Raw genomic sequence first — 53528 nt, 5'->3', positions numbered from 1 at the left:
AGCCGGAGCAGGCGGCCTTGGCCTGGGCGAGGGCCTTCTCCCGCTCGGTGTGGTCGGTGACGTCCTCGATGGCGAACAGCTTCGGGTCGGCCTGGCAGCGGGTCGGGCCGTCGGTGTGGGGGAAGGGGATCCGGTCGTCGGCGACCACGGCAGGGGTGTTCGGGGTGCCGGTGCGCGAGCCGCTCATGACGGGACCTCCGTGAGCTGCTGGGCGAGGTCGGGGAGGTGGACGAGGACCTGCTCGAACACGGCGAGCGGGACGCGCCACGGGCCGAGCTGGCCGTCGCACGGGACGGGCAGGGCCAGGGGGTGGACGTCGTCCAGGTCGACGTGGACGCACTCGGTCTGCGCCCAGGGGCTGCACGGCTCGCCGGGGTCGGTGTGGGAGCCGGTGATGCGGACGATGCCGAGGACGGCGCGGGTGGGCAGCTCGTGCCCGCGGATCGTGCGGGCGACGATCGGGGCGCGCAGGGCGGCCCGGTCGGTTGCGGCTCCGGCGTGCAGCAGGCGCCAGGCCGGCGCCCAGGTGCGGGGCCGGTTCTCGACGCGCTTGTCGCCGTGCAGGATGCAGATGTTCTCTGGGGGTCCCGACGCGTGATACAGGCCCACGAAGTTCTTGCAGCTCAGCGGCTTGGATATGGAATGTAGCGTCTGCGACAGGTGTGGTGCAGGCGGACTCACCGGTTTCCTCCCAAAGGGCTGTCCCGCTATGCGCATGAGGTGACTGGGGCAGGCATGGGAGCAACAGCCATACTCGATGCGTGACGATCACGGATGTTGACGGTCTGCTGCCTGACCCGCGGGATCTGCTGGCAGGAACCGACTGGGCTTCGCTCGAACATGCCTGTGGGCCGGCCGCAGTAACGCCTGTTCTACTGACCGGGCTGCTGGCGGACGACGCCGGCACGCAGGCCAGGGCTCTGCGACACCTCAACGATCCGGTGCGTCACCAGAACACGATCTACTCAGCGACCGTGCCTGCGGCGGCATATGTGGCCTAGATCCTCAGGGACCCGCGCACGGACACCGTTGTGACCGACCGTGACGGCCTGGCCCTCCCGTTGCGGGCTGCCTCGATGGACTGGGTGACCTCGGTAGCTATTGAGGTCGACAGCGAGGCAGAGGCACACATGGCTCGCGTGGGTCTCGGCCTGGTGGACTATCCGGAGTCCGTCGAGGTCCGGGCACTGCGTCCCAGCCTGTTCCAGGCTGTCTCTGCTTTCCTCCACTCCCCGGACCTTGAGGTTCAGGAAGCAGCCATTGCTGCGGCTGTTCCACTCCTGGACGCCCCAGAGCTCGTTGAGCAGCGTGCCCTTCTCGCGCCGCTGGTCCGTGACGTGCTGATCTCCAGCGACAACCGTTCGTACCGCTCCATCGCCAGCCGTGGCCTCAAGTCCTGGGGCGAAGAGACAGGTCTGCTGCCGGACGAGCAAGACGAAGACCTCTGGGCGGGCGGCTGCAGCAGCGAACCGCCCTTTTGACCTCGATCTCCGCGGGGAAGAGGATGATCTCCTGTTTCCGCTGATGTGATGCCGTGATCGCGTTGTGGCTGGTGTGATCACGGCGTCACAGCCTTCTTGAAAGGCCCGTTCACCCGGTTGAGCCCACGCTGCTTCGGCAACTGGTGACGGCCTTCAGGGGGCCTCTCGCGGACGGGGAGCCGTGTTCAGGCGGGTAATCAGTTCACGGTTGGTGGCTCGAGCGGCGTCGAGCTCTTGCTGGCGTTCGTCGAGCTGGCGTGTGAGGGCCACGGCTTGTTGCTCAAGTGCGGTGATGCGCCGTTTGAGCTGCTCGATGTCGTCTGGCGCGCCCAGTCCGGATTGCCTCCAGGCTTGTTCGCCGAGAAGTTCGCTGAGCTTGTTCTCCAGCTGGTGAATCCGGGCGGCCTGGCGAACGGAGCGGCTCTGAGCGTTCGCGAGGTCAGCCTGCAGCGAGGCCCTGCTGACCTGTGGTGCGGCGTCTGGGCTGCCCGGTGGTTCGGATGCGGCGGCGTGAACTTGAGCGAGCAGGTCCCGGTGCCGGTAGAGAAAGGTCCGGTCGACGCCCGCGCTGCGGGCGATGGCCGAGACGCGGATCTCCGTGCCGTTCTTCGCAGCGTCGTTCAGTGCTTTCTGGACGCGCTGGCGCCTGCGAGCGGAGTCGGCGCGTCGTCCCTGAGAAGTCGTTTTCATCTGTACTGCCTGGATAAAGGGCGGTCCTTGGAGTGCGGGAGCGCGGTGCGGAAGGCGTGGCGAGGTGTGGTCGGGGCCTGTGTGCTGGGCGGGGTGACAGGTGGGGCGGGATGTGGCTTGGTCCTGTCTCATCCCAGGACGTCCGGTCTTCGTGGCTGCGTGCTTCGGTCGCCGCTACTGTGCGCCTGGGCGCACTCGGGTTCGCGGCGGTACGCCGGAAGCATGCCGACGCGACGCCCGTATCCGAGTGATCTGTCCGATGCTCGCTGGGAGTTGATCGAGCCAGTGCTCTCGTCCTGTCGCTTCGAGCGCCGCGGCAGGGCCCTGGACTTCGGCCGACCGCCCGAGCATGATCTGCGCGACATCATGGACGCGATCTTGTATGTGGACCGCACCGGGGTGCAGTGGCGCTACCTCCCGCACGACTTCCCGCACTGGAACACGGTCTACGGATACTTCGCCAAGTGGCAGCAGGAAGGCGTGTTCGCTCAGCTAAACGGCCTGCTCAGGCGGCTGCTGCGGGAGAAGGAAGGGCGGGATGCCGAGCCGTCGGCCTGTGTGATCGACGCCCAGAGCGTCAAGACCTCCACCAGCGTCCCCGCTGCCGGCCAGGGCGTCGACGCCGGGAAGAAGATCGTCGGCAGGAAGCGGAGCATCGTCACCGACACCCTCGGTCTCTTGCTGGCGGTGCTGGTCACCGCGGCGAGCGTGCAGGACTGCGTCGCCGGCACCCGCCTCCTGGACCAGGTCGCCAGCGAACACCCCGGCATCCGCAAGGTGTGGGTCGACGGCGGCTACCGCCAGCACCTCGTCGAGCACGCGGCCACCCTCGGCATCGACATGCACATCACCGCCCGCACCCCTGGAACCAGGGGATTCACCCCCATCCCCAAGCGGTGGACGGTCGAGCGGACCTACGGCTCGCTGATGCTCCACGGCCGTCTCGCCCGGGACTACGAGACCCTTTCCGCCCGGTCCGAAGCCATGATCCACCTGGCCATGACCGACCTCATGGCCCGCCGTCTCACCGGCGAGAACACCATCTCTTGGCGCGACCCGACACCACAGACCAAACATCAGATTCCGGGATGAAACACCGGGATGAAACGACCTCTAAGGGAGCCATGAACTCGATCTACCCCACGACCGAAAGTCCCCCGGACGCGGTTGGACCACCACCGGGAACATGACCACGCGGGTGAGCAGGAGGAGCCCCCGATTGGCCTTGGTCTTCATTTCGTCGTCGACCCCTTCCAAAGCGGCTGTGGCACGCGCTCTTCGCTGGCCAGGGCCTCGGGGTCCGAGGTGGTCGAGGTTGCCGGTGACGGCTCGCTCTGTGCCACAGGCAGTGTGGGCCGACCCTCTCGCTCTCGCCACGGAGCAGGTCATCGAGCGTGCTGGGCCTGAAGGCGCGGTTGGTGCGAGTCCGCTCGTAGGCGTCGTCGCCCAGGGGCCACAGGTTTGCGAGACCTCGTGAAGGAGGTCGGCGACGGCCACCTCCGCGCCGACGGCAGGTGACCGATGCTGTACGAAGTCCGTAGCCTCAGCGCGCCGAGGCCGTAGGATTCAAGCCCTTTTCCTTCTCATCGATCCGCTGGATCACCATGCGCGTCACCGCCAACAAACGGCCGGTCTGCACGTGCGTTCCCGGCGTCCACGAGTACTCGATCCTGCCGATGACCGTGCCCTGTTGGAAGGTCGTGCCCCTCCCCGTCCAGAGCAAATGATCCTCTGGCGCAACGAGGTCGAGCGTATACACGAGCTCTCCGGTCGGACCTGGATAGCGGTCCACATCGTCCGTTTTATCCCTCGTTTTGAAAGCTTGAGCCGCCGACCGTTCGTCGGGGAAAGAAACCAGGTGGATCCCGATCTCTTGATCTACAAGGTTGGTAAACACAGAAAGGCCCACCGCCCCAGCCCTGGCGCACCAGGCATCCGGCCACTCCTCGTCCTGACACTGGGAAGGGTCCTTCGTCGAGTCCCAGGCATCGACCGTGCGTCCCCCCAAGTCCGCGGGCATGTTGCGACCTGTGGGCAAAACGGACTGCAGTTGCGTGGAGTCCACGACCGGTATGCGGTCGCTGGACGGGCTGGCAGCGCCCTTGCCGGTCGGACCCGCGGAAGTCCCACCGCACCCGGCCGCTGCGATGCAGCAAACCACCGACACGAGCACAACACGCACCAGGCTGGGAAGGCGGCCTGCCAACGTGCCGCCCACCAAAGTTGACTCCCCCTTGATCATAGATGTCGATTTTGCCGCAGAGGCACCCACCGCTCAAGATCCGGATTCAGTCTCGGCTGGATCCATCCATCAAGGAATGGACTCGATCTACCCCACGACCGAAGATCCCCCCGACCCGGTTACACCACCACAGGGGACATGACCACACGATGGTGACAACAACCGTTCCCGAGTCCACGCAGGCCTCCCTCCCTGTCGGGACGGACCCACAGCAGGCCCCTCATGAGCTAAGAGCCCACGAGCACCTTCAGCGTGAACTTCTCCAGAAACAATAGAGGTTGAGGCGCGTCACATCGCCCAGTCGGGGGAGTCCCGCGCGCCCGACCATGACCGGTCCGCCCGCCGTCGTCACCTGGACGGCCGATGGCCTGGGTGGAGGGCGTGGTGCGTGACGTGGACACTGCCGGAGCCGATGCTGGCGACCCCCGTGCCTGATCCTGCTCTGCAGCCCGGTTGGGCCGGCGAGCCGAAGTCATGGACAGGGTTTGTTGTTGTCCGTTGTCCAGTGCCAACGCAACGGTCCGCTGCGAGGTCTCTGTCGTGGGTCCCCAACCGGATGCGGCCGATCGGACAGTGAGTTCACGCTTCGTCAGTGCCGGATCAGGCCCGTGCGTTTGACGGTCGCCAGCAGCGCGGTGGTGTCGATGGCGGTGACAGCTTCCAAGGGGCCGACGGCGTCGGTGAGGAAGGTGTACAGGGCGTCGAGGTTCTCGGCGGCGACGGCGACGACCAGGTTGGCGGGCCCGGTGGTGGCGGCGCAGAACCGGACGTGGGGGTGGGCGCTCAGGGTCTGCGCGGTCTCCTGCAGCGCTCCTGGCCGTACCGAGATCCACAGCAGTGCTTCGGTCTTGGCGCCGAGCAGTGCGAGATCGAGCTCGGTGGCCAGGCGCAGCACCTGACCTTTTATGAGGGCTTCGAACCGTCGGCGGGCGGTGAGGGCGGTGGTGCCGGCGCGGCGGGCCAGGTCCGTGTAGGTGGCCCGGCCGTCCTCGGTCAGCCCGGCGATTAGCGCGGTGTCGACGTCGACAGGCGTGTACGACGGTGCCGAGACCGTCGGGGGCGCGGGGTCGGGGGCGAGTTCGGCCAGTTCTGCGGGTGAGAGGAGGCCGGCGGTCCAGCGGAAGGCGGTGGGAAAGACGCGCAGCAGGGTGTGGGAGGTCCAAGTGCCGACGGCGTCGGTGGCGGGCAGGTCGCGCAGCAGCAGGTTGTTGCGGGCTTCGGTGCCTTCCAGGAAGAAGATCGTGGAGATCTCGTCGCCGCCGCCGAGGATGTCGACCCAGATGGTGTCGGTGCGGCGGGCCAGCGCCTGGGCGACCTGCCGGATCTTGTTGGGTCGGCAGCGGATACGCAGGGCGATGGGGATCAGATGTGGGAAGCGTGCCGGGTTACGTACGGCGGTGGCGCGCAGGGTGCCGTCGGCGTAGAGCAGGGCGACACGGCGTACGACGGTGCGCTCGGACAGCCCCAGGCAGCGGGCCACCTCACGCCAGGAGGCACGCGGCGAGGCGACCAGAGCGGCCGCGATCCGCCGGTCGGTGTCGTCTAGCACCTGTCGCATGATCCGCATGATAGGCCCCAGTGCTGGCGGACTTTCTGCGCAGGAGCCGTCAGCTTGGCGGTGAAGTCCCGCATCCCTCCTACAAAGGTCTCGTCGCCGAACGACTGGTTCGGGATCCGGCACCTGCGAGATGAGGGAGAAGATGATGACTGATCACGGAGCCGACCTGCTGATCCGCGCCAGGGCGGTGCACACCCTGGTGCCCGGTCAGGCGGTGCAGCGGGCAGTGGCCGTGCGCGGCGACCGCATCGCCGCCGTGTCCGCCGACCCCCACGGCCTCGATCACCTGGTGAGCGCGGACACGCAGGCCCATGACCTGCCCGGTGCCACCGTGCTGCCCGCCTTCGACGACACCCACACCCACCTGATTTTCGCGGCACTCGGCGCTCACGACGTCCCCGTGCACCGGGCCCGCAACATCCCCGAGTTCCTCGACCTGATCCGGCAGCGGGCCGCCGTCACCCCCAAGGGCGAGTGGATCCGCACCACTGCCAACTGGCAGGAACTCAACCTGGCCGAGCGCCGCATGCCCACCGCGGCCGAACTCGACACGGCCACCGACCGGCACCCGGTCCTCGTCAAGCGCGGCGGCCACAACGACGTCGTCAACACTTACGCGCTGCGGCTGGCGAGCATCACCGAGGACACCCCCGTACCGCCGGGCGGCACCATCGGCCGCGACGCCGACGGCAAGCTCGACGGCCGGCTGATCGACAACGCCCTGCACCTGGTGGAGCACCTCGTCCCGGCCCCAGACCGGGACGAGCGCATCGACGGACTGCGCCTGGCCACCCGCGACTACGCCGCCACAGGCATCGGGACCATACGCGACTGCGCGGTCACCCCCGAGGACTACGCGGTGCTGACGGCCGCCCGCGAGGCGGGGGTACTCAGCACCCGGGTGCGGGCGCTGATCTCAGCCCTCGGACTGACCAGCGACGCACAGGTGGAGGACCTGCTCGACGTCATGGAGGAGTGGCGGGACAACTCCGACCCGTGGCTGTCGGTGTGGGGGGTGAAGTTCGGCCTCGACGGCGGCCTGGAGGCCGGGGCCACCGAGGAGCCGTACGCATGCGACCACTCCTTCTCCGGCATGCTGACCTGGGAGCCGGACGCGCTGGTCGAGGCCGTCGAGGCCGTGGTCCGGCGCGGCTGGCGGGTCGGCACCCACGCCTACGGCGACCGCGCGGTGCGCACCCTGCTGGACGTCTATGAGTGCGTCCTCGAGCGCAATCCGGGGCTGCCCGCCGGCACGCTGGTGATGGAGCACGGCGGCCTGGCCGGTCCCCAACAGCAGGCCCGGGCCGTCGCGTTGGGCATCCCGGTCACCATCCAGCAGCCGCTGCTGCACGACACCGCCGAGGTCGAGGAGGGCTTCTGGGGCCCGGAACGTGTCGCCCGGCTGTTCCCCGCCCGCGGCTGGATCGACCTGGGCGCCGAGGTCAGCGCCGGATCCGACTTCCCCGTCGGCCAGTTCGGCGCGATGCGCTCCATCTGGGGTATGACCACCCGGCAGACCGTCATCGGGGTCAAGGGCCCCGAGCACGCCATCACCTACGACGAGGCCCTCACGCTGCACACCGCGGGCGCTGCCCGCCTGACCAGTGAAGCGCACCTGCGCGGCGCCCTCACTCCCGGCCGCCTCGCCGACCTCACCGTCTGGGACCAGGACCCGGCCTGCTGCCCGGGCGACGCCCTGCGCGACCTCAGGCCCACACACACCTTCGTCGGCGGCCTCCTGGTCACCTCGACTGGGACGCGGTAATCAGTCACTCAGCCGTGGCCGGCTCTGTCCCTTTTGCGTGAGCGGCCGTTGGTACCGATGAGAACGATCACGGTCCGGTCGGCGTGAGGGTGCTGACGCGGTTCTCGTACTCGCGGCGAGCCTTGAGCTGGGTCGGGACCGCCTGAGCGCCCGGCCCGCCGTCGAGCGGCTGGCGGCGGGCCAGGAGTCGGTGGTGCACGACCGGGATGGCGGTGACGCGCAGGGTGTAGCCCTGGCCGCGCCGTACGGTCACCCGCTGGTCGAGCGCATCCCGTTCGACGGATCCAGTTCGGAGGCGCGCAGGAAGTGGGCGACCCTGCCCGGCATGTCGAGGGTGACCAGCAGCTCCGGCGCCGGGGAGTCCTCCTCGGTGGCGAGATGGGCAGGAGGTCGGCGACGGCTGTACGAACCGCGCCGCGGCTGACGCCGTCGTCGTGGGCGAGGGCGGCGATGGATCGGCCTTCCAGGTATGCGGAGCGCACGTCGGCGGTCTTCGAGGCCGCCACGGCTGGGCGGCGCCCGGCCTTGCTGCCTTTGGCTCCAGCGGCGCGCAGTCTTCACCGGTCCGAGGCGCGGAGAACGCGCCGTCGAGGATGTGCCCCAGTGCCGCGTACGGGGCGGAGCATCTCGGAGATGCGCACGATGTCGCCCGGCCGCGCGTAAGTGAGTAGTTCGTGGAACTTCGGCCGCTGGAGCGGGTGGAGGTGCCCGGGCTCTCCTCGAAGACGACCGAGTTCTCGATCCCGGCCTCGTCCAGGACGAGGTTCTGTCGAGCGGTCGACTTATCGTTTGACGACAGGCGGGCGACGCGGCAGCACGGATCACGGCCTGTCAAAACTCCTGACAGCTACGCCAGTTTCTAAAAGGTGGCCAGCCCGCCAAACTCGATCAAGTCAGTTGGGTCCGAGAAGGTTGAGGCGGACATCAATGAGATGGGCGCGCATGTGGTCGCGGGCGGTGTCGGGGTCGCGGTCGGCGAGGGCCTCGATGATGAGCCGGTGGGCCTGCTCGTAGCCCGCGCGGCGGGCGGGACTGGCAGAGCGGCGCTTGATGTTGCCCCAGACGGGAAGGCTGCGGGCGGCATTCATGACGTCGAACATCTGCAGCAGCAGGGTGTTGTGGGCCCCCTGGGCGATGGAGCGGTGAAGTACGCCGTCCCAGGACTCGAACTCCTCGTGGGTGCCGGCCCCGGCACTGCGAGTGGCGCAGTGTCGCATCCGATCGAGGTCGGCAGGAGTGGCGTGGCGGGCGGCGAGGGCGGTGAGCTCCGGTTCGAGCAGGAGCCGCGCAGCCATGATCTCCGCGGGGCTGGTTTGCAGACCGCCGCCCGCCTCGTCGCGGTCGGCGGCGCTGGCGACGAAGGTACCGCGTCCGACGCGGCGCACGATGGCGCCCTCGCGCTCCAGCGCGCCGAGCGCCTGGCGGACGGCGGTGCGGGGGGCGGAGAGCTATTCCACGAGGGCGCGCTCGGTCGGCAGCCGGTCGCCCGGCGCAAGGCGGCCCGAGCGCAGACCTTCCTCCAGTAGCGCCCGCACCTGTGCTTCCACGCCCGGAGCCCGCCCGTTCTGCGCCGATTCCATCCCGCAACCCTTCTTCGAACCAATTGCGACCAATCTTAGAACACACTCAGCGTTGGATAGCAAGGATCAGCCGACCTAGGCTCAATTTCAGTGACCATGTTCAACCAATAGGTAAATTGATTCGTATTGGTTCAGGTCGAAAAAAAGGTGCGGACGGTGAAACTGGTGACGTTCGAAGACGCGGGGCGCGGTGCGCTCGGCAGGATCGAGGCGGACAGGACGGTGCGCGATCTGCGTGGCGTGGTGGGCGATCTGTCGCTGGTCGATGTGATCGCCGACTGGGACCGGTTCGGGCCGGCGATTACCGACGTCCGGGGCCTGCCGGTCGTGGGGGCGGCGCGGCTGCACGCCCCGATCCCCCACCCGCCGCGCGATCTGTTCGCGGTCGGCAAGAACTACCGCGACCACGTGCGCGAGTTCGGCCGCTCCGGGTACGACACCCCCGAACGCTCCGAGGACCTGCCCGAGGCGCCGGTGATCTTCTCCAAGGCAGCCACCTCTGTCACCGGCCCCGGCGTCGACATCGATCCCCATCTGGGCGCCACCTCAGAGTTGGACTACGAGGCCGAGCTAGGCGTCATCATCGGCCGCGGCGGCAGCGGCATCAGCCGCGAGAACGCGTTCGCCCATGTGTGGGGCTACACGATCCTCAATGACGTCACCGCCCGGGATCTGCAGCGCCGCCACCGGCAGTGGTTCCTCGCCAAGTCGCTGGACACCTTCACGCCCATGGGCCCGTGGGCGGTGACCGCCGACGAGGTCGGCGACCCCCGCGGCCTCGTCGTATCGGCGTCAGTGAACGGTGAGGTCCGCCAGCAGGCCCCCGTATCGGAGCTGATATTCGACATCCACGAGCTCATCAGCACCATCTCCGCCGGCATGACCCTGCGCCCTGGCGACATCCTCGCCACCGGCACACCCGCGGGCGTCGGCATCAGCTTCGACCCGCCGCGCTTCCTGAAGCCCGGAGACGTCGTCGCATGCGCCATCACCGGCCTGGGCACGCTGCGCAACACCGTGCGCGCAGCCGCCGTCTGACACCACCGAGGAGGCCACGGCGATGCTGATCGGCGACATCGACATCCATCCACTCACCGACGGGACGTTTCGCGCCTCGCCCGGCTACTTCGGCGACCACGCCCGCCCCGAGGGCCACGACGACCTGTTCGCGCACGACGGCATGGCGTGGCTGCCGATCGGCTGCTTCCTCGTGCGCACCGGGGAGCGCACGATCCTCGTCGACGCCGGCATGGGCCCCCGGATGCGCGACGACGGCCCCCGCCGCCTCCTCGTCGGCGGCCAGCTCCTGCTTGGCCTGCGCGCCGTGGGGGTGAGAACCGGCGACGTCACCGACATCGTCTGCACCCACCTGCACGCCGACCACTGCGGCTGGCTCTTCGACGCCCAGGCCCGGCCCGTCTTCCCCCACGCAGAGATCTGGTTCGGTGCACCCGACTGGGCCCACTTCGTCATGGGCCCCGAGGCGTGGATGTTCGACCACATCCGCCACGGCCTGCGCACCGCAGAGGCCGCCGGGACGCGGCTGCGCCTGGTCGCCGAGGACACCACCGTCGCCCCCGGCGTGGACGTGACGATGACCCCCGGCCACCTCAGCGTCATCGTCTCCTCCCGGGACCGGCGCATTCTGCTCCTCGGCGACGCGATCGTGTGCCCGGTCCAGCTGGACGAGCCGACCTGGCACTCCATCGGCGACGTCGACCCCGTCCTCGCCCGCCGCGTCCGTGAACGCCTCTTCCGCGAACTCGAAGACCCCGACACCCTTGGCGCCGGCGCGCACTTCCCCGAACTTCGCTTCGGCCGCGTCCTCGCGGCCCAGGGCCGCCGCTGGCTCACCTGACCTGCGCCGCAGCGCCGACTTCCCGGTGCCGCCGGGCCCACGCCGCACCACCGCCACCCGCACAGCCGTTTGATCTGGAGAGAGCCATGCGTAAGACCGCCGGAAGCGACCACCACGCGGTGTTCGACTTCGGAAGCCTGACCGTCACCGCGCTCCTGGACGGCTACGTTGACCTTCCGCCCACCCGGCTGCGCGACACCGGCGAGCGCGTCCTTGAGCCCGTGCCCGAGCAGGTGCCGCTCGTCGAGGACCTCCTGCGGCTGTCCGTCAACGCATTCCTCGTCGACGACGGTAAGCGGCGGGTGCTGGTGGACACCGGCGCGTCCAACAGCTGGGACCCCACCATGGGACGGCTGCCGCAGAGCCTGGGCGCCGCCGGCGTCGACCGCGCGTCCATCACCGGCTCGCGATCACCCACACCCACGAGGACCACGTCAACGGCCTCCTCGACCCCAACGGCTCCGACGCCTTCCCCCGCCTGGAGCGCGTCTTCGTCGGCGCCGGCGACGAGCACGTCTTCACCGGCACCCTCGCCCGCTTCGCCGACCGCGTCGTCACCGTCAGGGAACCCCGCCCGGTCACCGCGTGGATGACCGCTCTGCCCACCCGCGGACACACCCCGGGCCACACCGTCTACGACACCCGCAACGAAGCCGGGCACCACCTGCTGATCTGGGGCGACACCATCCACGTCCCCTCCCTGCAGTTCGCCTCCCCCGAAGTGTCCTGGGAACTGGACAGCAACCAGGCACAGGCCCGCACCAGCCGCTCAGCCCTCCTGAAGCGCCTCGCCGGACCCGGCCACTTCGTCGCCGGAGCCCACCTCGACTGGCCCGGCATCGGCCGCGTCATGTCCACCGACCGCGGCTACACCCTGCAGGCCCTCCCCGACACCCCCTGAACACCCCACCCCGTCCCGGCGCCACCCCTACCGCCTGCCGTCGCGAAAGGCTCCCGCTGTGATCAGCGTCCCGCGTATCCGTCCGTTCATGCAGGTCGACGTGTTCTCCTCCCGCCCCTTTTCGGGCAACCCAGTGGCGGTCGTACTCGACGGCACCGGAGTCAGCGACGAGCAGATGCAGGCCCTGGCGCGCTGGACAAACCTGTCGGAGACCACGTTCGTGCTGCCACCCACCACCAAGAAGGCGGACTACCGGTTGCGGATCTTCACCCCCGGGGCCGAGCTGCCGTTCGCCGGCCACCCCACCCTCGGCTCGGCCCGGGCCTGGCTGGAAGCCGGCAACACACCGCGCCACGCCGGAAGGATCGTGCAGGAATGCGCGGCCGACCTCGTCGCCCTCCGCCACCGGGGCGACGACCTGGCGTTCGCCGCCCCGCCCCGCATCCGCGACGGTGCCCTCGACGACGCCGACCTGGAGCGGATCACGGCAGCGTTCGGCATCGCCCGCGAGCAGGTTCTGGCCCACCAGTGGGTCGACAACGGCCCCGGCTGGGCCGTGATCCAGCTGGCCACCGCCCGCGAGGTCCTGGAACTGGAACCCGACCTGTCCCTCATCCCCGACGCGATGGTCGGAGCCATCGGTGCCCACCCCCATGGCAGCGAATACCGCTACGAGATGCGAACCTTCGCCCCCGCCGTCGGCGTCCCCGAGGACCCGGCCTGCGGCAGCATGAACGCCGGTGTCGCCCAGTGGCTCACCGCCAGCGGCGCCGCCCCGGCCTCCTACCGCGTCTCCCAGGGCTCCCGCACAGGCCGGGACGCCGGCATCACCGTCACAGCGGAGAACGACGGCACCGTCTGGATCGGCGGGGACACCGCCGTCATGATTCGCGGCACGGTCATCCTCTGACACCCCGCCGGGCCGACCGTGCGCTCCCTGCCCCGGCCGACGGTACAGCTCGCACCGCGACGCGGCGGGGGGCTACCAGGGAGTTCAGACGTTGTCGAGGGTCTTCATGATGACGAAGGTGTTGACGGTGGCCACCCCCGGCAGGGACGCGAGCCGGGTGGCGTGGAAGTCCTCGTAGGCATCCAGATCGGCGACCTCCACGTGCAGCAAGTAGTCGAAGCTACCCGTGATGTGGTGACACGCCCGCACTTCGGCCAGCTGCATCACCGCGTTCTCGAAGGAGGCGACGTCCGCACGCACGTGCCGCGCCAGCCGCACCCCGGCGAACAGGCGCAGGCCCCGTCCCACCGCCTTTGGGTCCACCACCGCCCGGTAGCCGCGGATCACCCCTCGCTCCTCCAGCTGTCGTACTCGGCGCAGGCACGGCGAGGGCGACAGGCCCACCCGCGCGGCGAGCTCGCTGTTGCTGATCCTCCCATCGCGCTCCAGCACGGCCAGGATCGCCCGGTCCATCTCATCCATGAAGGCAGATTATTGCTAAGAAACTCCCTCTTGCACCAGGTACTGCCTGTGAGGTGCGCAATTTTATGTCGAATGTGCTGGCAGACGGACCATGGCAGCGTCACGGCCCGCATGCTGGCTAGCGACAAACCACTTGTTTACGGAGGGGCCAGCTATGCCGGGCCGCAGCACCGTCACCGTCCACGCCGACCGCCATGTCCACCCCGATCCCGCGGTGGCACCCCCGATCTACCAGACCGCCGCGTTCTCCGCGGGCGACGGCGAGGCGTTCGCCCTGGGCGCGACCGAGCCGCGCGGCAAGGGCTTCTACACCCGGTTCGGCAACCCGAACCATGCCCAGGTCGCCGCGGTGCTGGCGGAGCTGGAGGGCACCGAAGCGGCGATGGTCACCGCCTCCGGCATGGCCGCGATCACCACCGCTGTCCTCGCCCTGGTCTCCGCCGACGACCACGTCATCGGGCAGAAGTCGACCTACGGCGGCACCGCCTCGGTCCTGCTGAACCTCCTGCCGCGCCTGGGGGTCTCCACCACTCTGGTCGACCAGCGCGACACGGAGGCGTTCCAGCAGGCCATCACCCCCAAGACGCGCCTCATCCTGGTGGAGACGCCCAGCAACCCGCTACTGCACATCACCGACCTGCGCGCCGTCGCCGAACTCGCCCGCGCCCACAACATCACCACGCTGGCGGACAACACCTTCGCCACCCCGCTCAACCAGCGGCCCGCCGAGTTCGGCATCGACGTGGTGTGGCACAGCGCCACCAAGTACCTCAACGGGCACACCGACGTCTCCGCCGGAGCCCTCGCCGGACCCGCCGAGATCCTGGACCGGATCTGGGACACCAGCCTGCTCACCGGCGCCGCTCTCGGCCCGATCGACGCGTGGCTGCTGCTGCGCGGCATCCGCACCCTGCCGCTGCGCGTACCCCGCCACAACGACAACGGCCTGGCCCTCGCGCAGGCTCTGTCCGGGCACCCGGCCGTCGCCCAGGTCAACTACCCGGGCCTGGAATCCCACCCCCAGCACAAGCTCGCCGCCGACCAGATGAGCGGCTTCGGCGGCGTCCTGAGCGTCGAGTTCACCGGCGGCTTCGAGGCGGCCGACGCTTTCCTCGGCCACCTGCGCTACTCCCAGCGCTCCGCCAGCCTCGGCGGAGTCGAGTCCCTGGCCGTCCACCCCGCCTCGATGTGGCGCGGCATGCTCAGCGACGAGCAGATCACCGACGCCGTACCGCCCGGCCTGGTGCGCCTGGCTGCCGGCACCGAGGACACCGCCGACCTCGTCGCCGACGCCCTCGCTGGGGCCGACACCGTCTTCGCCCAGGCCTGACCGACTGACTGCAACGGCCCCTCCGGCCGCCCATCATCCCTGCGACCGTGCACGTGCAAGGAGCGACACCATGAACACCCTCATCACCGGCGGCACCGTCGTCACCATGGACCCGGCCCTCGGCGACCTGGCCCGCGGCGACGTCCTCATCGAGGATGGACAGATCATCGAGGTCGCCTCGCGCATCGACGCGCCCGACGCCGAGGTCATCGACGCGAGCGAGCGGATCCTGATGCCCGGCTTCGTCGACAACCACCGCCACACCTGGCAGACCGCCTTCCGTGGCGCCGGATCCGACTGGACCTTCCCGCAGTGGGCCCAAGCCATGCACCACACCGTCAAGCCCCACTACACCCCCGACGACGTCTACATCGGCACCCTCATGGGCCGCCTGGAGGCCCTGCACTCCGGCGTCACCACCATGCTCGACTGGTACCACGTCGCCCAGACCCACCAGCATGAGGACGCCGCCATCGCCGCCCTCACCGACGCCCCCGGCCGCTCCGTCTTCTGCCTCGGCGCAGGCTGGGGCAGCGACACCGCAGTCGAGGACGACATCCGCCGCGTGCGCGCCATCCTGTCCGGCGGCGGCCGCATCGACCTGGCGCTCGGCATGCGCGGCCCCGGCGCCACCGGCATCGACACCACCGCCGGCGAGGTCAAGCTCGCCGACGAGCTCGGCCTGCGCATCAGCCTCCACGTCGAAGCCCCCGGCGTCATCGCGGAACTGCGCGAACACGGCCTGCTGCGCGACACCCTCACCGGCGTCCACGCCAACGGCATCGGCGTGAACGAACTACGCATGCTCGCCGACGCCGGCGGATCCATCTCGATCAGCCCCGACGTCGAACTCAAGATGGGCTTCGGCGCCCCTATGACCGGCCTCGCCCTCGACGCGGGCCTGCGCCCCACTCTGTCCATCGACGACGTCCCCTCCGTCGCCGGCGACATGTTCTCCACCCTGCGCACCGCCTTCGCCGCCCAGCGCGGCATCGACGGACGCCTGCGCTCACGCGACCTGCTCGACTTCGCCACCATCGACGCCGCCGCCTCCATGGGCCTCGCACACCGCACCGGCAGCCTCACCCCCGGCAAGGACGCCGACATCATCCTGCTGCGCACCGACGACCTGACGATCTTCCCCGTCACCGACCCCGCCTCAAGCATCGTCAGCCAGGGCCACCCCGGCCTGGTGGACACCGTCCTGGCCGCCGGCCGCGTCGTCAAGCGCAACGGCGTGCTGGTGAACGTGGAGCTGGCGGCCCTGCGGACCCGACTGCTCGAATCCCGCAACCGGATCGCAGCCACCGCCGGCATCCCGCTCGACGGCACCTGGTGCCCTCAGCTGGCATCCCAGTGAGCGCCCTCGGCGTCGAGGACTCGGCGCTGCCTCTGCCTCAGCACCCGTGGGGCCAGGGGCGTGGGCGCAGCGCGCACCGCATTGAGCTCCTCTACTGCCGGGGCGCCCTGGTGCCGACAATTCAGTTGCCGAACGGCGGCACGTCGCCCGGTGTGAGGTCTTCTCGAAGCCGCAAGAAGCGCACCGGTGACGGTAACGGCCCTCGCCGACGGCGGTATCGGCCTGGAACTCGGCCACCAGGTCGAGGTGCACGGGGTGGTACTCCAGCTCACGAGGATGGCCCGGAAGCCGTCCGGCTTGACCTCCATGATCAGTTGTCCTGACATTGCCCCGGCCGGGGCAGCTCATGTCGGGCCTCGGCGAGCATCGGCTGGATCGGGGGTGTCAGGGCCACACCGCCGCATCTACGCCGTGCCGCACTCTCGCGCACGCTGAGCCGTGCCGTCGCGCGGGGCCCCAGTTCAGGAGGATGGCGGCGAGGTGCGCCGGGGCCGGGCTTGGAGGGGGATGACGGTGGCACCGGTGCGCAGGGCCTCGTTCTCGACGGCAAGTTGGCGGATGGCTTCCGCGTAGAGGGTGAGTGTGCGTCGCAGCTCGGTGTCTCCTTCCGCAGTCGGGCCAGATTCGCCTCCCGTCGCTGGTCGGGCTCGGAGGATTGTGCCTGGGCCGTGTGGGGGTGGTCGTAGGGATGCGGGGCCGGAAGTGGGTGTCGATCAGATCGGCGTAGTGGCGGTGGAAGGTGGCGTGGGGGATGCCGAGGTGCCGCTCGATGGCGGTGACGGTCGGGCGGTGTCCTCTGGTGGCTGCCTCTTGGAGGACCATGTCGATGGCGGCCTTGACGGTGTCGACGTCGGGCAGGGCACGCTTCACTCGGCAGTCTCCGGGGCGTGGCGAGCGAGGAACGCGGCAGTCTCACGGTGCTGTTCCTCCAGGCGCTGGCGGACATAGGGGGCGAGGCGGTCGCGGTTGGCCAGGGCGTCCTCCAGCTTGGCCAGGTGGCCGTTTAGCGCCTGGCGGTTGGCAGGGGTGAGGGCGGTGTTTCGGCAGGCGAGGGGCTGGCAGTCGGCCAGGACGGGCTGGCTGTCGCCGTGGTCGTTGGACGTGCCGCACAGGGCGCGGTCGGGGTTGTAGACGCAGGTGACGAAGCTCCCCAGGTACATGTGCGGGTCGTGGCGGGCCACGATGCGGCGCAGGCGGGCTTCGTCAGTGACGACCTGTCCGTCGAAGACGGTGTGTCGGGCGAACTCCGCGAGCCGGGCTTCGGCCTCGGCGCCGGCCGGCCCAGCCAGCGTCGGGCGGGGTGTTCATCGGCGCCCAGCTCGGCGAGGAGCTGGCCACGGGCGAGGGCTTGCTCGGCTTCGACCTCATCGCGGAAGCCGGAGTCGCTGGTGCCGGCGTAGCCCTCGAACATCTGAATACACTGGTGACGGTATTGCAGGGCTCCCGCAATGGCGCCTCCGGGTTGGCGGGCGATGAACCAGGCCAGTGTCCGCCGGAACTGCCGCGTGGTCAGCCGAGGCAGCCGGCCCCGTTTCCGGGGGATCCCGTCCGGACGGCAGCGGTCGTCGCAGTCGGCGGTGATCCAGGAAATCAGGAAGGCGATGTCCTTGTTGGTGGTGTTGCTGTTGGGCACCGGGAATGTGCTGCGGCGGCGGGTGCTGGCTGCGGGGGCGAGCAAGTAGGGCTGCTCCAGGGGCTGGAAGCGTTCGAGAACGGCGATGGCCCGGGCGACGGGAGCGGTGACGATCCACGTGGCCTCTGCGCCGTGGACGTCTTCGCCCTTGAAGGCGAGGCTAAAGGGTGTTGCAGAAGATCCGGCTTCGGCAGGCTGAAGTGACGCCTGACCTGGTGTTTTACTGCGCCATGGCGAGGTTGTGCATGGTGGCGACGGCTTGGACCGCGTGGTGAAGGCCGTCTCCTTTCTGGCGGCAGTCGCGCAGGATCTTCCAGTTCTCCGGCGTCCACCACGCCATGCTTGGCATCGCTCGCCTGCACAACCTCACTCTCGCTGGGTGACCGGCAGGAAACAGCCAGAACAGCCAGTACGACGGAGACCCACGAAGCAGCTTGGCTACGACTCCTCTCTCAGTCGCGCCCAGGTATGAGTGTCCAGGCTGTCATGGGGGCCCATGCGGGAGAGTTCGGCGCCGTCGCGTCCCAGGGCCACGATGACGGGACGAACTCCACGGCTGCTCTGAGGCGACGTCCATACAGCAAGGAGACTGCGCTGCTCGGGAACCTCGATGCGGCGGGCACCGATAAGGACCTGCCCCACGTCCTGCCCGAGGCGTACTTTGACGCAACTGATCCATGGGGCCGCGGCGAGGGAGCGCGGAAGGTCAAGGCTGCGGGTGAGGCTGAGCACGCCCCCGCCATTGCACACGTCGAGCACATCAACGTCGACAGGATCGTCTCCGGAGCCGCTGCCGCCCCCGACGTACCGCCACTGCTTGCCGAACCACTCAAGGAGCGCAATGTGCTCACGCATTCGCGATGAATTCGGACGCCACAGGATCCAGATCGCCCCGACCCCGGCAGTGTCGTCGACATCGGCCGACACCACGGTCAGCACGCGCCGCGGCACCCACCACGGTTGCGGCTCCTCTCCCGCCAGCGCCCGCTTCACCACGCCCCGCAGAAAACTCTCCCACCGGGCTCCCACCCCCACGACCTCTCCCCATGCCTGCATGCGCCTGCGATACCCGGCGCGCGAAGGCATCAAGCGCCATGCTGCTGAGGCAACACCTCTCTACCTCCAACCAAAAGATCATTCCGGGACAGCCCTTAGATGGCCTCTGAGCGCGCAGAGCGACTCAGCAAGGCGGATCGCCGTTCTGCCCGGCGGTTTGAGCGAAAAGTCACCCGCCTCTTCCTCCTTTTGGGTGCGCGTGTCCAGCCTGTCTTGCTCGTGGGGAGGAACTTGTCGGGAAGCGGTCGGTAGCGGCGCGGCGCGGAGCTGGCAGTGCGTACGGTGCTGTGGCTGGTGATCGCCAAACGAGTGGAGAGTCATGCCCAAGATCAATCAGGTTTCCACGGCTGGGGTCCGGTTCGTCAGTGGGGCATCAACGGCCATTGCGGTGTTCCTCGCGGATATCGCCAATGCCGAAGCGAGGCCTGTCGCCCTCAGCTCCTGGAGGCAGTTCGAGGAACGGGCGCTCATCGCCGGTGCTGTGCAGGACGAGGAACGTGCGACGCCAGAGTTCGAGGTGTCCCAAGCTCTGTGGATGTCCGTGTACGGCTGGTTCCAGAACGGCGGCGGCAAGTGCTACCTGGCACCCGTGAGCGGCAGGAAAGGGCTAGGCAACGCGCTCGGCAAACTGGAGGCTATCGGAGAGATCACCATCGTCGTCGCTCCGGACTTGTGGAGCGGGGCCTCTGAGCAGGAAGCCCACGCATCGGCCGGGCTGATCGCTGACCACTGCGCGCGGATGGACAACCGTGTTGCCATCCTTCACCTGCCCAAGGACACCGGAGCGTCACCGAACACGGATGCGGGCCTGGGAATCAAGCCGGACGCACGCCGACAGGTCACGGTCTACCACCCATGGGTTGAAGTCCTCGACCATTCCGACCCAAAGGGGCCCCGGCTGACTGCCCCTCCCACCGGCCACGTGGCCGGCGTGTGGGCCCGGGTCGACGCCGAGCGTGGCGTGCACAAGGCGCCCGCCAACGAGACTCTTCGCGGCGTGGTCGGCCTCTCCCACGAGATCAGCGACACGGAACAGGCGGAGCTGAACAACCTCGGGGTAAATGCGATCCGGACGTTTCCCGGCTCGGGGATCCTGGTCTGGGGCGCGCGCACCCTCGCTGCCAGTGACGCCACCGACGTCGAGCACACGTACATCAACGTGCGGCGCTCGGTGAACTTCATCAAGCAGTCCATCCGCCAGAGCACGAACTGGGTGGCCTTCGAGCAGAACGACGATCGCCTGCAGACCTCTGTGAAGGCCATGATCACCAGCTTCCTGACGGACCTGTGGCGGCGCGGGATGCTGGTCGGGAAGGCGACCGAGGAGGCGTTCTACGTGATCTGCGACGGGACCAACAACCCACCCGAGGAAGTCCAACGAGGCACCCTGACCGCCGAGGTCGGCGCCGCCCTCGTCCGCCCGGCCGAGTTCATCACCTTCGAGATCACTCAGCAGGCCAACCAGGGCGACTGACCCTCACTGGTCGCCGCGCTCAGCCAACTTCGTCCCGTTCGCTCGCAGCAGGGAGAAATCTCTGGGCTCTGTCCACAGGCCCGCACGCCAACCATGCGATGAGCACGCCGCGAGTCGCGCGGCGGCCATCGTGAGGAGAGCTTGATGCCGTACCTGATCCCGTCCCGTACTCCGCTGACGCCCGACCAGGTGGAGCGGGGCTTCGACTACCTCCTGGCGCTCCAGATGGGTGGCGGCGGTGCCGTCGCCGGGCGGGCGGAAGCCGACCCGGAGCTGGCGTTCATCCTGCTGCGGCTCGCAGAGGACATCGTCTGGCCCGTCACGGCCGTGGACGCAGAAACCGACCTGTGCGCGGACTCCTTCGCCCTGGACGGGGTCGGGTGCGTGCTGCTGTCCGCGCTGCGCAACTGGGCGCGGGACTCTCCCACCACGGCGGTGTCGGGCATCGCCCGCAGCATCATCCGGTTCATGGTGAGCGTCGTCCCGGACCCCGACCACGAGGACTTCGCCGACACCTTGGAGGCGTCGCGCGACGCGCACCTGGCGGTGGCTCACGCGGCTGCCGGTGCGCACCGGTAGCCGCACCCCCCTGCGGGGTGAATGCGCACCGGGTGCGGTGGTGCGGTGCGGTGCGGTGAGATGCCGCCAACTTGAAGTCGCAGGTCAAAGGGCTGGCGTGATCGGTTCTTGGGGTACTCGTGCTGGTCGTGGGCGGGGGTCCGCGGAGAAGATCGTCTGTCAGTGCCTGGCACTCAAAAGGAATCGAGGGGGGACACCACCTCTCTGTCTCCGCCTTCAACGTTCTGGAAGGAAGCGACGAGCGGCCTCCCGGGAGAAGATGTCTTCCGGGAGGCCGCTCGTGTTCCTGGTGCGCGCGCTGGTGGCCGTTCAGTAGCTGGTCAGGTCTACGACCACATCGCACAGGGGATCGTCGGTCGGCTTCTGGTCATGCTCGTTGTCGAGGTAGCCGGATGTGATTCCGGCGAGCAGGCCGGGGCCGGTGTGGCTGATGATCACGTCGGCGCCGTAGGTGACGCTTCCGTCGGGTGCTGTGAGGTACAGCCGCATACGGTCGCTGCCGGTGATCACCAGCCCCTTGAAGGCGGGGACGTCCGGCGTGTGATGGGCGACCAGGGCGCGGACGATCCCGGGCAGACGCTCGAAGACGCCCTGGTGGTGGTCCTGGCCTGGAGCTGTCACAGCTTCGCCCAGGCCGGGCACTTGTTCCCCGGCTGGTTCTTGCAGAACGCGTTGATGACGCCGATGGTCTGCCCCCTACCGGCGTCGTATCGCTGGTCCTGGGTCTTGCGTGAGTACTGAACGATGACCACGATCTTCACCATCCGAGGCCGGGGTACGCCGGTCTCAAACTCTACCCCGCCATACACGAGGCGGCCGTGATGGTCGTCGCTCTCGGGGTGCTCGTTGACGACGGCCGCGATCGTTCCGCACTTCTTGATGTTGTGGCGGCCGGTGAAGTGCTGCCAGCCGAACTCGGAGTTCCCGTAACGGGTGACGATCTTCCGGCCCGTGGGGTCCTTGGCCTGGCACTTGATGCGCTTGTCCCAGGGGTGCGGCTGTGCGGGCATGGGGGCCGCAGAGGCGACAGGCCCCGCCAGCAGGGAGGCCACGGCTACGAGTGCTGCTGCGGCCGCTGCGATCTTCTTCATGTAATGATCGCATCATTGGCTCTCGCGTGGGAACAACGCTAGATCCGGACGTTACTGCTGGGGCACCAGGTGGTAACGGCCCTTGCTCGTGGGGCCCTTACGGGCTCAGGACGCGGCGCAGCCGGTGCCCTGGCCTGTCCGCACGCCGGAGCGTCACGAGGACTCGTCGGCGCAGTCCCCGGCATGCCGGGGACCGTCGCTTGTCTGTCGGGCGGGCCGCCGACGCCGACAGCGCCCGTCCGCGCGCCACATCGCGGGCTTCCGCGACCAGGTCAGCCATGTGCATTCACCTGCTGGTCTGCACCGTCCGGTCCTTGCTCGCTGCGGTGCGGCCGCCTCCTACGATTCTGTGCATGCTAGTTCCCGAACTGCTGGAACGGATCACCGCGCGGCGCGCGGGACTGGACGAACTCGAAGAACAGCTGGTCAAGGAGCTGGCGGAGGTGCGGGGCCGCCACCGGCGGCCCGCGGCCCCGGGCAGACCGGCTAAACCGCGCGCTCGGCGGCCAGGAGCTTGTCCGGCGGCAGGTTGCAGGCCGGCGCGGCCACCCGCCGGCCATCCGGGCCGCTCTCCCAGTGGCCCGCACCCGAACCGGCCGGGAACTCGCCGGTGACGTAGTAATCGGTGTCGAAGCCCAGCGAATGCTGACTGCCCGGGGTGTCCCGTTCGCGCCGGTCGGGAGGATCTCGTGATGCTCCAGCCACAGACACGCCGGAGCCCGCGCCGGAATCGTCAGCCCCCGGGTCTTGGTGTCTCCTCCCGCATCGCAGTGATGTTGGTACGCCGCTCGTACCCCATCTCCACCGTCGCCGACACCGAAGCCGTCACCGTCGTCTCCGCCCCCACACCGAACGGCTTCGCGCCCGCCGTCACACCGACCGACGCACCGACCGTCACAACCGTGTTGACACTGAACGTGTCGCCCTGCTCCTTGGTGATCCCGGTCGTGATCGCCCGCGACTCGTCCTGGGGCATCGACCTGTTGCGGTTGTCCCGGTACAGAACCAGCTCGAAATGACGCTTGCGGCGCCTCTCGTGTCCTCATGTTTCCCGGCCAAGTTGATCACGACAAGTACTCGTGCGACTGGGAGCATGCCTTGAAGCGATACCCGAAATGGAAGTCCGTCCTGGGAGCGGCCGGCCTGGCCGCCGCCGTGATGCTGACGGCCTCGGCCCCATCTGCCTGGGCAGACCCGCAGCCCGACATCACCGACGACGCCTTCCTCAAGGACTGTCAGGACACGGTCAACGCCTACCGCGCCCGCCACGGCGCCCCGCCGCTCACCTTCGACGAAACCCTGATCGAGTATGCCCAGGAGCGGGCGCAGGAGGTATCAGCAGCCGGCAAGCCGACCCACGACGGCCTCGACCCCCGCTACGGCGAGAACCTCGACCGCGGGTCGACCGGCCATAGTGACGAATCCGCCCCCTACAAGCCCCGCACCTGCAAGCAAGCCGTGGACGGGTGGTACAACGAGGCCAGGAAGTACGACTTCGACAACCCCGGCCCGCAGAACAAAGCCGACAACTTCACCCAGCTCGTGTGGGCGAGCACCACCAAGATCGGCTGCGCCCGCGCCGGCGGAGAGAAGCCCGATGACGGCTCCGGGTGGTACTGGTACGAGACCTACATCGTCTGCAACTTCGAAACACCCGGCAACCAGTACAACACCAACGACCCCGCCACGGCATACAAGGACAACGTCCACAAGGCCAAGTAGTCGCCGCCGCTGCTTGCGGCGGCACCCGGCCTGCGCGCGCAGGGCCGCAGCGTGAGGCCCAGGGCGCTGTCGGCGGTAGCTGACAGATGATCAAGTGCTCTCAGCGGAGCCACAGCACGCTGTCATGCCGCAGAACGTGCCACTGTTGCGTCAGCCGCGGCACGTCGGCGAGGGCCTTGCGGCGCTTGAGTTCCCCTGCGAGGCCGAGAAGGGCGTCGTGGATGCCGGCGACGTCCCCGCGGCGAGTCACGGTCGGCAGGGCCTTCGCCCACAGGTGGGAGATCCGCTCGGGGTCGAGGAAGGGCACCACGGTGGTGCTGCCCCCGCCGCCGGCGGTGCAGACGAGGACGTGCGGGGATTCGGAGTCCAGGTCGACGGTGATGGTTTGGCCGGTGGTGCTGATGCCGATGAGCGAGGTCCCCTCGGGCAACGCCTCTATCTGCTCGCGCAGGTCGGGGGCGTAGCAGATCAGCGCGCGGCCGCCAGCCCCCCCCCAGATGGATTCGAAGGGCATGAGCAGCGGCCCCGTAGACAGGAGGAGCAGGGTTCCACTGCTGGGTCCGCAGGGCCGCTGTATAGCTCACGTACCCTGCGGTGCGTCCGATAAGCCCGATGCCTCCCAACCACTAGGCGGGTTACGCGTTCGAGGCCCCGGCCGTGTCCGGCCGGGGCCCCAAAAACGCCTTACGCGCGTGGCGCGCTGATCGCGCCGGGTGTGATGCGTCTACCAGCGGTACCAGCGACCCTTGCGGCCGCCGCTGTCCGCCGTACGCACGACGAAGCCCAGCAGCCACACGACGAGCACGATCACCGCGATCCACCACAGCGCCTTCAACGCGAAACCCGCACCGAAGAGGATCAGAGCCAGCAGAAGAACCAGAAGCAGGGGAACCATTGTTATCAACCTCCTGGCCACCGCATGCCCTTACATCACACCTACAAGCATATAAAATATGTGTTTCTTTCAGCAGGTCAGGGGCATATGCAAGTGCTGCGTGCCGCCATGCAGGGTTCCCCCAGTCCTGTCCCCCACGCACCGCAGCAGCAACTCATGCGGTGCGACAACGGCTGGCGCTGATGTTGCAACTCACCTGACTGAACGTCACCCCTGACCAGCATGACGAACCGATCCGCCTGGACAGAGGGAGGGCATGAGACGAGTTGAACCGGTGCGCACGTGCACTTGCACTCCGACCCGGCACTCGTGCTGCCGGCCTCCCGATTCCTGTCCAGCACCGGGAGGCCGTCGTGTGTCGGGGTTGGGGGATATCGGTCACAACCGTCGCCGGTCCCTGGGGCTTCTAAGATGGCGAGGGTGACGGTAAGAACCACTGACATCGAGAAGGCAGCCGATGTGCTGCGCGACGGGGGCTTGGTGGCTCTGCCGACCGAGACCGTCTACGGACTGGGTGCCAACGCTGAGGACCCCGCCGCGGTCTCGCGTATCTTCCAGGTCAAGGGGCGCCCGGCTTCGCACCCTCTGATCGTCCACCTCAGCGGCGCGGAGCATCTGGACGAGTGGGTCCAGGAGGTACCCGCGACGGCCCGCTTGCTGGCCGAACGCTTCTGGCCGGGGCCGCTGACTCTGGTCCTGCGGCGCGGTCACCGGGTGCCCCTCGAAGCGACCGGCGGCTTGGAGACGGTGGCCGTGCGCGTGCCCGACCACCCCGTCGCACTCGCGCTGCTGTCGGCCTTCGGTGGCGGGGTCACGGCCCCGTCCGCCAACCGCTTCGGCTCGGTCAGCCCCACGACCGCGGACGACGTCCGTGCCGAGCTCGGTGACGCCGTCGACTTCGTGCTGGACGGCGGCCTCTGTGAGGTCGGTCTCGAGTCGACCATCGTCGACGCCACCGGCGAGATCCCGACCATCCTGCGGCCCGGCGGGGTGACACGCGAGGATCTCGAAGCGGTGCTGAGGCGGCCGCTTGCGGTCCCTGCGACCAGTCACATCCGAGTGCCGGGCCAGCATCCGTCGCACTATGCGCCCCGTGCTCGAGTCGTCCTGGTCGAGCCGGAGAAGGTCGTCGCCGAGGCGGAGCTGGCGCAGGAACTGGGGCACCGGGTCGGCGTCTTTCTGCCTGCTGCCTTCGCCGACGCTGAGGTGAAGGTGCACTCGGTGGTGGCGGTCCCCGGTTCGATGGCCGCCTACGCGCGCGGGCTGTACGGGTTCCTTCGCGAGCTCGACCAGCAAGGGTGCGACCTCATCGTCACGTCCCTGCCGGCGGAGGAGGGGCTGGGACTGGCGATCGCCAACCGGCTCCGCCGCGCCGCGGGGCCCCGAACGACCGTGTGACCAGCGCCGGCGCCGACGCCGTGCCTTTCGGGTGCGCTTCGGGGGTGATCGAGCGGTGATCCGACCGGGGCAAATCACGTAGGGGCAGCCACGGCTGGGTGGTCAGGACGCGCCAGGCACCGTCGCATCGAGGCCGCGGGGGGCGACGAGCTGTGCACTGCCGTCGGCCGGCCGGTAGGACAGCCCCACCACACCGAGGCGGCCGGCGGCCACCCGCTCAGCCAGGACGCGGGCCCACTCCCGTGCGCCGCTGGGTCGGCAGGCATCCGGCCTCGGAGTGGGTCGTCAGCGAGCCCAGGATCTGCCGCGCGGTGTCCGCGTGGCAGATCCTGGGCTGCTGGGGGCGGCTTCCGGCCGCGGTCCCGATCGGTGGCTAGGAACCGGCCGGGACCTGGTGGCGGGTGGAGCTGCGGTAGATCGAGATGCCGGCGGCCAGCAGCCAGTAGCTGAGGAGCGCCCCCATCAGAGCGGTGGTGCCCCAGCCGTTGGCCGCGTAGAAATGGGCCGGGGTGTTGCCGAAGAACAGGGACGGTACGAAAGCCAGGTTGACACCCGCGAGAAGGTAGGCGGAGCTGCCGACCCAGCGCGGCAGCAAGTCGGCGCGGCAGACGACATGTCCCAGTGCTGCCAGGAACAGTGCCAGCAACAGCCGGGAGATCGTGCCGTAGAGGATGTAGGTGCCGCTGACCGTGATCGTCGGATCGATGGGACGGTCGGCGGCGATCACCGCACCGGCCTCCAACCCGGTCGAGACCAGGGCGATCGCCGTGTACACCAGGCCGATGGCGAACGCCATCGAGCCGGCCCACTCGTAGTCGGGCCGTGCGAGTCTGACGAGTTCCCGGAACGAGGTGACGAAGACGGCCAGCGAGGTGATACCGACGATGCCGATCAGCAGCCTGGTCAGCACGTTGGCGTCCGGTGGCGGCCCCGAGTAGACGAAGTACAACGGCACTTCGACGATGAGGGCGACGGCGGTCACGATGCCGGCGATGCCGGTCAGGCGCCTGACGAAGCGTTCGTTCATGGGAATTCCCCCGAGTCCGTGTGTGGGATGCGCGTCGGTCCGTTCGCCAACGTGTCCAGACTGCCGTCGGCCGTGTCCGACGTCCCTGGGCCTGGACACCGGATCGGGGGTGGTGCCGGTGACACCCTCGGCGGAGTGCTGTGCGGAGGATGGCCAGCCGCCGTACCGGGCGGCCGTGGCCGGCTCAGGGGGTGGCGGCCGCCAAGCCGCCGCCTCCGGTGGCCATGCCGCCGACCGGCTTTGGGTGCCGGGAAGGGGGGCTCGTCCTGCCGGCAGGTCGCTCCGGGCGGCGGGAGTGTGCCGTCGATCAGGTACCGGCTCTCGTACGTCTTCACACAGCTGATGGGGTTGGTGAGGGCGGTGTGGCCGTACCCCTCGTTGGTGAGCAGGCGGGCGTCGGCCAGTTCCCCGGCGAGCGCCTGCGCGTTCGCGTAGGGGGTGGCGGGGTCGTACCTGGTGCCGACCAGCAGGACGGGGTGTGCCGTCGGCCTGTTCCACGGGCCGCGGTAGCGGTCGGCGGCGACGGCCGGCCAGATGATGCAGGCCGCGGTCGCCCAGGTCCAGAAGCGTCCGGCGTCGTCCGCACGGCCGGCGGCGGCCGCTTCCATCGCGGGGTAGGCGGCGGGGTCACGCGGATCGGGGCTGTCGCCGCAGAGCACCGCGCTCGCCTGTTCCTCGCCGACGTACGGATTCGGATGCGGAACCGGTGGCGGGGGGGGCGTGGGGCCGGGGGCACATGCTGCGCCCGCCCCCGCCGCCTCCGTCAGGCGGCGTGGAACTCGCGGGCCTGGCCGCCGCGCCACTCCACCCACTGCGGGTCGTCCCAGATGGCCTCGGTTCGGCGACGCCGGCGCCCTCGAGGAACACAGCCAGGTCGTGGGAGCGGGCCCGGGTGGTGGTGGCGGTGCCGTAGATCCGGCCGCGCAGCAGCTGCTCGTCATCACGGTCCATCCGTTCAGCCTTGCAGCCGCTGCTGACAGCCGGGCCCCGTCGCGTCACCTGCGAAAGCGCAAGAGCCAGGTTCCGCCAGCCTTCTGCTCGGGCACGGCCTGGCCCGGCTCCTCGTGCCAGGGCTCGTCCGACCAGGCTTGCTGGACGTCGGTGACGTACTGCTGGTCGCAGTCCCCGCACAGCGTCGGACGGGCCTCCATGGGAACGGTGCCCCAGCCGGTGCGCTTCACCGCCTTCCACCGCTCGTCGGTGAACGCCGCTTTCCACTCGGTGCAGCGTGGCCGGCGGGGGTAGCGCATGAACTCCTGACGCGCCCATTCGGGGAGCGGCTCCTGGTGCTCGTCCTGCCTGCCGGGCGTGGGGACAGCGCTCGCGACGGCGGCGCCTTGGGTTTGCAGCCGTCACACAGCTGGGGGTGGGAGCCCTTCGGGGTGCCCCAGTCCGTCGCCTGTGCCGCCTCCCAGCGTTCGTCGGTGAACTTCGCCCCGCGGCCGGTGCAGACGGTGCGGCGGGCCTCGCGCTCGGCTGCCTGCTTCGCCGCCTGTTCCTGGGCCGCCCGCGGAAGCTGGGCCTGGTACTCCTCCTGCCGGGCCTTGGACTCTTGTGCTCGCGGGCGTCGGCAGCGTCACGGTGCGGGTTGCCGGTCGCCTCCAGGAGCGGCTGCATGTGGTCGCGGCCGAAGCGGAGGGATACAGCGCCGGCCGGTCCGTACTCGCGGAGATCACGCAGCACGACCGCGACGATCGGGATCTTCCCGTCGTAGTGATGATGGTGGCCGCCCCGCTGCCGCTCCCCCTGCCACAGGTGACGGGACAGCTCTTGATAGCTGTTCATCGACCCCGCCGGGTTGGTGATCCGCCTCCCCGTCATCAGTTCTGCTCCCTCGTTGCTCGCGACCAGCCGCCGCCCAACCGCTGGCCGCGCCCGGCCCGGAGGGCGTCCGGGGGATTCCCTCCGGCCTGGGGTGCCGGGCACCGAAGGGGGGTTCCCAAGGGGCCTTCGAAGGGGGCACCCAGGGAGCCCCCTTGGGCTTGCCCGCCAGGGGCGGCCTTCCGGGGTGACCGGACGGCAAGGGCAGCTGGGCATCGGACCGCCCGACTACTGAGGGCGGCGTCCGGTGATGTCTCCGCCGGGGTCGTCGGGCAGGGCGACGCGGGCGGTGATGCGTTTTCCGACCGGCTCCCGCTGAGCCTCGAAGCCCTGCGCGACGGCCATGACGATCTCCAGGCCGTGCTGGCCGACTCTGCCCGCATCGGCGGCCCGGGCCACCGGCAGGACGGGATCACTGTCCCACACGACCACTTCCACCACGGCACCAATGATGCGCAGCTCCATCAGCACCGGCCCGGGAGCGTACTTGCGGGCGTTGGTGACCAGCTCGCTGACCACCAGCTGCGTCAGGTCCATCGCACGCGCGGACACCGGCAGACCGTGCTCAGCCTGCACGCGGGTCAGAAAGCCCACCGCACGATGACGTGCGTCGGCGATGCAGGATCCGTCGCCGTCCAGGGCGATGGTGTCCTGTATCAGAGGGGCGTTGCCAGGCATGACACTGCCCTCGCCGTCGCCCTCGGGGACTGCTTCCGCCGCATCCACCCGTTTTCCCCCGTTCACCCGCCCGCGTGTACCCCGGATTCTGCCCCGCATGCCCGTGAGCTCAATTGCATAGAGGGCCGAACGGGTGTTCACCGTAGTATCGGGGCAGGCTGCCAACGCACACCGAGTCAGCCCGAGCGGGCCCCCATCAGCGAGCGCAGCCGAGGAAACCGCTCCCACAGTCACGCACGTAGCCACGCGTCACCTGATCAGCGGGGAGGGTGACGATAGCCACGGCGGCTCGTTGAAGCGCAGGTTCCGACTCATCCTGGACCTGCGTCAACCACCACACCCGCAGCGTGCCCACCGGGAAGACCACCAAGGGCCCTGGTGCCGTCACCGGTCTTCTCGGTCAAGTGCCCCTCAGCAGCGCCCTGAACCAGTGCGGCGGAGCAGACCTCTACGACCCCACGACCATGCTTTGCCAGGAGCGGTCCACGACCGGGGGATGCTTCGGTGACTCTGGTGGCCCCCTGGAGTGGGGGCACTGATCAGCGTGACATTGCGCAGATGGTGCTGGACCTCTGCGCTGCCAAGCGGATGCTTTTGACGGCGAAGCGTCCGCCGAGGGCGAGGCCTGGTTCGGGGAGCCCGAGCCTTCGTCCAGCGCAGCAGTGCCCGGCAGACCTGGGGCCGTCCGGATCGAACGCCCACCAGGGTGACGCGCATGCTGATTGCCAGCCTGAAGGCCAGGACGGTCAGGGTGTCTCGCAGAAGCAGCAGCTGACGTCGTGGCCCTTGGTCCTTCTGTTGTCCGAAGTCCGGGTCAGGCGTATTTGCCGAGGTCGCTGGCCTGGAGGGCGGCCTGGTCGTTGATGCCGATGACGTAGCCGTCCGGGTCGCGGAAGTAGAACATGCGCTGGCCAGTGTGGTCGGTGCCGGTGTCCTTGACGATCTCGGCGTGCTGGGAGATGCGGTCGTGGGCGCCGTCGAAGTCGTCCACGCCCAGGTAGAACATGCCGGCGAAGCCAATGGGGGTGTTGGCCAGGACGGGCAGCCAGTTCTTCAGGTCGGCGTTGCTGTAGAGCATTCCGCAGAAAGCGCCCTGGTAGAGCAGCATGTGGATGTCGTCGCCGGGGCTGGCGGTGCTGGAATCGATGTCGAAGCCGAGCTGTTTGTAGAACGCGATGCTGGCGGCGGTGTCCTTGACACTGAGGCAGGGAGCGAACGGCATGGGTCCTCCATGGTCGGGTGCGGCCGTCACCGGGGTGCGGGCGCGAGGGGGCCGGCACGAGCCGCCGGGCGCCCGTGGTTTCTTTCTCCGCCGGGCCGGGGGGCTGTGCACCCCGGGGGCCGCCGTCCTGGTGAGAGCAGCCGCTGGGGCGGCGGGGCGGGTTTCGCCCTCCTGATCCGACCGTAAGGAGTGAATAGGACGAAGAATGTCCTATATGGCTCGCGGAGGGGCTGCACGGGCGGCTGCCGCGACGTGTTGGGTCGCGTCAGGGCCAAGGCCTAGGACGGGGCGCTGGCGGAACGGGTCCGGGGCCTTCTGGCGGGATCGCCAAGGTCCGCGCCGGGGCCGACTGGCTCGAAGGAGCCATCGACAGCGGCGAGTTCACCCTGGACGTGCAGCTCGCCCAGCTCCTCCGGCACGAAGGCGAGTCGGGTCGTGGGCCGGCGTCGGCGGCCCGGCGAGGGCAAGCCCGTCAGCGAGTACTACGGCGATCTGGTTCGCATCGCGCTGATGGAGGCCAGACCTACGGGCCTTCATACCCGCCAGCTCATCTCCGCCGCCCAGCTGAAGAAATCGCAGGTCGCCTGGGGGATCCGGCACCTGCGGGACGTCGGAGCGGTCGAACACCTGACCCCGATCATCTGGGGGGCGCCGGGACGGCTATCTGTCTTCCGACGAGCCGGCGGAGTGGATCGAGTACGAGAAGAAGCAATTCCGGCAGATCCTGATCCGCCTCACCCGCGCGATCACCGGCACCCTCAACCCTCGCCTGGCCCGCTACCCCGACGACGAATGGGGCCAGCTCGCCCAGGCCCAGCTCACCGGGGTCCGCGCGACCCTGGCCCAGCTCACCAAGCAGACCCCGGACCATCTGGACACCCGGCCCCCTTCGATCAGGCCAGTCATGCCCGCACCCGCCACCCACCGCCGCCGGCGCTACCCCTCGGACACCACGATCGCCGAGTGGGCCCTGTTGGAACCAGTGCTGCTCGTCCCGGCCTGCCAGACCAAGACGGGCGGTCATCCGGAGAAGTGGCCGCGGCGCGACATCGTCGACACGATCGCCCTCCCGATGATGGTCGACGTCACGCCCGCAGATATGACCGACCGGGACGCGGCCCGCGAACTGCTCTGGCGCCTGCGGCTCACCCAGCCGCAGATCACCCAGGCCTGGGCCGACTCTGCCTCTGCCGAACAGCTCGTGACCTGGGCCGATGACCGCCTCTGGCCTCGCCCTGCGGACCGTCTCCCGGCCCAAGGGTGCCAAGGGCTTCGTCGTGGTCCCCCGCCGCTGGAAGGTCGAGCGGACACTGGGCTGGCTGACGCATGCGCGCCGCAACGTCCGCGACTACGAACGTCTGCCCCAGCACTCCGAATCCCACCTGACCTGGGCACTCTTCACGGTGATGTTCAAGCGCCTGACCCGCAAACGGCCGGCCCCGGCCTGGACGCGGAAGACGAAACCCGCCCCTGACCAGACCATTCACTCAGACGACGGACCGTCCTCACCTGGGTCCTGACACCGCCGCAGGAACTCCAGGTCCGCAGTTCTCTGCCCGAATCTCCCACTCCGTCCGCCCCTGCGGCCCGCACAGCGCTAGCGTCAAGGCATGATCTTATGGCTCAACGGCACCCACGGCGTGGGCAAGACGACGACCAGTGCGCGCGTGCAGCAGCTGGTCCCGGACTCGCGGGTGTTCGACGCCGAAAAGGTCGGCGAGACGCTCATGGACATCAAGCCAGGGCTGCCCGCGACGGACAACTTCCAGCACTGGCCGCCGTGGCGGCCCCTCGTGGTCGAAACCGCCCGACGCATCCTCGACTACACCGGCGGCACGCTGGTGATGCCCATGACAGTCCTGGTCGAGCAGTACTGGCGCGAGATCAGCTCGGGCCTTGCCCAGCACGCCATTCCGATCCGGCACTTCGTCCTCCATGCCGACCAGGACACCCTCCGCAGGCGCATCGCGGGTGACACCGTTCTCGGCCCCAACTCCCCGTTCCGTCTCCAATACCTTGAGCCCTACGCCGAGGCGGCCCGCACATGGCTGCATGCCGAGGCCGAGGTCGTGGACACCACGCACCTCACACCCGCCCAGGCGGCCCAGCAGATCGCAGAGGCCGTCAAGAGCTGACAGAGTGACCTTCCGGTGCCAAACATCGCAGGAGTTGACCAGCCCGCCTACGTGACCACTATCGCGCTTCGGCTCAGCTCCGGGTTCAAAAACACGCTCTGAGCGCGTCTTTTAACCTCGACTGCGTCCTGATCCCGTGGAACGGGAGAGTTGCTCGCGCACCCATGCAGGATCGGGGTTGGTGTGCGGCTGGCCCGTCACGATGACGGTCGGCACGGTCTCGTTGCCGTCGTTGGCCGCCCTCACCGCTGCGGCTCCAGCCGGGTCGCGCCAGATGTTGACCCAGTGCGCCTGTTGGGCGCTACGGCCCAGCCGCATGCGCAGTCGGATGCAGAATTTGCAGCCTGGACGCCAGAAGACGACCGGTCGGCCGTCGACCGCGCTGCGGCGTTGTGCTTCCAGCGTGCCGACCGACCTCGGGAAGATCAGAGGTGAGTTCACGCCTGCGAGCAGCACAAAGACCAGCAGGTTGGCTGCGGCTACGCTGGGAGTCCCACTGACGGTGAGCCCAGCCGCAAGGGCTGAGCCGCAGAGCACCAACAGTATCGGCAAGATCCAAGCGCGCGTCATGAGGACGAAGGCTATCGATGAGTCGAAAAGAGCCTCGAACTAGGCCGCTCACCTGGGCATTCGGGGGACGCTGAGACGGCCTTCGTCTGATCATGTGCTCCGACCAAGGTGCACCGATCGAGACGAAGGCCGTGAAGGTGAGTGCTGCCTGCCGCCGGTCCTGGGGAAGCGTTCGACCTGGAACGCACCGTCCGCATGATCAAGCAGACGCTCGGCTGGACCTGCCCGGAACTCCGCACCCCCGAGGCCGCAGAGCGCTGGACGTGGCTCGTTCTCGCGGCCCACACCCAGCTCCGGCTCACCCGCGAAGCTGTGGCGGACCTCCGCCCGCACCTGCACTGTCCGGCCCGCGCACGGAACCATCAATGCCCGGACCAAGCAGGCCGCTTGACTCGAAGAACCGCCGCCCCGCGACCCACTACGACGTCGGGATAACGACCAGACGCCCTGAGAGCATCATCGAGCGCGACAGCCTCAGAGGTTGAAAGACAAGCAGATGATCTGGTCCCTTGGTGCTGCTGTGAGTGAGGGGCGGCAGGCTGCCGCCCATGGGTTACGACCTTGCGATGCGGGAGGGTGAGCGGCCGACGGATGACGCCGCCGCGGCCCGGTGTTTCCACGATCTGCACGACCGGTACATGGACACGGAGGGCCTGCGGTTCCCCCGGTGGAGCCAATAGCGGCCTTCGTGACCGCGCTCGTGGAGCGGTGGCCGGATCTCACTGAAGACGTGGACGACATCTCGCCGTGGTCAACCGGTCCGCTGATCGGGGAGGCCCGCGGCCCCCTGATCTACTTCCCCATGCGCTCGAGCATGCCCGAGGAAGCAGCTGCGTACCCGGCGGGGGTGGCTTCGTCGATGGGCCTCAACTGCTTTGACCCGCAGGCACGGAGACTCCGACCCTGACCGGACAGCGGAGACGGACCAGATCAACTGGGAGTTCCAGCGTCTCGTCGTCTCAGTTCTTCTGGTCGTAGCAGGTCACAGCCACCACCAGGGCCCAGATCGTTTGAGAGGGGACAGGTGATCAGGCAGTAGTCAGGAGGACCGACAGGGTGCCGGCCGTGAGCGCCGCTCCCAGGACGGTGGATATCAGGTAGATCGAGGGGTTATCCCAGCCTCGGATCTCGAAGCGGTGGGAGTTCATCGCGTCGTAGGGGACCGTCCGGGGTCGTCCAGGTCACGACGGGGTGGGGGTACTTGGCTCCATCGTCGTCTCGCCTGGTGTCGTGGCGCACGATTCGGCCTACCGCAGTGATTCCGGTGCGTCGGAGCCCGGTGGCGCGGCGGAGTCCATACCCGCCGGCACAAAGGGAGCTCACGCCGATCAGCATCGGTATGAGCGAGAAAAGCCATGCGCGTGCCCTTTGATGTCCGACGCCTGGGTGACGTCATTGGTTGCTGGGGCGGGCATGGCCGTCATGGCTGACGGGCCGAAACGCGAGCATGATATTAGCCACAGGTCAGCCCGCTATGACACGCGACTGCGGGGCGTCAGAACGCCAGAGCTCTTGTGGAACCCGTGGGGGCCTCTGGTGCGCCAGAACGCGCCCCAGCCTTCGCCACCGATGTCGTCCCTCAGTCGGTGCCAGTCGTCGACCGTCGTACCGCGGCATCGGTCCGCGGCCAAGCCCGAGCCTCAGAGGTCGTCAACCTGACCCACTCACCGCACCCTCGGGCGGATGCCCGCCCGACGATGTGGTGGAACGTATGGAGGCGCCTTGCCGGAGCCTGGCGGAAGCGCGGGTGAGTGGGACGGCTGTCAGTCCTTGAGCTTGTACTCGCAGGGCTTGGCCGACTTGCCGTCTTGGTTGTCGGCGACCTGCTTGCCGTCGACGTTGATCGTGCACGGGGCTGCCTTGAGCATCCCGTCCGGGCCCTCGACCGAGCCGGGCACCACCGACACCGTGACGCCGACCTTCAGCTCGGCGTCCACCAGTTGCACGGTCTCCGTCTTCGTCCAGGGCAGCGTCACCTCCTCGAAGTGGTTGGTGTTGCCGATCCACAAGACCTTGACCTTGCCCGTGCCGCCCACGTGGAAGACCACTTGGTGCGCAAGGCCCTTCTTCTGCGAGGACGAGCCCTTTGCCTCGCCGCTCGCCGAGGCGCTCGGCGAGGCCTCGCCCGCCTTGGCCGGGCTGGCGTCCTTCTTCTCACTGCCGCACCCTGTCACCAAGGCCGCCGTCGCGAGCAGGCTGATGGCGAGGGTTGCTGTTTTACGCATGCGTGTACTTCCCCGTTGCTGAACTGATCCGTGCTGGTGCACTGAACGACCGTAGATCATGGTGTCGCACGGGAGGACACCGCCTGAGGGGCCTCGGGGAAGCGCGGTCCCGCGTTGATGCGGGTCAAGGCCCGCATGCTCTTGCTGTTCGTTGGCGCGCTTGGGCATCCGGGGCTGGGAGGCCTGGGGCCCCGAGCGGTGTCGGTGCGCGACCTGGCCGGTCCGAGTCGACGGAGTGAGACTGACGCGGATGCGGCCCGGTGCCAGCATCGCCGTGAACAGCGCCGCGGTCGGCCACAGCACGACACCGACAGCGGTGAGGGTGAGCACCGAGAGGCCGGTGTGGTGGCCGGTGAGCAGGACGATGGCGGTGTGGAGGATGCAGGCGGTCGTGGCGAGATCGGCGTTCCAGGCACTCCGGTGCAGGCTTTGCTCGACCAGGCGGCGTACGCCGCTGGCCAAGGCGAGCAGGGCAGGGCCTCCGAGAAATACGATGGCCAGGGCGCTCGCCCACAGGTGGGGGCGTGGAGCAGGAGGGCAAGCGTCGCGCCGCCGGTCAGGAACAGGGTGCCCAGCAGACGGGCCGTGGTGATCCTCAGCTGCTCGGGGTGCGCCGGCTGCGGCGGGTCGAGCAGGTAGAGAACGGTGAGCAGCGGCCCGGCGGAAATGCCGAGGCCGGCCGTCCAGGCGGGAGGCAATGTGGCGGTGAGCGAGAGTTCGCCGGCGATGGCGGCGGCCGAGACGGCGCCCGCACTCACAGCGGCGGACCGAGTTCTGGGTCCGCGGCCTCCGGCCGCCCGGTCGATCGTGGTGGCCACCACCGTGGGCGGGGGCGGTACTGCAGTGGGAGCGTCGGCGAAGGCGGCGAGTGCGGGGTGCAGCTGGGTGAGCCATGCGCGGGCTTCGGCCGCAGTCGGCCGACGGTCGGGGTTCTTGTCGAGGAGCTCCAGGACCAGTTCCTCGAGCTCGCGGGGGACGTCGGGGCGCAGGGCGGATGGCGGGACAGGCGCGTCGTTCAGGTGATGGTTGAGGACCTGCCAGCCCGTGCCGGTGAAGGGGACGCTGCCGGCGAGGAGTTCATGAAGGAGGCAGCCGAGCGAGTAGAGGTCACTGGGGGCGGCCAGGGTGATGTCGCCGCGTCCCTGCTCGGGCGACATGTCGGCGGGAGTACCGATGGCGACGCCGGTCACCGTCAAGGGGTGGTCCGCACACGACGCCCAGGCCTACGGCCCGTACTTCTGCGGCAGCATCAACACTGCTCAATGCGGCCGTGGCGGAGTCACCGACGGGCACACCTGGGTGTGGGCCTGCGACGATCAGAGTGATGGCAAGGGGTACGCCGTCTACTACACGCTCAAGAACGGGAAGACTGGCCACGTTGCCGACTCCAACGGACACAGCTCCAGCTGTGGCAACGTCCAGGTGACCATCTCCAGCAACCCCGTCACCATCATCCAGGGCGTCGACACTACAGACGACGTCGCTACCGACCCGGTCGGAGCCTGACGGCTCGGGGGGGGCGGGTGTGGGAACCCGCGCCGGGACGGCACCCTCATGGAGCACCTCCCGCGCGGTGGCCACGAGTGCGACGACCCGTTCCCAGAACGGGGCGTAGCACTCGTTGAAGCGCTGGATCGCGCCGGCTTCGCCCTCGGTCATGTCCTCCAGCGCCTGATGGTTGTCTGACGGAGAGCGCCGCAGCCGGTCGGCGGTCGCTGCGGCCTCCTGAGGCCCTACCAGCTCCACCACTGGTACGAGGTGGCGCAGCGTCGCGTACGCGTCGCGCAACCGTAGCCGCAGGTCTTTGAGCGTGGCCGTGCGCGACTCGGGATCCGGGTCAGCGTGGGCGTCGTCGACTTCCAGTACGGGTCGCCCGTCTCCTGCGCCTGCTCGGCGCAGACCTGCGCGGGACTTCCCGCTCAGCCACCACACCCCGCGCGGGTCAACGGCCAGGCACGTCCAGGAATCCGCGAACCTGCACGTACGGGCGTGCCGCGGGGCGGCGGCCCGGTGGAGCGCACTGGCGAAGGGAGGCCTTAACCCCGGATCCTGAACACGGGTTATGCGGCTTTGGCCAGCGTGGTTCGGAGTGCCCTTTCGTGGGCGATCGGGCTGGGATGTCCGAGGCTGTACGCCCACGTCGTATCTCGCACCGCGGCCCCGGAGGCGTGAAGCCGGTCCGGGGCCGGGGATCCGGGCAGCCGACCGCGTCAGGCGCCGCGCCGCCCCGTGCCCGGTCGCTACGCCTTGAGCGACCGGATGACGTTGAGGGTCGCGTCGATCTCCTCGGGGAAGTTGACGATCCCCGCCGACAGCCGGACGTGGGGGACCCCGTAGGGCGTGCTGTTGGCGATGACCCGGTTCTCGCGGAGGATCCGTGCCACGTCCTGCGGTGAGTGGCCGTCCACGTCGAAGGTGACGATGCCCGCGGACAGTTCCGGAGCGAGCGGCGTGTGCAGCGTCACGTGGTCCATGGCGGCCAGGCCCTCCTTGATCTGGCCATTCAGCTCCGCGATCCGGTCCTGGATGCGCTTGCGCCCGATCTGCCGGACGAAGCGGAACGCCTCGGCGGCGGCCCACTGGTGCTCGTAGGAGAAGAACCCACCCGGGCTGACCCACGAGGCCTGGGTGGGGCCGGTGGGCCGACGGTCCTGCCGCCACGCCGCGGAGGTCTCCGCGCTCATCAGGGAAGGGATCGTCGGCTGGATAAGCGCCCAGTTCTCCGGCGTCGCCCACATAATCCCCGTGCCGCGCGGTCCCAGGATCCACTTGTGGGTGCCGGCGGAGAAGAAGTCGCAGCCCATCCGTGCGACGTCCTCGTCCGCGACGCCGAACCCGTGGACGCCGTCCACCACCAGCAGGATGCGGTCGTCCTCGTCGCGGTTCCGGTTCAGCTCGGCGATGGTGTCCGCGACCCTGGCCATCGGCAGGCGCACGCCGGTGTTGGAGTGCACCCAGGCGACACCGAACACCCGGGTCTCAGGCCGCACGGCGGCACGCAGCCGGTCGAGGGCCTCGTCGGGCGAGAAGTCGAACGACGAGTCGTAGAGCGACACCGAGCGCATGGTGGCGCCCCACTTGTCGGTGGCCAGGCGGATCGCCTCGTGGTGCGGGTAGAACTCGTGGGTGGTGGTCAGGACCTCCTGGCCCGGCCTCAGCCGCAGGCCGTTGTAGGTGAGGGCCAGTCCCATGGTGGTGCTGGTGGTGAGGGCGATCTCGTCGGCGTGACCGCCGACGTACTCGGCCGCCTCGGCGCACACGGTCCGCCACAGCTTGTCCTCTTCGCGGGCGAACATGTTGTCGTCGAGGAAACTGTGCGGGTTCTCGTCGAACGCGCGCCGGTAGTTCGTGATGGCGTCACGGACGGGCGTCGGGTTGGAGGCGAGGTAGAAGTTGGACAGGTGCACGAGGTCGGGTGACAGGAGGAACTGCGCCCGCACGGACTCCCAGTCGCCCGGGTCGTAGGGCTGGGGTGCGGCATCCGGCGTGACGTGCGGGCGACTCGCGCGGCCGGAGTCGACGAGGTTTGCCGGGTTCGTCAGGGACACGATCACTCCTTGGGAAGGTGGTGGATCTGCATCGGTGCGGGCGCGGACCGTGGCCCGGGCCTGCCGTCGTGGGGCAGGGCGCCGGGGCGTCCTCAGAAGACCTCGGAGCGGTCCGACACCGGGCCGACCTGCTCAGCGTCATCGCTGCGCCGTTCCTCGCCGCGGTGCGCGTCCGTGGTTCCGGCGCCGTTCCGCGGGGCGGCGGCGCGTCGGCGGGCGTCGGTCGCCCAGACGATCAGCGCGCAGGTCGCGAACGCTGCCCCGAGGAGGCTGGAGGCGCCCCAGCCGTGGGAGGAGAAGACGGAGGTGGTGGCGGCCGCGCCGAGGGCGGAGCCGAGGGAGTAGAAGGCCATGTAGCCGCCGATGACGCTGCTGGTGCGCTCCGGGTGCGCGGTGGTGAGCACGTGCTGGTTGCTCACGTGCACGACCTGGACCGCGAAGTCCAGCGCCACGATGCCGACGACGAGCAGCCACAACGACCAGGACAACTGCGCGGTGGCGGCCCAGGAGACGATGAGCAGCGCCAGCGCGAGGCCGCTGGCCTGGACCGCCCGTCCGGCGTCCGCCCACCGTCCGGCGCGTGCCGCGCCGAGCGCGCCGGCCAGTCCGGCGATGCCGAACAGTCCGATCTGGCTCTCGCTCAGGTGCCGGGGGGCGTCCGCGAGCGGCAGGGACAGGCCGCTCCACAGGGTGCCGAACGAGGCGAACAGGAAGAACGCGATGAGGCCGCGCGTAAGGAAGAGCCGCTCCCCGAAGAGGCCGCCGAGCGCGACGAGGGCCTGCCGGTAGCCGGCGGGCCGGCGGGTGTCGCCCTCGGAGGGCAGGGCGCGCAGGACAAGGGCCGCGAGGGCGAGAGCGAGCGCGCCGAGCACGATGTACATGCTGCGCCAGCCCCACGCCTGCGCGAGCACGCCGGTGACGAACCTCGCGCCCAGGATGCCCACCACCACGCCGGAGGTCACGACACCGATGGTGCGTCCCCGCTCGGCGGGTGGTGAGACAGTCGCGGCGTAGGCCACCGTGGTCTGGACGACGACGGCGAACATGCCGGCGAGGGCGAGCCCGGCGAAGGCCGTCCAGGCGTTCGAGGCCGCGGCGGTCACGAACAGGCCGGCCGCGGTGACGGCCAGGTGCACCGCGATCAGCCGGCGCCTGTTGGCGACCACGTCGCCGAGCGGCACGAGCAGCACCAGGCCGACCAGGTAGCCGAACTGGCCGGTGGAGACGATCCACCCGGCGTGCTCCGCCGAGACCCCGAGGCTGTCCCCCATTGGCGGCAGCACCGTTTGCGCAGAGTAGATGCTCGCCACCGCGACACCGCACACGGTCGCGAGGAGTAACCGTCGCCAGACGTCCATCGCACTCCCCATCATAATAAGTAGCAAAGTGAAACTGATTCGACCGTAGGGCATGATGGTCTCAATCCGCAACTCATCGGGAGGTGTCATGCCGAGCACTTCCACCGGCCTGCCGAGCGCCGTCTGGACCGATCCCGACTGCCCGGTGGCCCGCACACTCGACCTGGTCGGCGACCGGTGGAGCCTCCTGGTCGTGCGGGACGCGATGGACGGGGCGCGGTCCTTCACCGAGTTCCAGCGGCGGACCGGCATCGCGCGCAACATCCTCACCGACCGCCTGCGCAAGCTCACCGACCACGGGATCCTGACCCAGCGGACCGCGCCCTCGGGCCGCCGCCGGCAGTACGTGCTCACCGACGCGGGCCGCGCCCTCTTCCCCGTCCTGCTCACCCTCCGCCAGTGGGGGGAGCGCCACGCCTTCGCGCCCGGCGAACCGCACTCCACCCTCGTCGACCAGCACGGCGCACGCGTGCCGGAGCTGAAGCCGACCGGCACCGACGACGCCCCGCTGGACGCCGACACCACCCACGTGCGGAAAATCGGCGACCCGCCGCCCGGGTGAGGCGTCGGCCGCCCGTGGGACGCTCAGGACGCGGACACCGACGCGGCGTGCCGGGCCTGTTCACGCGCGGCACCCGCGGGCCAGACGACGTCCACGGCGATCCCGCGGGCCCGGGCGTAGGCGACCATGTGGGCCGTGGCGTCCTGGCCGCTGGACGGTGAGCCGTCCCAGACGGCCAGCAGCCGGCTGCACCCGGCGACCAGCCGTTCGTCCGCGCTCACACAGGCGTCCCGGTCCAGCGGGTCGAACGGCAGCATCCGGATCTGCGCGGCCAGGGCCAGCAGCTCCCGGTGCGCCCGCAGCTCGCCCTCGTCGCCGCCGGGGAACGCGTCGCCGTGTTCCGGGAGCAGGACCATCAGGCGCCGCCCCGACTCGTGCGCCACCCGCCCGAACGCCAGCGGCAGTCCGGCGCCGGCGCGTACCAGGGCAGGCATGTCGGGTGGCAGGCCCAGCAGGTGTGCGCGCAGTTCGGTCCGCACTAGTTCCCAGGTCGCCGGGCTCAGGTCGGCGTGGCCCACTGCCGTGATCATCCGATCGCTCGCTTTCTCGTCATGCCGTGCGCTCCGCCGGCAGGTGTCCTGTCCACTCCGCGGGCCCGGACCCGCGGGTCAGCTCCGCGCGCAGCAGGTCCAGGCCCATCGGGCCCAACGTCAGCGCGTGGTGGTGGAACCGCCGGAGGTCGAAGGCGGCACCGTCGCGGCGGCGGGCCGCCTCCCGCGCCTCCAGCCACACCTTCTCCCCCAGCTTGTAGGCCAGGGCCTGTCCCGGGCGTCCCAGGTACCGGTCGATCTCGAAGTCGATGAACCCCGGGGGGCCGAGCCCGCAGTGCTCCGTGAGGAACGCGCGGCCCAGCTGTGGCGTCCAGCGCTCCCCCTCGTGGAACCCGGAGCCCGCGGGGATGCGCAGCCGCAGGTGCAGCCCGATGTCGAGTACGACCCGTGCGGCCCGCAGCAGTTGTCCGGTGGCCAGCATTCCCAGCCGGTGGGCCGGGTCGGCGAGGTGCCCGAGTTCGTCCATCAGCCGCTCCGCGTACAGGCCCCAGCCCTCGACGTGCCCCGGGTGCAGTTCGCACGACAGCCGCTGGAACCGGTTGAGCCGGGACGTGTTGAGCGTGGTCACCCCCAGCTGGAGGTGGTGACCCGGGACCCCCTCGTGGAACATCGTGCTGGGCACGGTCCACGTCCGGATCGGCGTGCCCGGCTCCGGCCTGGTCCACCAGACCGTGCCGGGACGCGACAGGTCCTCGCTGGGTGCCAGGTAGTAGGCCGGCCCGTCGGCGGGGCCGATACGGCAGTCGATCCGCCGCAGCGGCCCGGGGATCGCGAAGTGGGTCCCGTCGAGGTCGGCGATGGCGGTGTCGGCGAGTTCCTGGAGCCAGTCCCGGAACCGCGCCCGGTCCGTCATCCGGTGGCGCGGGTCGTCGTCGAGCGCCGCCAGGACGGTGGGCACCGGTTCGCCGGGGGCGATGCGGGCCGCCGTCGCCGTCATGTCCCGCTGGATCCGGCGCAGTTCCTCCCAGCCCCAGGCGTAGGTCTCCTCGAGGTCCAGCCGGATCCCGAGGAACTCCCGCACGCCGAGCCGGTAGCGCTCCTCGCCGACCGCGTCCACGTGCGGAGCGTGGGGCGCGAGCTGTCCCGACAGGTACTCCGCAAGCCCCGCCAGCGCCCGGCCGGCGTCCGCCGCGGCCCGCTCCAGCGGGCCGCGCAGCGCACCGTCCCCGTGCCCGGCAGGCAGGCCCGTCAGATACTCCCGCACGTCATGGCACTCCCGGACGTTACGGATCACCTGGCGGTACGGCGCCACCCGGCCGCGGCACCGGGCGGCCTCCAGGCTGTCCCGCAGACCGGTCAGCGCCCGCGGGACGGCCGACAGCCGCGCGAGCAGCGGCTCCCATGCGGTCTCGCGGCCCCGGTCGAGCAGGCCCACCGCCTGGCGCACGCGCTGGACGGGCCCGTCGAGGGTGTCCAGCAGCGTGCCGTAGGCGTCGGCGTCGGCCAGCGCCACCTGTGTGGCGAGCCGTTCCCGAAGCACCGCCGCCGCGACGCGCTCCGCCTCGCCGTCCACGGGCGTGCCGTCGAGCGCCTTCAGCAGGTGCCGCGCCCAGTCCGCCCGTTCCTGGACGGCCTCGGGCCCGAAGTCGGTCAGACGGGTCTCCTGGCCGACGATGCCCATCGCCCCGGCGAGGCAGGGGTCCAGGACGGCCAGCTCGTCCACGTACCGGTCGGCGAGGTCGTCGAGCGCCGTCATGACCGCGCCCGGCCCGGCGACGACAGCCCGGCCGCGGCGGGGCCCACCGCGCCCGACGGGTTCCGCGCCCTCATGCCGGCACCTGTTCCGAGGCCGGGCGGGTGCGGACCGCCAGCGACGTGAACAGGTCCGCGATCCAGCGCCGGCCTCCCTCGGGGGTGTCGCTCGCGATGATCCCGGCGAGCACCGTCTCACCGGACTGGTAGGTGATGTGGTGGGGCAGCGGCGAGCCGGGGGGCAGTTCGTTCCAGGCGATCACGGAGGGGTGGTCGCGGAACGCGGCCGTCCCGTCGAGCCCCTGGAACTCCCGTCCGGCCAGGTGGTGGCCGGGGCAGACGAACCAGCCGTACAGGCGCTGGTCGGCGGGCGGTTCGGGGAGCGTGCCGGTGACGCGCTCGCCGAGCAGGGCGCGCAGTTCGTATGAGGGCAGGTGGACGCCGGTGGCCAGCTCGACGGTCGCCACGACGTCGGCGCCGCCGACCCGGTTGCCGACCTCCAGGAAGACCGTCTCCCCGCGGTGCGCGATCGCCTCCAGGTGGAAGCTGCCGTCCTCGATGCGCACGGCCGCCAGGGCACGGGCGACCCAGGCACGCTCCTCCTGCGAGAGGGCGAGCTGGAACGACCCCAGGGGGCTGCCCTGTGCGTACCGCAGGCAGGTGCCGACGTATTCGCTCGCGGTGAGCACCAGCAGCTCGCCGTCCTGCACCAGGCCGTCGAAGTGCCTGATCGGCCCGGAGACGAACTCCTCCGCCTCGAAGTCGGCCAGGTCCTCCCCCGCGTCGAGCCGGGGAACACCGGTGCGGCGCGCCGTGACGGCCGCGACGGCCTGCCGTGGGGTGTCGAAGACGAGGACGTCCTCGCTGGAGGCACCGCGGTGCGGCTTGAGCACGGTCCGGCCCTCCCAGGGGACCCGGCCGGCCAGGTCGAGGAAGCTCGGCAGGGACAGGAAGCGGGGCACGCGCAGACCGGCGCCCTCGACGGCTTGTTTCATCAGCACCTTGTCGCGGGCCAGGGCCACCTGGTCGGCCGGCGCGCCAGGCACGCCGAGGTGCTCGCGCAGCAGGGCGGCGTCGAGCAGTTCGTACTCCGACACGGAGATCACCCGGTCGAAGTGGCGGGGCCGGTGGGCGAGCCAGTCCCGTGCCTCCTCGAAGGCCGTGCGGAGACCCGGGCGGCTCACCCGCTCGCAGCGCAGGTGCGGCGGCAGGGTGGCGAGTGCCTGGTCGGTCCCGAAGTAGGTGACGTCGTGCCGGTCGTGGGAGATACCCCGGTGGTATTCGATCTTGAAGTAGGGCACGCGGTGCAGGACGAGGATCTTCATCGGGCGTTCCTCAGGGATGCGGGGGCGCGAAGGGCCCGGTCCAGGGCGTCCGGCCAGGCCTCGCGCAGGGCGTGGACGACGGTGCGGAGGTCGGCGCCGCCGCCGCGCAGGATGACGCAGCCCTGGGCTGTGAAGTCGGCGTTGTCGCGGGCGACGGCGTGCAGGTCGCGGCGCTCAGTCGACAGCCAGGAGAACTCCGCGACGGTGAGTGCCCCCTCGGCCAGGCCGAGGCGTTCGGCGGTGCGCCGGACGGCGTCGGCGAACGGGTCCGTGCCGGCCATGACGTCGTCCGGGCTGAATGAGCGGTCGGTGGCGACGCCGAGCAGCACGGTCGCCGCCGCGCACCCGGGCACCAGGTCCGGCGTGCCGGGAGTGGTGCCGAAGGCCGTGTCGACCCAGAGGCGGTGCAGGTCGACGCCGTAGACCCAGCGGGCCAGCGACCAGATCTTCATGCCGCCCGGCCGCCGGTTGGGTTCCACCACCGCGGCGCGCAGTCCGTCGTCGCTCAGCTTGATCTCGTTGTGGAAGGGCCCGTCGCACTGCCCGACGAGCAGGTTGGCCTGCCGGCCCGCCCGCATCAGCGTCGCGCGCTCGTGCTCGGCCACCCGGGCGGGCAGGACCTGGGCGATCTCGACGGGGTACCGGCCGGGTGCGCTGATCTTCTCGGTGAGGAATTCCAGCGGTCCCAGCCCGTCGAAGGAGTACTCCCTGCGGTACGGGATGAGCTCCTCGGCGATCACGCCGCCGTCCCGGTAGGGCAGGACCTCGGCGAACACCGCCGTGAGGTCGTCGCCCGGCCGGACCACGACGACGCCCCGGTTGTTGCCCTCCGCGGCGGGCTTGACGACTAAGCCCCCGGGGTGCTCGGCGGCGAACGTTTTCAGCTGGTCGAGCGAGGCGATCTCGGCGCACGCGGGCACCATGACGCGCTGTGCTCGGAGCAGGTCGGCCACGCGTGCCTCGCTGAGCCGGTAGAGGTACTTGGAGAACGCGCCGTCGGCCGGCCGCGACGCGTCGACGGTGACCCCCAGCCGCTCCAGGAGTTCGGCGCCGCTGCGCACGGCGTTGTCGGAGAAGACAATGCCCGCCTTGATGTGCTCGCGCCGGTCGCCGAGCAGCTTCTCCCCCATCTCGGCGAAGTCGTCGCGCAGCGGGTCGAGGTCGATCACCTCGTCGGCGATGCGGCGGTCCAGTTCGGTGGGATCGGCGCGGACGAGGACGACCGTCGCGCCGTGGCGTTCGCGTGCGTGGTCGCGCAGGTGCCGCACCTCGTCGACGCGGCTGAGGTTGTAGTCGACGATGAGGAGGATCGGCCTGGTCATCACCGCTCCCTTTCGTACACGATCTCGATGGCGTGCTCGGAGGCGGGCAGCAGCCGGGGGAGGACCGCGTCGCGGTCGGCCCTGTCCATGCGCCAGAGCACCTGGCCGAGGAACACCTCGCGCGAGGACGAGTGCACGACGTCGCCGGGTTCGAGCAGGACGTGCGCGACGAGGGGATCCAGCGGGAGGTCGTCGTTCAGACCGACGGCCCGGATTGTCCCGGGCTCGGCGAAGAAGACCCGGAAGAACGTCGCGGAGCGGCACGGTGTCGTGCCGTCCGCCGCGAACGACAGGCTCCTGAGCGTCGCGCCGAAGCCGTCCGGCCGGTTGGCCGTGAGCAGGGAGTCGAGCCAGAGGTCGAGCAGCCCGGGGCCGCCGTTCAGCGCCGCCACGCTGGGGGAGATCAGGCTGCCGCCGACGCGCGGGTTGACCTCGATCAGGTCCCAGCCGGAGGCGGTGTGCCGCGCCTCGACGTGGAAACAGCCCCAGTCCAGGTCGAGGGCGTCCAGCACCCTCGTCACCCAGTGGATGCCGGCGGCGACCTCCTCCTGCGACAGGCTGACGGGCGGGCTGACGCAGGCGTTCTCCAGCACGGTGCCCGCGGTCTCCGTGACCTCGCACTTCTCGTGCACGGCCACGACGTGCGGCTCGGCGTCGACGGCGATCACCTCGAAGCTGAACTCCCGTCCCGGCACGTAGTCCTCGACGAGGAAGTCCATGCCCGGGCGGGCTCCGCGGTCTGCGCCGGTCTGCGGGGTGCCGAGGCCGGGCCGCGCGGTGAACACGTCGGCGTAGACCGTGTCGGAGCGGGCCTCGGCGGTGATGCGTTCCACGTCGCTCCACGTCGTGTCCGCCGTGAGAGGGAACGCGCCGAAGGAGGCGATGCCGCTGACCGGCTTCACGAAGTAGCGGCCGCCCTCGCGCTGGCGTTCGGCGAGGGTCCCCGGGGTCAGGAGGGACGCCCTGCCGCGGCTGAGTCCGGCGTCGGCGAGCCGGTTGCGCAGCGCCAGCTTGTCCCGCAGGTCCAGGATCTGCTTCTCGTCCAGGTCCGGTACTCCCAGGCGGGCGTTGGCCAGCGCCATCAGGTGCCGGTACCCCTCCCAGACGGTGAGGCAGCACTGCACCTGCTCCCCCGCCGCCCGGAGCCGGTCCAGGCAGTCCTCCACGTCGCGGGCCGTCAGGACGTGCCCGGCGGTGATGTGCACGTCGTCGGCGAGGCCGGCCAGGACCGCCGGCCTGGCCGCCTGATGCTGCGGTTCCGGCAGGGAGCTGAGCACGTAGCCCTTCAGCCCTCGTGCCCGGAGCGTGCCGAGGAGGTCCTCCACGAACGAGAACCCGACATGGCTGAGCAGCAGCACTCCCCTGGTGTTTTCGGTGCTCATTCCGGCCTCCTTGCCGGCGGGCGGGGGCGCGGCGCGGCTGCGCCCCCGCTGTGGTCGGATCTCAGGCCGGCTGCTTCTCGGCCCTGGCGATGGTGTCCAGGTAGAGCTCCTCGAAGTACTGCGCCAGGATCTGCTGGTGCTCGCGCAGGTACCGCTTGAGGGCGTCGATGTCGTCCTGGCTGCGCAGCAGGTGCCGGACGGCCGCCCAGACCTCGCCGGGGTGGTCGTCGTTGATGTCGGTGTGCGAGTGGTTGATCTGGCCGCCGATGTTGGCCTCGCCGACGGACTTCTTGAGTGCCTCCAGCTTCTTCGGCTCGAGCTTCACGTTCACGTACTCGACGAGGTAGGAGTACGCCACGACGCCCAGCGGGCCCTCGTGGTCGAGGAGGTAGGAGAAGTAGCCGGTGAGCAGCTTGGTCGACAGGTAGGGCTCGGTGGCCAGGAACTCCTCGCGGGAGACGCCGGCCTTGGCCAGGTCGTCGATGAAGAGCTCGTCGTGGAGCATCTCCTCCTGCTCGTAGTTGGCCCAGACCTGCGCCGCCTCGGGGCTGGTCTTGGCGATCTCCACCAGCGCCTTGGCCTCGGACACGCGCAGCATCCGGATGCGCCAGGCGGTCTCGATCAGGTTCCGCTTGTAGTACGCGGAGTCGACGTTCGCGCCCTCGAGGTGGGCGGCCTCGGGGACGTTGGCGTACCACTCGAGGACCTGCTGGTCGAGCTGCTCGTCGATCTCTGCGCGCAGCTTCGCCGAGGCGGTGCTGCTGAGGAAGGGGGTGCGGTCCCCGTAGCCGACGTTGGTCACGCGGTTCTGCATGGTTCACCTTTCGGTCTGGGTGTGGGGGCGCTCGGTGTGAGCGGGTCTCAGATGTCGTCGGCGACGCGAACGGTCGCGTCGCCCCGCAGCCGGCACTGGCAGGCCAGGCGGTGGGTGCCGCCGGTCCGGCCGAGGTCTTCGAGGAAGTCGAGTTCGTCGGGATCGGGGTCGCCGAGGGAGCCGAGGCCGTCGAGCACCTCGATCACGCACGCGCCGCACGATCCGGAGCGGCACCCGAAGGGGATGGGCCGCTGCTGCACCTCGTACTCGACTTCGGTCAGGGGGGATCCGGCCGGCAGCAGGACGTCGATGCCCGCCGGGAGGATGGTCAGCTTTTTCAGGTTCATGACAGGAAGGTGTCGTCGATGTCGGTGGAGTGCTCCGGTGCGAGGCGCGCACCGGGGCGCAGAGCGACCGCCGCGTGGTTGGCCGCGGTCGCCGCCTCGCCGAAGGACACCGAGATGAGCGGGACGCGGCCCTCGTAGTGGCAGATGTCGCCGATCGCGTAGACCCGCGGCAGATTTGTCCGCATCGCTCCGTCGACCAGGACGAGACGATTACTCATCCGCAGTCCCCATTCGGCGATCGGGCCCAGGTTGGTGATGAATCCCAGCGCTCCGACGACGGCCTGCGCGGGTATTCCGAATTCCCGGTCCGCGGCCCGGACCCGGACTTCCTCCAGACGTTCGTCGCCATGACACGCGGTCACCTGTGCCTCCGTCACGACGCGGACACCCGACGCGTACATCCGCTTGACGCTGTGCTCGTGGGCGCGGAAGGCTGCGCGGCGGTGGACGACCGTCACCGAGCGGGCGACCGCAACCAGGGCAAGGGCCCAGTCGACGGCGCTGTCACCGCCGCCCACAATGACCACGTCACGGTCGCGGTGGTCCTCCAGGCGCCGCACATGGTGCGCGACACCGCGCCCGTGATAGGGCCTCAGGCAGGGCAGGGTGCGCGGGACCGAACGGCCCAGTCCGGCCGCGATCACCACGGCTCGGGCGCGCACCGGCACGCCGTCCTCGAGCCGTACCACCCAGCCCCGGCCCTCCTCCGCCTCCAGGGAGACCGCAGTCCGGCCGAGCAGGAAACGCGGGTGGAACGGCTCCACCTGGGTCACCAGACAGTCGATCAGTTCCCGTCCGCGCACGGCCGGGTGGCCGGCGACGTCGTGGATCCTCTTCTCCGGGTACAGGGCCCCGACCTGGCCGCCCGGCTCGGGCAGCGCGTCGATCACCACGCTGGAGAGCCCGCGGAAGCCCGCGCAGCAGGCGGCGTACAGCCCGGCCGGTCCCGCGCCGACCACAGCCACATCCGCGCTCGCTTCCGCGCCGGCCACGATCGTCTCCACTCGAACCCCCGCCTCGTCCATCCTGAACTCCAGGTTTCTCCAGCGTGCGGTCGAATTTCTCTTCCGCCCCATTCCAGGGGCCGGCCGCCTTGATGAGGAAAGGAAAGAGACGTTCAGTTCCGCAGCTCTTTCCTGGTGATATCCGGCTCTGTTTCCGCCGAACTGACACTCATCATTCAGGGAGCCCGATATGCCGTCAAGAAACAGACTCGTAACTCAGTTCGCCGTACCTTGCGGCCGACGCGGGAGGGCCCTTTCGTCCTCGTCGCCGACCGCCTGGTCCAGGGTGGCGGCGAACCGCTGCCACTCCTGGGCGTAGGTGTGGGCGAGGTCCGCGACGGTGACGGCGCAGTGCGGTGGCACCGCGGCCAGCAGCTCCCGCGCCGCCTCGAGGTCGGGCGCCCGCTCGTTGAGCCAGCGCAGCAGCGCGCGCCCGGACTGGGTGAACCTGAGGGACGGGTCCTTCGCCAGGACAGCGATGTGCCGGGCCGGCCCGCGCCCCGTACACCGGCTTGCCAACTGACGGCCCGCACCGCCCGCGGGCGACGGGTCGCGCGCGTCGTGCGGGGCGCCCGGGTCCGGCGCCCCCGGCTGTGGCTCGCCGCGCCTCATCCGCTGCCGGATCTCGCACGCCGTGCTGACCGACACCCCGGCGGCGGCGGCCGCCTCGTTCAGGGTGGCGCCGGGGTGTTCGGCGAAGAACGCGCCGACCGCTTCCCGGCGTCGCGCCGCGTCGAGCGGACGGGCACGGCCGTCCGCCCCGACCCGGATCTTCGACTGGGGAACTTCCTCACTCGAAGCGCGGCGCACGGCGCCCACGGTCTTCGGTGACAGACGGGTGATGCGCGCGACCGCCCGGTCCGACAGGTCCGGGTGCTGGGTCAGGATCCGCCGGGCAGCGGCCTTCCGGTCCTTCAGGGTCAGGGGCAGGCCATGGCTGACGTTGGCCGCCACCGAGTGGATGAACACCTCACTGGCAGGCGCTTCCAGGTACCGGACCGGGATCGTGTCGTCCCCCCGCAGCCTGGCGGCGTGGAGCCGGTGCATCCCGTCGACCACGCGCCGGGTGTCACGGTGCACGAGGATCGGTTCGATGGCGCCCTGCGCCAGTACTTCGACGTGGCCCTGGTCCAGTCCTCCCAGCCGGGGCGAGTCGGCGTCAACCAAGGAGTCTACGGGCACCGACCGGGCCTGCGGACACTCCGCCGCGGAGGTCGGGGCGGGATCCGGGGCCGCCGTGGCCGAACGGTCCGGCAGGTGCGTGGAGGGCAGGTTGTCCGTGAGAAGTGAAGACACCGGAGGTCTGCTTTCTGTCGGTCTTCTGCATGTGGGGGCTGCAGGTGCCGAGGAGGGACATCGTCGGCTCGGGGTGAGCGTGATGCCCGGCACAGGGGTGCGGACGGTGCGGTGCGCCCCGCGACGGGGCGGGGAGTGGTGACGGGGTGCCGCCGACGGTCGGCGGCCAGGATCCGGGCACCTCGTGCGGCTCGGCGACAGGCTCGCCGCCGACTGCGAGGCACTCGTCCAACGGCTACGGCGAGCCAAGCATAAACAGCGCTATGTGTACGAGTCGGCGGGGTCGTCGCGGCCTCACTTGGCCAAGTCAGGGCATTCGAACCCTGATAAAAAGACTCTAAGAAGGACTAAACGGCAGCGCGTCAGACCTGGCTGGATGCTTCCTGGCACACATAAATAGCGCTATTTATGCTGGGACTCGGCCCCGTCGCCGGTCCGATCCCCCGTCGACGGCGGCGGGGCCGCGTACACGGGGACAGCGGGACGCCACGTGGGAGGGACGTTGCGATGGCTCTGCTGCACGAGCCGGCCTGGCCGCACGAGTCGGCGCCGGCGATCAGTTCCGACGACGTCCAGGGCATCCGTCACGCTCAAGGCGTCCGTCACGATCAGGACGTCCGTGGCGACCGAGGCGTCCGTCGCGACCAGGATGCCGGGGGTTCCTGCCTCCGCGCGTTCGTCGCAGCCGTTTTCGACCACCTGCCCCGGGCGGACCAGCGCAGGTGGGCCGAACTGCACGTGCGGGCCTTGCTGCGGACACCGGGCAAGAAGTCGCTGCGGCGGCTGGCGATGTCCGTCAGCGATTCGCCCACGGCTTCGCAGGCCCTGCATCAGTTCCTGAACGCCAGCCCCTGGGACTGGGCGACCGCTCGCCGGAACCTCCTGCGCCAGGTGGCGCCGGCCGGCATGGAGGTGACGGCCTGGACCCTGGCGCCCGCGCTCATGCCCAAGCGCGGCGACCACTCCGCCGGTGTGCACCGCAGGTTCGATCCGGATCGGGGCCGGTCGGTGAACTGCCAGCTGGGCCTTGTGGTGCTGGCCACCGGCGAACACGGCCCCCTGCCCGTCGACTGGGGCCTGTACGTGCCCAGGACCTGGTCCCAGGCACGGCGAGTGAAGGCGCGGGTGCCGGACGCGGTACGCGGTCCCCTATGGTCCCAGTCCGTGGATGTGCTGCGGAGCACCGCGTCGCAGCCGTCGGGGCGACGCGCTCCGGTCACGGCTGACCTGTCGTGGCTGCCCGACCGCGAGGCCTTCCTCGACGACCTCGCGCGCAGTCGTCGGCCCTTCGTGGTGAGCGTCCCTGACACGGTGCGTGTCGTGCCCGCGTCGCCCCTGACGGCGGACCCGGAGGCGCTCACCGTACGCCGGCTCCTCGCGGGCCGGGGCGACAGGCCGGCGGAGGACGGCCTGCACGTCCTCACCCTCCCCGTCCTCCTGCCACGTCCGTCGAGCCGCCGGATGAGGTTACGCCTGCTCGTCCAGCACCGGCCGAACAGCCCAGCAGAACTCTGGCTGACCAACCTGGTCGACTGTCCGGTGCCCGAACTGCGCCCGCTGATGCGGCAGCCGCGGCTGGCAGCGGACGTGGTCGCCGCCCTGCACGAGGACTTCGGCCTGCGGGACTTCGAGGGGCGGTCGTTCCCGGGCTGGCACCACCACACCACGTTGGTGTCCACCGCGTTCGCCTACTCCCGTCTCCTCGGTGCCCCGGCGTGATCACGGGGCATCCGCTGCCAGACCACCGAGCACGGCACACCAGATCTCCTCGACGTCGGCGACCGGCGGGCCGCCCCCGGGTGCCGTCCTCCGGGCGTTCGCCGCCACCCCCTCCATCACATGCAGCACCACGTGCACGGCGGTGGCCGGCCGTACGTGAGCGGCCAGGTCACCGGTGGCGGAAGCCGCCTCGGCCAGCCGCAGCACCTGCGCGCGGAAGTCACCGGGCCAGCCGGAGCACCCGTGCCCGTCCTGGACCAGCCGCACCGCGGCACGAGTGAGCACAGTGGTCTGCAGGGCGGTGGCCACCCGCAGCACCAGGGAGGTGAGGTCATGGAGGGGCCGGCCGGTCGTGGAGCCCGCGGCGCCCAGGCGCCGCAGTTCGCCGGTGCCTTCTTCGACGACCGCGGAGGCCAGTGCGGCCTTGGAGCGGAAGTGGAAGGTGACGGCCCCGAGCGTGACGTTCACCTCTCTGCAGATGGAGTCGAGGGTCGTACCGTCGTAGCCGTGCTGGTCGAAGTGGCGCGCTGCTGCGAGAACCAAGTTCGCGCGCGTGCACACGGCGCGTTCTCTCTTCTTCATCAAGGGGCCTCGGGGGTCACGACGACGAGGGTGCGGGCCGGCCCACGTCGATGGCTCCCGCGGGGCTGGAGTGCGTCGTGGCTGGTCGGGTGCTTCGAATCATGTGCCGGCATCCGTCAGCACCTTAGGGTGAGGAACCGGTGACAGGCACACGAACGAAGAGAACCCGGAGCGTTTCGAGCAAGTCCAGCACCGCGGCGCGCCGGTGCTAGGTTCTGTCGTCAAATGTCACGCCCACATCAGGAGTGAGGCGAGGGTGACGGCTGCTTCGTAAGACTCAGTGGTCTTGTCGTACCTGGTAGC

59 protein-coding genes and 4 pseudogenes (1 of these 63 running past the window's edge) are annotated in these 53528 nt (G+C 69.8%); 23 read left to right on the top strand and 40 right to left on the bottom strand.

Going from position 1 to position 53528, the window contains the following annotated elements; genetic code table 11:
* Positions 1-187 carry the 5' portion of a WhiB family transcriptional regulator gene (locus ACF073_RS38050; RefSeq protein ID WP_392076075.1) on the bottom strand. Its footprint begins 56 nt before the window's first position, so only the first 187 of its 243 coding nucleotides appear in the window; it begins with the start codon at positions 185-187; its stop codon lies off the left edge, out of view.
* Positions 184-609: a hypothetical protein gene (locus ACF073_RS38045; RefSeq protein ID WP_392076074.1), complete on the bottom strand. Its 426-nt coding sequence runs from the start codon at positions 607-609 to the stop codon at positions 184-186. The genes ACF073_RS38050 and ACF073_RS38045 overlap by 4 nt, the downstream gene beginning before the upstream one ends.
* Positions 610-761: 152 nt before the next feature.
* Here ACF073_RS38045 and ACF073_RS38040 point away from each other — a divergent pair, with 152 nt between their 5' ends.
* Both ACF073_RS38040 and ACF073_RS38035 read left to right on the top strand, forming a co-directional pair.
* Entirely contained in the window at positions 762-1001 is a 240-nt protein-coding gene (locus ACF073_RS38040) for a hypothetical protein (RefSeq protein WP_392076073.1), read from the top strand.
* Positions 1002-1031: 30 nt separating this feature from the next.
* Positions 1032-1481 carry a hypothetical protein gene (locus ACF073_RS38035; RefSeq protein WP_392076072.1) on the top strand — a complete coding sequence of 150 codons (450 nt, stop codon included), beginning with the start codon at positions 1032-1034 and terminating at the stop codon, positions 1479-1481.
* A gap of 153 nt (positions 1482-1634) precedes the next feature.
* Here ACF073_RS38035 and ACF073_RS38030 read toward each other — a convergent pair whose 3' ends face one another.
* A complete protein-coding gene (locus ACF073_RS38030) occupies positions 1635-2171 on the bottom strand; it encodes a DUF6262 family protein (protein ID WP_392076071.1) in 537 nt (178 codons plus the stop codon).
* 222 nt (positions 2172-2393) lie between these two features.
* Here ACF073_RS38030 and ACF073_RS38025 point away from each other — a divergent pair, with 222 nt between their 5' ends.
* Positions 2394-3263: an IS5 family transposase gene (locus tag ACF073_RS38025; protein ID WP_392076070.1), complete on the top strand. Its 870-nt coding sequence runs from the start codon at positions 2394-2396 to the stop codon at positions 3261-3263.
* Between the two features lie 451 nt (positions 3264-3714).
* On the opposite strand, the gene ACF073_RS38020 is transcribed toward ACF073_RS38025, so the two are convergent.
* Both ACF073_RS38020 and ACF073_RS38015 read right to left on the bottom strand, forming a co-directional pair.
* Positions 3715-4413, bottom strand: a complete 699-nt coding sequence (locus ACF073_RS38020) for a hypothetical protein (RefSeq protein WP_392076069.1) — start codon at positions 4411-4413, stop codon at positions 3715-3717.
* 589 nt (positions 4414-5002) lie between these two features.
* Positions 5003-5971, bottom strand: coding sequence for an Lrp/AsnC family transcriptional regulator (locus ACF073_RS38015; protein WP_392076068.1), 969 nt, complete (start codon positions 5969-5971; stop codon positions 5003-5005).
* A gap of 145 nt (positions 5972-6116) precedes the next feature.
* On the opposite strand from ACF073_RS38015, the gene ACF073_RS38010 reads away from it, so the two are divergent.
* Positions 6117-7736 carry an amidohydrolase gene (locus ACF073_RS38010; protein ID WP_392076067.1) on the top strand — a complete coding sequence of 540 codons (1620 nt, stop codon included), beginning with the start codon at positions 6117-6119 and terminating at the stop codon, positions 7734-7736.
* A 67-nt stretch (positions 7737-7803) separates the two neighbouring features.
* On the opposite strand, the gene ACF073_RS38005 is transcribed toward ACF073_RS38010, so the two are convergent.
* The 3 genes from ACF073_RS38005 to ACF073_RS37995 all read right to left on the bottom strand — a co-directional run bounded on the left by ACF073_RS38005 (position 7804) and on the right by ACF073_RS37995 (position 9316).
* Positions 7804-7989, bottom strand: coding sequence for a hypothetical protein (locus ACF073_RS38005; RefSeq protein WP_392076066.1), 186 nt, complete (start codon positions 7987-7989; stop codon positions 7804-7806).
* 640 nt (positions 7990-8629) lie between these two features.
* The gene (locus ACF073_RS38000) at positions 8630-9121 is read right to left on the bottom strand and encodes a FadR/GntR family transcriptional regulator (protein ID WP_392076065.1); all 492 of its coding nucleotides are present in this window, start codon (positions 9119-9121) and stop codon (positions 8630-8632) included.
* A 63-nt stretch (positions 9122-9184) separates the two neighbouring features.
* Positions 9185-9316, bottom strand: a complete 132-nt coding sequence (locus tag ACF073_RS37995; RefSeq protein ID WP_392076064.1) for a GntR family transcriptional regulator — start codon at positions 9314-9316, stop codon at positions 9185-9187.
* 165 nt (positions 9317-9481) lie between these two features.
* Between ACF073_RS37995 and ACF073_RS37990 the strand changes: the two genes are divergently transcribed.
* The 5 genes from ACF073_RS37990 (at position 9482) to ACF073_RS37970 (ending at position 12985) form a co-directional block, all read left to right on the top strand.
* On the top strand, positions 9482-10354 hold the full coding sequence (locus ACF073_RS37990) for a fumarylacetoacetate hydrolase family protein (protein ID WP_392076063.1): 873 nt from the start codon (positions 9482-9484) through the stop codon (positions 10352-10354).
* Positions 10355-10376: 22 nt separating this feature from the next.
* Positions 10377-11174 (top strand): MBL fold metallo-hydrolase, encoded by a 798-nt coding sequence (locus ACF073_RS37985; protein WP_392076062.1) that lies wholly within the window; start codon positions 10377-10379, stop codon positions 11172-11174.
* An 86-nt stretch (positions 11175-11260) separates the two neighbouring features.
* A complete protein-coding gene (locus ACF073_RS37980) occupies positions 11261-11767 on the top strand; it encodes a hypothetical protein (protein WP_392076061.1) in 507 nt (168 codons plus the stop codon).
* Positions 11764-12075 carry a hypothetical protein gene (locus ACF073_RS37975; protein WP_392076060.1) on the top strand — a complete coding sequence of 104 codons (312 nt, stop codon included), beginning with the start codon at positions 11764-11766 and terminating at the stop codon, positions 12073-12075. Before ACF073_RS37980 ends, ACF073_RS37975 begins: the two co-directional genes overlap by 4 nt.
* 88 nt (positions 12076-12163) lie before the next feature.
* The gene (locus ACF073_RS37970; protein ID WP_392076059.1) at positions 12164-12985 is read left to right on the top strand and encodes a PhzF family phenazine biosynthesis protein; all 822 of its coding nucleotides are present in this window, start codon (positions 12164-12166) and stop codon (positions 12983-12985) included.
* An 84-nt stretch (positions 12986-13069) separates the two neighbouring features.
* On the opposite strand, the gene ACF073_RS37965 is transcribed toward ACF073_RS37970, so the two are convergent.
* Entirely contained in the window at positions 13070-13507 is a 438-nt protein-coding gene (locus tag ACF073_RS37965) for an Lrp/AsnC family transcriptional regulator (protein ID WP_392076058.1), read from the bottom strand.
* A gap of 154 nt (positions 13508-13661) precedes the next feature.
* Here ACF073_RS37965 and ACF073_RS37960 point away from each other — a divergent pair, with 154 nt between their 5' ends.
* Both ACF073_RS37960 and ACF073_RS37955 read left to right on the top strand, forming a co-directional pair.
* Positions 13662-14837 carry a trans-sulfuration enzyme family protein gene (locus ACF073_RS37960; RefSeq protein WP_392076057.1) on the top strand — a complete coding sequence of 392 codons (1176 nt, stop codon included), beginning with the start codon at positions 13662-13664 and terminating at the stop codon, positions 14835-14837.
* Between the two features lie 70 nt (positions 14838-14907).
* Entirely contained in the window at positions 14908-16197 is a 1290-nt protein-coding gene (locus ACF073_RS37955) for an amidohydrolase family protein (RefSeq protein WP_392076056.1), read from the top strand.
* Positions 16198-17063: 866 nt separating this feature from the next.
* Here ACF073_RS37955 and ACF073_RS37950 read toward each other — a convergent pair.
* Positions 17064-17357: a hypothetical protein gene (locus ACF073_RS37950; RefSeq protein WP_392076055.1), complete on the bottom strand. Its 294-nt coding sequence runs from the start codon at positions 17355-17357 to the stop codon at positions 17064-17066.
* A gap of 140 nt (positions 17358-17497) precedes the next feature.
* Here ACF073_RS37950 and ACF073_RS37945 point away from each other — a divergent pair, with 140 nt between their 5' ends.
* Complete coding sequence (locus ACF073_RS37945; protein WP_392076054.1) at positions 17498-18034, top strand: hypothetical protein; 537 nt, start codon at positions 17498-17500, stop codon at positions 18032-18034.
* A 16-nt stretch (positions 18035-18050) separates the two neighbouring features.
* Here ACF073_RS37945 and ACF073_RS37940 read toward each other — a convergent pair.
* Together ACF073_RS37940 and ACF073_RS37935 are read right to left on the bottom strand one after the other, a co-directional pair.
* Positions 18051-18152: pseudogene (locus ACF073_RS37940) on the bottom strand (IS5/IS1182 family transposase); the annotation flags it as partial.
* Between the two features lie 116 nt (positions 18153-18268).
* Complete coding sequence (locus tag ACF073_RS37935) at positions 18269-18886, bottom strand: hypothetical protein (RefSeq protein WP_392076053.1); 618 nt, start codon at positions 18884-18886, stop codon at positions 18269-18271.
* Between the two features lie 319 nt (positions 18887-19205).
* On the opposite strand from ACF073_RS37935, the gene ACF073_RS37930 reads away from it, so the two are divergent.
* Positions 19206-20360, top strand: a complete 1155-nt coding sequence (locus ACF073_RS37930) for a phage tail sheath family protein (RefSeq protein WP_392076052.1) — start codon at positions 19206-19208, stop codon at positions 20358-20360.
* 144 nt (positions 20361-20504) lie between these two features.
* Positions 20505-20939, top strand: coding sequence for a hypothetical protein (locus ACF073_RS37925; protein ID WP_392076051.1), 435 nt, complete (start codon positions 20505-20507; stop codon positions 20937-20939).
* Positions 20940-21248: 309 nt separating this feature from the next.
* Here ACF073_RS37925 and ACF073_RS37920 read toward each other — a convergent pair whose 3' ends face one another.
* The 4 genes from ACF073_RS37920 to ACF073_RS37905 all read right to left on the bottom strand — a co-directional run bounded on the left by ACF073_RS37920 (position 21249) and on the right by ACF073_RS37905 (position 23006).
* Entirely contained in the window at positions 21249-21560 is a 312-nt protein-coding gene (locus ACF073_RS37920; protein ID WP_392076050.1) for a hypothetical protein, read from the bottom strand.
* Positions 21557-22030: a hypothetical protein gene (locus ACF073_RS37915; RefSeq protein ID WP_392076049.1), complete on the bottom strand. Its 474-nt coding sequence runs from the start codon at positions 22028-22030 to the stop codon at positions 21557-21559. Before ACF073_RS37915 ends, ACF073_RS37920 begins: the two co-directional genes overlap by 4 nt.
* 486 nt (positions 22031-22516) lie before the next feature.
* Positions 22517-22735, bottom strand: a complete 219-nt coding sequence (locus ACF073_RS37910) for a hypothetical protein (protein ID WP_392076048.1) — start codon at positions 22733-22735, stop codon at positions 22517-22519.
* Between the two features lie 28 nt (positions 22736-22763).
* Positions 22764-23006, bottom strand: a complete 243-nt coding sequence (locus ACF073_RS37905) for a hypothetical protein (RefSeq protein ID WP_392076047.1) — start codon at positions 23004-23006, stop codon at positions 22764-22766.
* Between the two features lie 122 nt (positions 23007-23128).
* Between ACF073_RS37905 and ACF073_RS37900 the strand changes: the two genes are divergently transcribed.
* On the top strand, positions 23129-23752 hold the full coding sequence (locus ACF073_RS37900; RefSeq protein WP_392076046.1) for a CAP family protein: 624 nt from the start codon (positions 23129-23131) through the stop codon (positions 23750-23752).
* Positions 23753-23852: 100 nt separating this feature from the next.
* On the opposite strand, the gene ACF073_RS37895 is transcribed toward ACF073_RS37900, so the two are convergent.
* The gene (locus ACF073_RS37895; RefSeq protein WP_392076045.1) at positions 23853-24266 is read right to left on the bottom strand and encodes a hypothetical protein; all 414 of its coding nucleotides are present in this window, start codon (positions 24264-24266) and stop codon (positions 23853-23855) included.
* A gap of 210 nt (positions 24267-24476) precedes the next feature.
* Entirely contained in the window at positions 24477-24647 is a 171-nt protein-coding gene (locus ACF073_RS37890; protein WP_011113206.1) for a DUF5670 family protein, read from the bottom strand.
* A 411-nt stretch (positions 24648-25058) separates the two neighbouring features.
* Between ACF073_RS37890 and ACF073_RS37885 the strand changes: the two genes are divergently transcribed.
* Complete coding sequence (locus ACF073_RS37885; RefSeq protein WP_392076044.1) at positions 25059-26045, top strand: L-threonylcarbamoyladenylate synthase; 987 nt, start codon at positions 25059-25061, stop codon at positions 26043-26045.
* A gap of 102 nt (positions 26046-26147) precedes the next feature.
* On the opposite strand, the pseudogene ACF073_RS37880 reads toward ACF073_RS37885, so the two are convergent.
* From ACF073_RS37880 to ACF073_RS37855, 6 genes and pseudogenes are all read right to left on the bottom strand, one after another.
* Positions 26148-26279, bottom strand: a pseudogene (locus ACF073_RS37880) (carbonic anhydrase); the annotation flags it as partial.
* Positions 26280-26418: 139 nt separating this feature from the next.
* Positions 26419-27072 carry a hypothetical protein gene (locus ACF073_RS37875; RefSeq protein ID WP_392076043.1) on the bottom strand — a complete coding sequence of 218 codons (654 nt, stop codon included), beginning with the start codon at positions 27070-27072 and terminating at the stop codon, positions 26419-26421.
* Positions 27069-27680, bottom strand: a complete 612-nt coding sequence (locus tag ACF073_RS37870; RefSeq protein WP_392076101.1) for an alpha/beta hydrolase — start codon at positions 27678-27680, stop codon at positions 27069-27071. The genes ACF073_RS37875 and ACF073_RS37870 overlap by 4 nt, the downstream gene beginning before the upstream one ends.
* 387 nt (positions 27681-28067) lie before the next feature.
* A complete protein-coding gene (locus ACF073_RS37865; protein ID WP_392076042.1) occupies positions 28068-28322 on the bottom strand; it encodes a hypothetical protein in 255 nt (84 codons plus the stop codon).
* A gap of 799 nt (positions 28323-29121) precedes the next feature.
* Positions 29122-29571, bottom strand: coding sequence for an ATP-binding protein (locus ACF073_RS37860; protein WP_392076100.1), 450 nt, complete (start codon positions 29569-29571; stop codon positions 29122-29124).
* 814 nt (positions 29572-30385) lie between these two features.
* Complete coding sequence (locus tag ACF073_RS37855; protein ID WP_392076041.1) at positions 30386-30793, bottom strand: VOC family protein; 408 nt, start codon at positions 30791-30793, stop codon at positions 30386-30388.
* A 212-nt stretch (positions 30794-31005) separates the two neighbouring features.
* Between ACF073_RS37855 and ACF073_RS37850 the strand changes: the two genes are divergently transcribed.
* From ACF073_RS37850 to ACF073_RS37840, 3 genes are all read left to right on the top strand, one after another.
* Positions 31006-31521, top strand: a complete 516-nt coding sequence (locus ACF073_RS37850) for a DUF6192 family protein (RefSeq protein WP_392076099.1) — start codon at positions 31006-31008, stop codon at positions 31519-31521.
* Positions 31522-32007: 486 nt separating this feature from the next.
* Positions 32008-32313 carry a hypothetical protein gene (locus ACF073_RS37845; protein WP_392076040.1) on the top strand — a complete coding sequence of 102 codons (306 nt, stop codon included), beginning with the start codon at positions 32008-32010 and terminating at the stop codon, positions 32311-32313.
* A 90-nt stretch (positions 32314-32403) separates the two neighbouring features.
* A complete protein-coding gene (locus ACF073_RS37840) occupies positions 32404-32928 on the top strand; it encodes an AAA family ATPase (RefSeq protein WP_392076039.1) in 525 nt (174 codons plus the stop codon).
* A gap of 111 nt (positions 32929-33039) precedes the next feature.
* Here ACF073_RS37840 and ACF073_RS37835 read toward each other — a convergent pair whose 3' ends face one another.
* On the bottom strand, positions 33040-33498 hold the full coding sequence (locus ACF073_RS37835; RefSeq protein WP_392076038.1) for a glutaredoxin domain-containing protein: 459 nt from the start codon (positions 33496-33498) through the stop codon (positions 33040-33042).
* 171 nt (positions 33499-33669) lie between these two features.
* On the opposite strand from ACF073_RS37835, the pseudogene ACF073_RS37830 reads away from it, so the two are divergent.
* Positions 33670-33983: pseudogene (locus tag ACF073_RS37830) on the top strand (transposase); the annotation flags it as partial.
* Between the two features lie 625 nt (positions 33984-34608).
* Here the strand turns inward: ACF073_RS37830 and ACF073_RS37825 are convergent.
* The 3 genes and pseudogenes from ACF073_RS37825 to ACF073_RS37815 all read right to left on the bottom strand — a co-directional run.
* On the bottom strand, positions 34609-34833 hold the full coding sequence (locus tag ACF073_RS37825; RefSeq protein WP_392076037.1) for a DUF3592 domain-containing protein: 225 nt from the start codon (positions 34831-34833) through the stop codon (positions 34609-34611).
* 428 nt (positions 34834-35261) lie between these two features.
* The gene (locus ACF073_RS37820) at positions 35262-36185 is read right to left on the bottom strand and encodes a hypothetical protein (protein WP_392076107.1); all 924 of its coding nucleotides are present in this window, start codon (positions 36183-36185) and stop codon (positions 35262-35264) included.
* A 497-nt stretch (positions 36186-36682) separates the two neighbouring features.
* A pseudogene (locus ACF073_RS37815) lies at positions 36683-36880 on the bottom strand (serine/threonine protein kinase); the annotation flags it as partial.
* 16 nt (positions 36881-36896) lie between these two features.
* Here ACF073_RS37815 and ACF073_RS37810 point away from each other — a divergent pair.
* Positions 36897-37229, top strand: coding sequence for a hypothetical protein (locus tag ACF073_RS37810; protein ID WP_392076036.1), 333 nt, complete (start codon positions 36897-36899; stop codon positions 37227-37229).
* 734 nt (positions 37230-37963) lie between these two features.
* On the opposite strand, the gene ACF073_RS37805 is transcribed toward ACF073_RS37810, so the two are convergent.
* Both ACF073_RS37805 and ACF073_RS37800 read right to left on the bottom strand, forming a co-directional pair.
* Positions 37964-39271 (bottom strand): aminotransferase class V-fold PLP-dependent enzyme, encoded by a 1308-nt coding sequence (locus ACF073_RS37805; protein ID WP_392076035.1) that lies wholly within the window; start codon positions 39269-39271, stop codon positions 37964-37966.
* A 92-nt stretch (positions 39272-39363) separates the two neighbouring features.
* Complete coding sequence (locus tag ACF073_RS37800) at positions 39364-40629, bottom strand: MFS transporter (protein ID WP_392076034.1); 1266 nt, start codon at positions 40627-40629, stop codon at positions 39364-39366.
* Between the two features lie 88 nt (positions 40630-40717).
* Between ACF073_RS37800 and ACF073_RS37795 the strand changes: the two genes are divergently transcribed.
* Positions 40718-41191: a winged helix-turn-helix transcriptional regulator gene (locus ACF073_RS37795; RefSeq protein ID WP_392076033.1), complete on the top strand. Its 474-nt coding sequence runs from the start codon at positions 40718-40720 to the stop codon at positions 41189-41191.
* Between the two features lie 23 nt (positions 41192-41214).
* Here the strand turns inward: ACF073_RS37795 and ACF073_RS37790 are convergent, their stop codons facing one another.
* From ACF073_RS37790 to ACF073_RS37750, 9 genes are all read right to left on the bottom strand, one after another.
* Entirely contained in the window at positions 41215-41721 is a 507-nt protein-coding gene (locus ACF073_RS37790) for a hypothetical protein (protein WP_392076032.1), read from the bottom strand.
* A 19-nt stretch (positions 41722-41740) separates the two neighbouring features.
* On the bottom strand, positions 41741-43438 hold the full coding sequence (locus ACF073_RS37785) for a DUF885 domain-containing protein (RefSeq protein ID WP_392076031.1): 1698 nt from the start codon (positions 43436-43438) through the stop codon (positions 41741-41743).
* Between the two features lie 70 nt (positions 43439-43508).
* Complete coding sequence (locus ACF073_RS37780; RefSeq protein ID WP_392076030.1) at positions 43509-44759, bottom strand: acetyl-CoA carboxylase biotin carboxylase subunit family protein; 1251 nt, start codon at positions 44757-44759, stop codon at positions 43509-43511.
* The gene (locus ACF073_RS37775) at positions 44756-46081 is read right to left on the bottom strand and encodes an acetyl-CoA carboxylase biotin carboxylase subunit family protein (RefSeq protein ID WP_392076029.1); all 1326 of its coding nucleotides are present in this window, start codon (positions 46079-46081) and stop codon (positions 44756-44758) included. Before ACF073_RS37775 ends, ACF073_RS37780 begins: the two co-directional genes overlap by 4 nt.
* On the bottom strand, positions 46081-47463 hold the full coding sequence (locus tag ACF073_RS37770; protein WP_392076028.1) for an ATP-grasp domain-containing protein: 1383 nt from the start codon (positions 47461-47463) through the stop codon (positions 46081-46083). The genes ACF073_RS37775 and ACF073_RS37770 overlap by 1 nt, the downstream gene beginning before the upstream one ends.
* 61 nt (positions 47464-47524) lie before the next feature.
* Positions 47525-48277 carry a hypothetical protein gene (locus ACF073_RS37765; protein ID WP_392076027.1) on the bottom strand — a complete coding sequence of 251 codons (753 nt, stop codon included), beginning with the start codon at positions 48275-48277 and terminating at the stop codon, positions 47525-47527.
* A 47-nt stretch (positions 48278-48324) separates the two neighbouring features.
* Positions 48325-48624, bottom strand: a complete 300-nt coding sequence (locus ACF073_RS37760) for a 2Fe-2S iron-sulfur cluster-binding protein (RefSeq protein WP_392076026.1) — start codon at positions 48622-48624, stop codon at positions 48325-48327.
* Complete coding sequence (locus ACF073_RS37755; protein ID WP_392076025.1) at positions 48621-49649, bottom strand: NAD(P)/FAD-dependent oxidoreductase; 1029 nt, start codon at positions 49647-49649, stop codon at positions 48621-48623. Before ACF073_RS37755 ends, ACF073_RS37760 begins: the two co-directional genes overlap by 4 nt.
* Before the next feature lie 195 nt (positions 49650-49844).
* Positions 49845-50795: a ParB/RepB/Spo0J family partition protein gene (locus tag ACF073_RS37750; RefSeq protein WP_392076024.1), complete on the bottom strand. Its 951-nt coding sequence runs from the start codon at positions 50793-50795 to the stop codon at positions 49845-49847.
* 636 nt (positions 50796-51431) lie between these two features.
* Here ACF073_RS37750 and ACF073_RS37745 point away from each other — a divergent pair.
* Positions 51432-52643 (top strand): transposase, encoded by a 1212-nt coding sequence (locus ACF073_RS37745; RefSeq protein WP_392076023.1) that lies wholly within the window; start codon positions 51432-51434, stop codon positions 52641-52643.
* On the opposite strand, the gene ACF073_RS37740 is transcribed toward ACF073_RS37745, so the two are convergent.
* Positions 52644-53186: a TetR family transcriptional regulator gene (locus ACF073_RS37740; protein ID WP_392076022.1), complete on the bottom strand. Its 543-nt coding sequence runs from the start codon at positions 53184-53186 to the stop codon at positions 52644-52646.
* Between the last annotated feature and the right edge of the window lie 342 nt (positions 53187-53528).

It is taken from the genome of Streptomyces sp. NPDC015171 (assembly GCF_043079545.1).
GTDB lineage: Bacteria > Actinomycetota > Actinomycetes > Streptomycetales > Streptomycetaceae > Streptomyces.
Note: the sequence above shows the minus strand (reverse complement) of the source record. Positions and strands in the feature narration are given on the sequence as shown.

Coding starts and splice junctions, on each gene's coding strand:
- ACF073_RS37915 (WP_392076049.1), bottom strand. CDS start 22,030: ATGAAGAAGATCGCAGCGGCCGCAGCAGCACTCGTAGCCGTGGCCTCC.
- ACF073_RS37865 (WP_392076042.1), bottom strand. CDS start 28,322: ATGCGCTACCCCCGCCGGCCACGCTGCACCGAGTGGAAAGCGGCGTTC.
- ACF073_RS37995 (WP_392076064.1), bottom strand. CDS start 9,316: ATGGAATCGGCGCAGAACGGGCGGGCTCCGGGCGTGGAAGCACAGGTG.
- ACF073_RS37795 (WP_392076033.1), top strand. CDS start 40,718: ATGCCGAGCACTTCCACCGGCCTGCCGAGCGCCGTCTGGACCGATCCC.
- ACF073_RS38015 (WP_392076068.1), bottom strand. CDS start 5,971: ATGCGACAGGTGCTAGACGACACCGACCGGCGGATCGCGGCCGCTCTG.
- ACF073_RS37890 (WP_011113206.1), bottom strand. CDS start 24,647: ATGGTTCCCCTGCTTCTGGTTCTTCTGCTGGCTCTGATCCTCTTCGGT.
- ACF073_RS37925 (WP_392076051.1), top strand. CDS start 20,505: ATGCCGTACCTGATCCCGTCCCGTACTCCGCTGACGCCCGACCAGGTG.
- ACF073_RS37800 (WP_392076034.1), bottom strand. CDS start 40,629: ATGGACGTCTGGCGACGGTTACTCCTCGCGACCGTGTGCGGTGTCGCG.
- ACF073_RS37895 (WP_392076045.1), bottom strand. CDS start 24,266: ATGCCCTTCGAATCCATCTGGGGGGGGGCTGGCGGCCGCGCGCTGATC.
- ACF073_RS37875 (WP_392076043.1), bottom strand. CDS start 27,072: ATGAACGAACGCTTCGTCAGGCGCCTGACCGGCATCGCCGGCATCGTG.
- ACF073_RS37755 (WP_392076025.1), bottom strand. CDS start 49,649: ATGGACGAGGCGGGGGTTCGAGTGGAGACGATCGTGGCCGGCGCGGAA.
- ACF073_RS37835 (WP_392076038.1), bottom strand. CDS start 33,498: ATGACGCGCGCTTGGATCTTGCCGATACTGTTGGTGCTCTGCGGCTCA.
- ACF073_RS37825 (WP_392076037.1), bottom strand. CDS start 34,833: ATGCTGATCGGCGTGAGCTCCCTTTGTGCCGGCGGGTATGGACTCCGC.
- ACF073_RS38025 (WP_392076070.1), top strand. CDS start 2,394: ATGCCGACGCGACGCCCGTATCCGAGTGATCTGTCCGATGCTCGCTGG.
- ACF073_RS37840 (WP_392076039.1), top strand. CDS start 32,404: ATGATCTTATGGCTCAACGGCACCCACGGCGTGGGCAAGACGACGACC.
- ACF073_RS38010 (WP_392076067.1), top strand. CDS start 6,117: ATGACTGATCACGGAGCCGACCTGCTGATCCGCGCCAGGGCGGTGCAC.
- ACF073_RS37845 (WP_392076040.1), top strand. CDS start 32,008: ATGACCGCCTCTGGCCTCGCCCTGCGGACCGTCTCCCGGCCCAAGGGT.
- ACF073_RS37885 (WP_392076044.1), top strand. CDS start 25,059: ATGGCGAGGGTGACGGTAAGAACCACTGACATCGAGAAGGCAGCCGAT.
- ACF073_RS37970 (WP_392076059.1), top strand. CDS start 12,164: ATGCAGGTCGACGTGTTCTCCTCCCGCCCCTTTTCGGGCAACCCAGTG.
- ACF073_RS37965 (WP_392076058.1), bottom strand. CDS start 13,507: ATGGATGAGATGGACCGGGCGATCCTGGCCGTGCTGGAGCGCGATGGG.
- ACF073_RS37765 (WP_392076027.1), bottom strand. CDS start 48,277: ATGCAGAACCGCGTGACCAACGTCGGCTACGGGGACCGCACCCCCTTC.
- ACF073_RS37860 (WP_392076100.1), bottom strand. CDS start 29,571: ATGCCTGGCAACGCCCCTCTGATACAGGACACCATCGCCCTGGACGGC.
- ACF073_RS37870 (WP_392076101.1), bottom strand. CDS start 27,680: ATGGAAGCGGCCGCCGCCGGCCGTGCGGACGACGCCGGACGCTTCTGG.
- ACF073_RS37975 (WP_392076060.1), top strand. CDS start 11,764: ATGACCGCTCTGCCCACCCGCGGACACACCCCGGGCCACACCGTCTAC.
- ACF073_RS37985 (WP_392076062.1), top strand. CDS start 10,377: ATGCTGATCGGCGACATCGACATCCATCCACTCACCGACGGGACGTTT.
- ACF073_RS37745 (WP_392076023.1), top strand. CDS start 51,432: ATGGCTCTGCTGCACGAGCCGGCCTGGCCGCACGAGTCGGCGCCGGCG.
- ACF073_RS37780 (WP_392076030.1), bottom strand. CDS start 44,759: ATGAAGATCCTCGTCCTGCACCGCGTGCCCTACTTCAAGATCGAATAC.
- ACF073_RS37760 (WP_392076026.1), bottom strand. CDS start 48,624: ATGAACCTGAAAAAGCTGACCATCCTCCCGGCGGGCATCGACGTCCTG.
- ACF073_RS37960 (WP_392076057.1), top strand. CDS start 13,662: ATGCCGGGCCGCAGCACCGTCACCGTCCACGCCGACCGCCATGTCCAC.
- ACF073_RS37930 (WP_392076052.1), top strand. CDS start 19,206: ATGCCCAAGATCAATCAGGTTTCCACGGCTGGGGTCCGGTTCGTCAGT.
- ACF073_RS38020 (WP_392076069.1), bottom strand. CDS start 4,413: ATGATCAAGGGGGAGTCAACTTTGGTGGGCGGCACGTTGGCAGGCCGC.
- ACF073_RS37775 (WP_392076029.1), bottom strand. CDS start 46,081: ATGACCAGGCCGATCCTCCTCATCGTCGACTACAACCTCAGCCGCGTC.
- ACF073_RS38030 (WP_392076071.1), bottom strand. CDS start 2,171: ATGAAAACGACTTCTCAGGGACGACGCGCCGACTCCGCTCGCAGGCGC.
- ACF073_RS37790 (WP_392076032.1), bottom strand. CDS start 41,721: ATGATCACGGCAGTGGGCCACGCCGACCTGAGCCCGGCGACCTGGGAA.
- ACF073_RS37785 (WP_392076031.1), bottom strand. CDS start 43,438: ATGACGGCGCTCGACGACCTCGCCGACCGGTACGTGGACGAGCTGGCC.
- ACF073_RS37855 (WP_392076041.1), bottom strand. CDS start 30,793: ATGCCGTTCGCTCCCTGCCTCAGTGTCAAGGACACCGCCGCCAGCATC.
- ACF073_RS37980 (WP_392076061.1), top strand. CDS start 11,261: ATGCGTAAGACCGCCGGAAGCGACCACCACGCGGTGTTCGACTTCGGA.
- ACF073_RS37950 (WP_392076055.1), bottom strand. CDS start 17,357: ATGTACCTGGGGAGCTTCGTCACCTGCGTCTACAACCCCGACCGCGCC.
- ACF073_RS37770 (WP_392076028.1), bottom strand. CDS start 47,463: ATGAGCACCGAAAACACCAGGGGAGTGCTGCTGCTCAGCCATGTCGGG.
- ACF073_RS37905 (WP_392076047.1), bottom strand. CDS start 23,006: ATGCCCCAGGACGAGTCGCGGGCGATCACGACCGGGATCACCAAGGAG.
- ACF073_RS37955 (WP_392076056.1), top strand. CDS start 14,908: ATGAACACCCTCATCACCGGCGGCACCGTCGTCACCATGGACCCGGCC.
- ACF073_RS37810 (WP_392076036.1), top strand. CDS start 36,897: ATGGCGACGCCGGTCACCGTCAAGGGGTGGTCCGCACACGACGCCCAG.
- ACF073_RS37935 (WP_392076053.1), bottom strand. CDS start 18,886: ATGCAGGCATGGGGAGAGGTCGTGGGGGTGGGAGCCCGGTGGGAGAGT.